This is a genomic window from Myxosarcina sp. GI1, from assembly GCF_000756305.1.
In the GTDB taxonomy this organism is placed as follows: domain Bacteria; phylum Cyanobacteriota; class Cyanobacteriia; order Cyanobacteriales; family Xenococcaceae; genus Myxosarcina.
In genome coordinates this window covers 115,343-172,025 of record NZ_JRFE01000058.1, presented here as the reverse complement: position 1 = coordinate 172,025, position 56,683 = coordinate 115,343, and the positions used below count along the sequence as shown (strand labels likewise).

Below are 56,683 nucleotides of genomic sequence, written 5' to 3'. Positions count from 1 at the left end.
TACTCAATTCAAAAGCGCACCAAGAAATAGAAACCAGACTCTACGTGCCTGTAGCAATTACCGCAGTCATAATGTCGATCGCCAGAACAATACCGAATAGACCGCCGACAAACATAATGATGGGGGTCATACTTTGTCCCTGCTGCTGTTGTTGCCAAGCTGCGAAACCACCGCCAAGTCCGACCAGAATTAAAGCAATCCGAATAAACGTAAATAATGTGTCAATTTGGGCAGTACTGATACTTCCAACACCGCCACTAGCTACCAGTCCGTCAATAGCCTCTTCCAATCCAGTTAGGAATAGAGCGTGAGATGGTTGCCAAGCACTAAAGGCTAAGGTTAAACCACAGACGACTGTAAGTAGATGCCAGATAGAGATTCTGAAATTGAGTTTTTTAGAAACCAGAGGCAGACAGGCGGAGATAAAGTATAGGCTTCCTGCTACGGCAAAGCTTGCCAGAATAGTAACTAGTAAAGCCAGGTCTGTAACTGCAAGATAAATAGCCATGCCGATACCGCCAACTACAAAGATTAAGTCTTTCTCTTCGATGCGGAAACTAGACAGGAATTGCTTGGAGTATGGTTTTTTAGTTCTTGAGGTTTGGGTTTGGAATGAAATAGTCATTTGCTTAAAAATTGTAGTTTAGTTGTTTGTGTATTTCTTATGTACCTAAAATAACGACGAGCCAACCTTAGTAGCCCTAAGATTTGACTTGTCTTCAATCGTTATTTGGTATATAGCGATCGCAACTTTTGTTCGGCAAAATCGTACCTTAGTACGAGGGGATATGACAGTAGTTTTATTGTCGCTACACTTTTACTTTTAGATCTGTCTCTGTTCCAGCTAAACCAATATCTTGTTTAAACTCAGCTAATAAACGATAAAAAGATTCAAAGCCTATTTTTTCATCGTGACAAGAAAGCATAATTAACTTTGCCCAGGAAGTAACCGATTTTACTTCTAGTTTTTCCTGTAACCAAGGCTGAAACTCTTCATAGAACTTGTTCTCAGCTTCAGTCAGCTCGATATCCATTTCACTACGAGCAAATTCATAACCGACAATAAACATAAACAAGTCGCTGACTGAAGGACGACCAATATACATCCCTGGAGATTTTTCAATTTTTTCTAAAACTTCAAATAAATCGCTCATACAACTACTTTCTAATAACTTACAAAGACGTTAATTCATCGATGATGAACTTATTGCTACGGGAGTGAAAATCATTTAACCAATCCTGTCTCGATAAGCCTTCTGTAGAAAGATTATCAAATACCTTGCCAAAAACCTCTACACCATAATGAATACCATTTTCTGTGATAGATTCACTGCTTCCATAGCGATCGCTAATAATAAAAACCTCACTTCGTCTTTTAGTTCTTAACCTCAGAATTTTTCCCTCTATCTCATTATCCCTCAGCCAGTTCATCACCGAAATAGCGCAGCGATCGCACTCTAGTAGTGGATACTCAGCAACAATTTGACTGACATTCCGCCAAACCTCTTCCTTCGTCATTATTTGAGCATTTTATCTAGTGTATCCAGATTAGAATTTATTTCAGCTTTGAGCTATCTCTTATCTTATTTAGAGGCGAGGTATTTTTGTTTATCTTTGCCAGTCGGTGCATACAGTCTAATATAGAACACTCAAAAGGTCATTTTTTGCTTTCATAACTAAGCGATTTCTATTGAACAAGGATATTTCAGACTTTGTTTGGGGAAAGCTAGGGGGTAGCAATTGTTATCAGGAGATGGAATGAAATCTAAAAGTTATGTTATTTGGAACAACAAAGGCGGAGTAGGAAAGAGTACTATATGCTTCCATCTTGCCAGTGTCTATGCGGCAAAAAATCCGAATAAGGATGTTGTGGTTGTTGATATGTGTCCTCAAGCCAATGTTTCAATGATGCTTCTAGGTGGGGGGAATATGGGAGAGGAAAAAGTAGAACAATTAATCTCTGAAGGAACTCCCAAAAGTGTTGTTGGGTACATGACGGATTCTATTCTCAATAATTATTCAACACAAAACTTGAGCGAATTCTTAGTAAAAGTCAATGACAATAATGAGCATCTTCCAGGCAATCTTTTTCTTTTATGTGGAGATGGAAATTTAGAGCTTATTGCGCCATTACTTGCAGGTAGAGCTAATGCTACACCTTTGTCTCAAGCTGATAAACCTTGGGAACAAGTTCATTCAATTATTAAAAGAGTTACAGACAATCCCATAAATGAAGATAGAGAAACTATTTATTTCATTGATACAAATCCTAGTTTTTCAATCTATACGCAAATAGCAATCATATCAGGGGAAAGGTTGATTATACCTATCAATGCTGATGATTCCTCCAGGGTAGCAATATCAGCCTTGTTCAATCTTATCTATGGATCAGGACAAATTCACCCAGTATACGGTAACTATACTTTTTCAGCTAGATTGAACAAAAATAATATGAGAAGACCGATAATACATCTTCTTCTTGGAAATCGATTTACTCAGAGAGTAGGAGCAGCACATGCATTCAAAGCTTTATCTGAGGCAACAGCAAATGCAATGTATAGAGAATACGAAAAAGACCCTGCTAGATTTAGTAACTATTCTAATGGAACTACTCCTCTGCTTTTTGATGACTTTCAGACAAAATATGTATTTGAATTGAGAGATTTTAACAGTGCGGGAGTTGTAGCTGCAAATCAAGGATTACCTTTAAATGAAATTGCAGATCAAAGAGTATATGAAGTATATGGGCAAAAAATTCAAGTCAGCAAAGAGCAGGGAGAACTTTGTAAGAAGGTTATCGAAGATTTAGCCAATAAGCTGTGAAATGCAGGCATTTACTAATGCCGAATTTTTGTTGCTAACTACCCGAATTGATTATTTTTTATGTAGAAACAATATTTCTGGAGCTTAAAAATTAAAAACAACCAATGGTAATTTTGCGATAACCTATGCTTCTCTAAATGGTTTTGAACTATTGAATAAATGGTGGAATTGTAGCTTGCTTGAGCTACAGGCAGATGCTTTCATTTACACTTAAATATGCTTAAAGTAACAACGAGAGGACATTAACTGGTTTTATTTACAGAAACAGAGAAGGTTCTTCTTTATTTGATTTTTCTGGCTCTGGTAATTGTTCTGGATGGTTTGTAACGTTGGATAGAACCGCTTCTTCTGCTTCTACAAAACGTTCTAAGATGTCCAGTTTGGCAGAATCATTTATCTCACTCGATACTTTCCAGCCCTCGCTATCTGCCTGAGCTTCAAACACTGAAAAAGCCACGCCATTGCCTATCTCAGAAACTGATAGCCGTTGTCTGTCTTCTGACAAATTAATTTGCAGCTTATGGACTTTTAGGCGATGGTTGAGTTGGTCTAGATCTCCTTCGTAACTGGAGATTAGATCGACCATTTCTCTATCTATGTCATAATCTGGTGCTGAATCGACCGTTGTTTCTGGTACTTCGACTTCTTCGGCAGCTTCAGTTTCGGTTCTCGCCTCGGCAATAATGTCTGTCTCTATTTCAGTCCTAACAGGTACTTCTGCCATATAATCGTTGGCTACCACTTCTACTTCAGTCTTAGCCTCGGTTTCTATAACCATATCTTCTGGACTAGGCTGAGGTGTTAGGGTAGATGATAGGTCTGTTTGTTCGGGAGAATTAGATTCGAGGGATGCTTGAATTGTTTCGAGATTTTTTTCGATCTTAATTAATTCTTCCAACATCTTGTCGAGGGTTTTTTCGATCGCATCGAGCTTTTCATCGAGGGATGCGTTAGATTTTAGAAGTTTATCGATCGCCGTATCTGCGGGTTCTGATTTGGATGGTGCTGGTGTGGTAGGACTAATAGAAGCAGGAACAGTATTTTTAAACTTGGTTTCGGGCTTGGGAACTGATGTATTAAAAACATCTGTATTAGCTAAGGGTAGTTTAGGCTCTGAAGCTATAAAATCATCTCCTACTCGATCCATTTTGAGATCGATCGCCATTTTTTTTTCTTCAATCAGCTTCATCTGTCGAGCAATACTTTTTAACCGAGCTTCCTGAATTCCTGCGGGAATACCGTTGATGAAGCTGCCAATGATATTTAAAGTATCGCCATAAAGCTGTATGGGATTGACTTCTCCTTTAGCCATATCTTTGAGAGCCTTGCCAATATTTTGATTGAGGTTGCCCGCAGTTTGTAAGTTTGGATTGTTAGCTTTTATTGCCTTCGCTATTAGAGGGTTGTGGATGGGATTGGGCTGAGCGCGAGATTCGCGGAACCTGAGTCCGCTTGAATAATCGCGCTGTTGAGGAACGGGCGATATAGAAGGAGCAGTTACGTTAGCATTGGGAATTCGCTCGGCTATAGGTGCATTACTACTATTATTGAGTGCAAAGTTATTCTCTTCGATAAAAGTAGGAGGATTCTGAGTATTTGCCTGAGAAGGTGTAGCCAAGGCAGCAAGACCAGCCACTGCTGAATTGATAGGAGTAGGGTTTTTAGGTTGAGGAGTTTCTGGGGCAATAGTTTGAGCCATCGCCTGAGCTTTAGACATAGTTGGTGCGTGAGAAGTCGGTATTGCTCCAGGCATAGCTTGAGAAGGCACAGTTCTAGTTTGGACTGGTGCAGTACTGGGTACTCCCGAATTTATCGATGGTATGGTTGCAGAAGTTGTAAGTGGGGATTGAACGATACCGAGATTGGTAGCAATACGAGCCGAGACTACATCGGGACGCAGATGAGTTAGCTGTTCTGGACTGGCTTTCGTTCCCTGGGGTAGAGAGTCTTTGATGAGAAAATAACTGGTGCTGGTGCGATCGCCAATGCTGGCGGTGAGTTCGGGAACGGAGTTTTGTTGACCCTTAAGCTGTTGCTCTTTGGCGTTAAAAGTAACGCGGGGATAGTTACTGTCCTGAAGAGAGTAGGTATCAGCTATTCTTTGAGCTGTAGCAATATATATTTCTGGGGCGTACATCCCCCCCTGCTGACACTGCTGCACCGAAGCTTCTAAAATACTTTTGACGTAATTAATTTGGTTCGGGTCTTGAATGCGATTATTTTTTCTTTTGCTGTAAACCATGATGTTGTTAATTGTTTGAGGTTGTTAAATTATTTAAATCTCTAGCTGATTGCGATCTGGTTGGGGATCGTCAGGGCGATCGCTTTGAATCTGCCTTTGCTGTTTTGGCAAGCTTTTGCGGTATTCTCGGCGTTTATTAAGAATTGAACTTATGCGATCTTGGTTGCTCCTTTGAGTGGTTGCTACTTCTCGGCGACGAGCTTTACTGCGTAACTTTTTCGGACTTTTTGGTAGTTCTTTATGGGGAACGATAATCGAACCAGGCTCGATCGAGAGTTCTACAGTTTTACCATCGGAGGTTGCCTGAGCTTTGAAGTTAGCCGAGACAGGAAGTTTATTAGAATCTTGGGCGAACATTCCCAAAGAATAGTAGTTGCCGTCTCCAGGGTTCTGCATATAAACCATCGGATCTCCATGACGGTCTGAGTTGGGGTCGTTAAAGGTCGAAACGAAAAAGTTAAGTTGGCGACCCTGGTAATAGGCAGAGTTAAAGTCGTGTTGGGCGTAGGCATTTTTATCCTTACCCAGTAATTGAACCTGGCTTATCTCCCGTCCCAAAGCCTGAGAGACTCTTTCTGGCAGTACGGAAAAGACTAGAGAAGCTTTACGGCTTGTCTGACCCATCAACCAGTTCATGTGTCTGGGGGCAACGATACTTAATGGGTTGTATTTCTTAGTGCCTGAAGTGAAGGTGAACAGTTTGTTGTACAGCTGGCGATCGCTATTAAATAGACTCTGTCTAGCTTGTTTGAGATCGATAAGATCGTGGTGGCGAGCAGTCTGGGGATCGTGAAAAGGCTCGAATAACTGCTTGACATGGGGAGCTATATTTTTAATGGCAAACACTACACAAGGTTTACTGGGATGAACCGTAGCCTCGAAGTCTTGACTTTGAGCATCCAACATTTCCTTGATGTAGACGGCACAGTCTTTTCTGCCCTGGCTGGCAAAGAGACTAGATTCAAAGGGAGCTTCGACGATATAGGCAGGCTGGTCTTTAATTAGATCGCGTCTGTATTGGTGTTTTTCCTTTTGATAGGTGTAGATACTCGGATCGAAGTGACGACAAATATTGATACACTTACGACGGCAAGAAGTTTCCGAACTATTGTTGTGTTGTTTTTGCCAGAGAGTAGCAGCCAGTTCATCTTTGGCTACACTACTTAGTTGAGCCGTCATGATTTGTTCTTTGATTTCCGCGTAAGTTCTGGCAAATCTTTCTTTAATCTGTTGAGAATCGCTAACTTTCTCTCGAACGATAAGTTTTACGTTGTCGTTGTATTGCTGGAGAATGTTTGATGACAATCGAGCGATCGCAGCTTTGGCAGTGTCATCTAAATTACTATCCTGATTTTGTAACAGGTGCTTGTATTGACTGACGGGCATCTCTTTTAGCTCGCAGCTTTCCCAAATCTGGTTGATGTGACGGGGTAAGATATCTACCACCGAACCATTTTCGGGTACTGGCATCGGGGCAGAGCTAAATACCCGATCGTCCTGTTTGAAATCGAAAAAAGGTAGAGCAAAAGCCTGACTGTTAAGTCGTCTATTTAAGTCTGGATAGTAATCTGTGTAGCGAGACGATGATTTGGGACTGTCTACCTCTACTTGCAACGAATCGAATAGAACATCCATCAATTCTCGCTTGAATTTTACAAAATACTGCTGGTCTTGAATGTCAGCGTCGGGATTAGGCTGAGAACAATTAACTCTACCGATGGCGTTGGCTATGCGACCGATAGAATTTAACCTGACAGCTAGTGCCATGTGTTTGAGATCGGACTGAGGGTAGGCTTTTTTCTGCTTCTTAACTACAGGATTAAAGTCTCGGTTGATGTCGTTACCTTCCGCATCTAACTGCACTCGTGCGGTGCGTGTCTCGGCAGCAATGGTAGGAAGCAGATCGCAGGGAGTACAAACTAACTGGTCGCCATCAAAGTCGCACTGGTGATATCTCATGGCATCGTCGGGATTGATAAAAACGCATCCTCTAGTATCGATTAGTTCGGAGATTTGCTCGTTGTCTACAACGTAACGACGGATATTATCTTTGTTAATAATAGGGTAGCGGGTGACGATGACTTCAGTGCCACTGATTAAATGCGTGGCAATTACCGTACCTGGTTTAATGTCGGCTGGTTGAGCCATCGCCGATTCTAAGGTGTTAGCTCCTTTGGTTGCCAGTTCCAACCAGCGTTTGCGTAACTGGTCGCGACAAAACGAAACTATTTTGGGATGGTTGGCTAATTCTCCTCTGGTATCGGCACGCAGAACTTCAATCAGACCGAACTCGTTTTTGTCTTCAACCTCTTCTTCTTCCAAGTTTTTTAGCTTTTGTTTTTGGTCGTGGTTTTTAACTAGGTATTGAGCTAAAAGCTGATAATCATTTTGGATTGACTTTAAATATTCAGCCTCGGCTACGGTAGCGGGAACGATATCCTGCTCGATCGCCTGGGGAGAATACCACTGAGTTAGCTGCCAAGAATTGCGATAATCTTGAAGCTCGGCATTGGAGTTATTTCCCAACACTACTTCTGGCATTTGATATACTCCACAGGCAAGGCGATCGCGACCCCAATCATAGGCGTGTGCCAGAACGTCTAAAGCTTGTTTGCTCGGCTGCTGAAGGATGTAGCTGCGATCGCTGGGATCGATTTGATACTGGACTCCTTGGTTTTGTATGATAGTCGGCAAATATTCGAGATCGGCAAGCTGCTGCTGGTTGAGATTGGGCTTTGGGGTCAACCGCCACTGGTTATTTATCTGAGCGACCTTCATCGGTCCCGTATTGTTAGCCCAACCTTTAATCGAACTGCGATCGAGAACTAAATCGTAGCCTCGATTTTCGGTGCGTCTACTGTCTATAGCTACCGTCCCTTTAGCGATAAAGGCTGGTAGAGGGCTATTGGGGCTAGAATTTGCCAGACGAAATTGAAAAGGAGTATTCTCTTTTCCTCCCAAGATCTTTGCCAGGCAAGGCGAAATCTTACCGTGACAATCCCCCACCCGCAGATCTTTGGCTACCTTGCGTTCCATCTCATTCTCATGCTCGAAATCGACAATCTTAACGGTAATAGGTCGATCTAAATTAGCAATACCTTCGGTACAGCTCGATACCAGTAAAGAACCGTATCTACAGCAGTGGTCGGGCTGAGAGGCGAAGAAGCGATCGCGTACCTGAGCTGCTACTTCGGGTTCGCTCATGTATACCGTACCACCAGAGGCTAAGAGGACTTCGGTACAGTTGCCTAAGTTGAGGCGATCTAGCTGAGAGAAATAAGCCTGGAGATTGTAGTCGCGATCGCCTGTAGCCCGTAGCAGGTCATCATCGACCTTGACGGCAACGATTTTATCTTGGGCATCGGGAACTAACTGAGATAAAACACAATTTCCTAAATCTTGATGTCCGTCAAAATTTTGATGAGCGATATTATAAACCCTGACTTTCAAGCCAGGATCTGGGGTTTTGCTCATGGTTTTCTCTTATAATCTTGAAAGTTACATCCGCAGTTTAGGTTGGGTAAATTCTATTAGCCCTAAATTACTTAACAAACTGGGTCGTACTAAAGTCCCATACACAACTAAAAACTTATTTGCCATGAGCGTTGGATGCAGTAATATTCGAGTCAAAGTTCCCAAAGGTTTCAATTACGACGCGGTAGAACGGGCATTAGAACAAGAGCAGCCAGTATCTCTAGCAGATGAGGCTTGTTATGTCGCCCTGCAACTGTGCATTCAGGATTATCGCCAAATGTTTGAGGCTAATTTTATTTATGGTCGGGATGGTGCTTACACCATTGATTATGAATACCAAACCTTTCCCTTTTACTATGTGCTACATCCGCCTACTCCCGTAGATTGGGAGCGTGATTCGGTGGAGACGATGATTGATAAATCTACCTTTTGGGATCGGCTGTGACTTGTCTTGAGAACATCTAAATGGGAGCAATTAAAATTAAAGAATAAATTATCTCACTTTCAACTAATGGTTAGTAAAAAAGTCTTAAAAGAAATTGCTGCCAATGTGCAAATATTTTCTGACGTAGAACAAAAAGAAAGGTTTCTCTTTGTAGTCGGAGCTTTGGTTTCCAGGCTTATCAGCTTGAATAAAGCAGCAGAGATTATAGAACTTGAGGTCGAAGCTCTCCTACAAATTCTTGAGTCTATGGATATCGAATTTTCTTACCTCGGTAGCAAAGATATAGCCACAGAGAGAAACTGGTGAAGTAATATTTACAAATCCTCATTAATATCGCCAATATCTGCTTCAAAATCTTCTAAGTTTGCTAGAACTTCTAATAACGATTTTTTCTTGCAAGGTTCAATATTTAACTTTTCCTCTTCTTGTTGTAATTGATGGTCTTGGCTGACCTTAATTCCAGCTTCTCGATGTGCGTCAGTATGAGGACGAATAACAATCTCAATATCTTGACCCAGTAAATTCAGAAATTTAAAAAGGCGATCGCTAGAAAATCCATCTAGATTACCTTTAGTGAGTGCCGATACTTTAGGTTGATTGATGCCCAATATCTCTGCTGCTTCAGCTTGAGTTAAATTTCGCTCTTGAATAACTGTACAAATTTGATTGGCTAACTCCGCTTTGGCTTTGTAGAGGGATGGTTCGGGAATGTTTAAGTCAGCAAAAACATTGCCACTACTTTCCTCTCTGTGATTAACTTCTGCCATAATGCTGCCTCTTGCTAATTTGATAACTGTTGATAATCGTCTTTTGCCTGTTGCAGTCTTCTCTTGCTTAAGTCTAGATCCTGCTTGGTGGTAGAGATTCATTTTTTTGACTTTTTTGTGTGTGTTTGAAGATGTCATACGGATACAAACTCAGCTATCCAAACTTTTAAGCTGTCCATTTACGACCTTGTTGAGAAAAATCAAAGACGAGATTGTAAATACGATCGCGAGTATCTTGAAATAGTTTTTTATCGTAACTATTGGGTAAGGTTCGATCTAATACTTCCTCGACTACATTTTCTACTGCTTTTTGAGTCTGGCTATCTTTCCACCAATCTTGGACTAGCACTTTAGGATGTTCTTCTTTTAGTCTGGATAATAGGGATTTAGCAGCGAGTTTTACTTTTTGTTCTTCTGCTTGAGTTAACCTGGATTTTTTCAGCAGATCGAATAGCTCAAGTTCGTCTTCGGTAAGACCTTCGCGAATATGTCGCTCGCTTTCTGCTTTCATTGCTTCAGCAAATTCGATCAAGTCTTCAAAGTAATTCTCTGTAGATGAAGCACCCGCATTATATCGATCGACTATTTGTTGTAGTTTTTGAGCAAAGTTAGTCCTCTGGACATTTTGAGCGAGCATTTGCTGAAGCTTTCGTTCGATAAATGCTTTGAGGTCGGCAATTTCAATATTTTTATATGTTGCTTTACCAAAGTCTTGGCGCAAGCGATCGAAGTCAATTTTACTCAAATCCCAAGTTTTACCAGTTTGAATAATTTGGTATTCTAAACTGCGATCGCGCTTATGTTCGGCATTATTTACTATTAGGCTTTCATCTAATAATTCAGCTACCTTTTGGCTGGCTTCTGCTAGACCTATTTGTTCGACAATGCTATCGATGACACCTCTTAAATATTGAATAACGAGGATTTTTTTGCGAAGTGGTTGTCTCAATATTTCGGGTTTACAGGCTTCGTATAAAGACGAAATTGTATTGTGATAAACGTTAAATGCTTTGCGCCAGTCGTCTTTTTTTAAAAGCGCGTTGGCATATTCGTTAAACTTACCAATGTTCTTAAATACTTTATCCTCCGATACAATTGCGTCTAAATCTACATCATGTTCGAGACAAAATTTAGTAGCTTCGCTTAAAGCATTATCTAATAAGCCGAATAATTCTGTTTTTTGCTGTACTGGAGAATTAGTAGATTCATCATCACCTTGAGCATAATCCTTGAGAGCTTTTTTCATATTACGGAAGACGTTGTAGTAATCTACAATTTCTCCATTTTGTTTGGTCACTCCAGCAATTTGATAGTCAGACACGCGATTGGCGCGGGCGATAGTCTGCATTAGAGTATGACCCTTCATGGGTTTATCTAAATACAAAGTAGAAACTGTTGGCGCATCGAAACCCGTCAGCCACATCGCGCAGACAAAAACTAGCTGTAGACGATGTTTTGGGTTTTTGAAATTGTATTCGAGATCGTGTCCGTGTTCGTCTAAAGCTTCTAATCTTTTGGCGTGGGGTTCGAGATTTAATCCTTGCTCTTGAAATCGGTCGATATCCGCTCTGGCATTGCTGATTACTACTGCCATATCGACATTTTTCATATAGTCGAGAATCTTCTTAAATCTTTGTTGTTCTACTTCATTAGAAGATTTTTTGATTAACCCCCTAAGTCTTTTTCTCTCTTGTTTCCAATGATGTTGGACTTTATCGTAGAGTTTGACCGCAGTGAATTTATCAACAGCAATGACAATACCTTTACCCAAATATCCGCGACGAGGGAAATGATAGACAATATCTTTGGCAATGGTTTCTAAGCGGTCATCATTTTTAATAACTGATATCTCACGAGCATATTTTCTTTCTAACTTTGCCTGCTGTGCTTCGTCGAGATTCTCATCTTCAATGAGTTCGTAAAATTCTTCATTAAGATCTTCATTTTGAATCAGAATTTCGGGGACGCGCTTTTCATAAAATAAAGGTACGGTAGCCCCATCATCCATTGCCTGCTGGAAGTTGTATTCTGAGACATAATCTCCAAACCATTTATTAGTTTTTTTGTCTTTGCCCAACAATGGCGTTCCCGTAAAAGCAATAAAATAAGCACCTTTTAGACCCTTCCTCATGTTTTCAGCTAGGGTTTCGTATTGGGTGCGGTGGGCTTCATCCACAATTACAATCACTTCGCGATGAGGCTTCCCCGACGATGGCGCGCGATCGCTATCTGGTATTAGATGAGGATATTCTTTACCTTTGTCATAGCCAAATTTTTGAATTAGGGTAAAAATAATTCGTTTGTTTTGTCCGAGAAACTGGCGTAGCTGTTGGCTATTTTTGGGCTGGGCTGCTTCTTTGGCTTTAACCGTTCCCGTATTAAGGAAATTTCTATAGATTTGCCCGTCAAGATCGTCTCTATCTGTGACTACAACAAAAGTGAAATTTCCTGTCAGTTTGCGAAAAATCTTCCTGGCATAGAAAATCATCGAAAAGCTTTTACCAGAACCTTGAGTGTGCCAAAAAACTCCTAATTTACCCTGGTGTTTATCTCGCTCTTGGAAGCGTTTGTAAGCATTATTAACCCCGATGAACTGATGATTTTGGGCGATGATTTTATTGTTTTCTTGATGATAGAGAATAAAGTTTTCGATATAATCTAATAGTTTTGCTGGCTGGCAAACCCCCGCAATAGCATATTCTAAACTGGTTTGCTCGGCTTCTATTTTTTGGCGGTTTACCTTCTCTTTCTCGCTATCAATTCTCAGCCAATTGAAAAAATAAGACCAACCTGCGGTAAAGCTACCGACTTTAGTTTCGATCGCATTGGAAAGAATACAAAAGGCATTACAGTGAAATAACTGAGGAATATCGTTTTTATAATTGGCGAGATTGTCATCAAAAGCCGTCTTAAGTTTGACGTTGGAATTTTTTAATTCGATGAATACTAGAGGTAAACCATTAACGTACAGAATTACATCAGGGCGACGATAGCCAGCTTTTGCTGCTTGTCCTGTAGATTGAATCCAAAGCTGAGATACGGCTAAATATTTATTCACTTGGGGACGATCGAAATCTATTAAACGAATTGTTTCCTGTTGTTTGATTCCTCGTTCGTCTTCAAACTCTATATCTACCCCATCCCGAATTAATTTATCTAATTCTCGGTTAGCTGTGATCGCCGACATTGCCGTTCTACGATTGGCAATCCGTTCAACAACTTTGTCTATTTCCGTTCTGGGAATGTCTGGATTTAATTTAATACAGGCTGCGGTTAACCTATCTCGGAAAATAACATCTTTTTTAGATTGACGGTTAGAGCGATCGTTTAAATCATCGGCTTTTTCGGTGTAGCAATTTAATAATTCAAACTTAAATTTAGTTTCTAACTGTTCTAATAGTGCTTGTTCGATATCATCTTCAGAAATGAAGTTAGGCATAACCGTTAATTGTAGTTTTTTCCCAATTATGCCCGATTAGCCTATTTTACGACCTCGTTTATATCCCTGAAATTTGTTTACCAATCGACGACGGTTAATTCGGCAACTCTGTTAAGTTGAACATCGCGAGTCACCAATTTTGCCGAATGCTGTATTGCCACAGCAGCGATAATCGCATCTGGTAGCTTCAAACGATACTGTTGGCGAATAAAAATAATTTGCTCTATAAGAAAGCTATTCTGACTTGAGAGATCGATTACTTCCACCCGTCGTACAAACTGCTGAAAAAGCTGTTTATCTGCTTCCGTCAAGCCAGTAAAGACGAGGAATTCTAGCTGACTAATTACAGAAATTCCGATCCATTCTGCATTTTGCAGTAATTTAATTAAGCTGGGATCTTTTTGCAGTAAAGCGACAATAGCATTGGTATCTAGCAGATAACGATTACCACTCATCTCTTAATTGTCTTTGGGTGGCTACAGCATCGCCTTGCCAACTAAGTGTTCCTTCTAGATCGGAAAAGTCATAAGAATTTTGTCCTTTACTCTCATCCGTAACTGGATTGACGATTACTACTAAATCTACCTTTCCCGCCTCTAAATTAGTGGGCAGATCGAGCTTTAATTGTCCTGTGCGATCGATCTCTGTTGTTAGTTTTAGAACTTCCATTACTCTCTATGTTTAGCGTTTAAGCTTTTTCTCTATGGTAGCAATGACTGCTGGAGCAGTTCTACATTTCCTTTGGACAATGGCGAACCACCATAGGCGATTGGCTGGCAGAATTACAGCATACTGGGTGGAAATTGAATGTCGAGATCTTCTACTGATAATTTTCCTGAAATTAATCGTCCAAGCAACAAATTCTTTGTCTCATTCAAATTGACAGATGAAGCTTTTAAAAATTCTGTCGATCTAAAAATTGGTGTCAATTTAGCTTGAAATTCTTTTTGAATATCGCGATCGGGAATACGGATTTTAATACAATTTATATGATTTCTATTTAATGTTGGTACTCCTGCGCCAGAATTAAAATTCTCTAAACCCATATTTTTTAAAGTGTAATAAACATAATAAGGTGAATTACCCTTCAGGTCTTTTACATATAAAGTTGTGTTTAATGGCCAACTTTGCTTATTAGTAAATAGAACTGTACCTAAACTTCCAGATCTTCCAGTAGTAATTACAGGAGGCTCGGCTTTGAAAGCATTATGGTAAGCCTTGATTGAAGTAGAAGCAATTACAGGATATTTACCATCTTCTATTTTTGAATTGGGAAGATCGTAACCACGCTTCAAAGTACAAAATTCTCCAAACTTTTTTTCTTTCCAACTTGAAGGAAATCCTTTTTCAAACTTAGCTTGTTGATACCCAGGAAAACGAAAGCGCACAAACCACTCGCGGTAGATTCCCTCTGCCATATTTTCTAATAAACTAATATAGTGTTTGTTATTATCGATTAGGTCATCATAAGCGGAAAGTACAGCAGCAATTTTTTTCTGTATTTCTATTGGTGGAACTTTAATTGATAGTTTATGAAGATGATTTTGATTTAATGTTGGTACTCCTGCACCTGAGTTAAAGTTCTCTAAGTGCATCGTCTGTAAAAAATAGTATACGTACTTCGGATAATTACCTTTAAAATCTTTTACGTACAAAGAAGTGTTAAGAGGCCAGTAATCAAATTGTATGTACTGAACTGTACCTAGAGAACCTGAACGACCAGTTACAACACCAGGAGCTTTGACCTTGAACTCTTTATGCCATGCTTTAATGGATGTACTAGCAACAACTGGATAACTACCTTCTTGAATCAATCGATTGGGAAGATCGAATCCTCGATTTAGCTTTGCAAAGTTATTAAAAATATCTTCTTTGAAAGACTTGTTATTCACCAATAAGCTCCTTTAAATTTTTTGCAATCACTCTTTTAAGCTTTTTTTGCTCTGAATGTAGATTTGAAATTTCATCATTTACCATCAACAAATCACGAATAAATTCTTCCTCAGTCTTACCATCTTCTTCAATCACCACTCCCACATAACGCCCAGGATTTAAAGAGTAATCCTGCTCTTTTACCTCTTCTAAAGTCGCCAACTTACACAATCCCGTTACATCCTCATATTCAGCTTGAGGGAATCGCTCTTGTAACCAATAGATATGTTTATAGAAACTCTCGGATATTTTAACTTCTCGATGTAGTGCTTCTAAAGCTGACTTTAGTTGTTTGGTTTCTTTGTCAGTAGTGCTACGCTTGCCTTCTGCTTTCGCTGCTTCGGCTTTAGTTTTTTCTTGTTTGCGAACAATTTTATCTAGCTGCTTCAATCCTTGGTGTAGTTCGGCAAAGAAAGGATCGAAGGCGGTTCTTAATTCCTGCTGGGCTTTATTTTTGCCTGTAATGTCCGCTAGATTTTTCGCGTGTTTGAGATACTCCTGATAACGGCTTTCTAATTTAGTTAGCATCTTCCATTGACTGACCAAATCTTTAACGGCTGCTTGCCCAGGCTCATCTGCTAATACTTCTAATATTTGCTCGGAAATAGGTTCGATCTGAGTTTGATTTTCCAGCAATAATTCCATTCCGCGATCGAAATAACGATCTATTAAATTGATAAAAGCTTGGCGATTTCCTTTATGCAGCTTGCTAATAATCGCTATATTCTGGATCTGTTCTTCCGTAAACTCTCTTAGCTTACGGGTTATTTGAGTAAAAATATTTCGCGCATCAATAAACAAAATGCGATCGTCTTGTTTGCCTTTATCGAAGAACCACAGTGTTGCTGGCAGCGTTACCGTGTAGAACATATTAGATGACAAAGTGAGCATCCCATAGATGAGATTATTCTCAATCAGAGTTTTTCTGATTTCTGCTTCTGAATGTCGCGCATCCGATGCGGAATTTGCCATGACCAAAGCTGCCCTTCCCTTATCTTTGAGGGATGTGGCAAATAGATTAATCCATAAATAATTGGCATTGGGTACGGTTTCTTTGCCCTTTTCGGATTTCTTAGCTTTGGTTTTTTTACGGGGAATGCCAAAGGTATTAAATCTTTCATCTTGTTCGACTTTGGCAAGGCTGACATCATCCACGTTAAAGGGAGGATTAGCCAAGATATAATCAAACTGACCAAAACTATTAAAAGGATCTTCGTAATAAGTATTAGCCTGTCGAACATCACCACGTAATCCATTTACGGCAATGTTCATCTTTGCCAATTTGACAGTATCCAAAGTTTTTTCCTGACCGTAAACAAATAAATCTCCGTTGGATTTCTCATTGTTAAGAGAAGCCAGACGCTGTTCGATAAAATTTGCCGACTGGACAAACATACCCCCCGAACCACAAGCAGGATCGAATACAGTTCCACGATGAGGTTCGATAATTTCTACCATCAACTTAACTACGGAAGTGGGAGTGAAAAATTCTCCTCCTCCCTGTCCTTCTGCTAAAGCAAATTTCTCTAGGAAATATTGATAGATTTGACCCAACATATCCCCCTTGGCATCGCGAGGAATATCGGAAAATGTTTTGAGTAGTTGAGCGGGAATAGTTTTATCGGTACGGGTTAAAGGAAAATATTCATCTTTGGGCAAAATCCCCTCTAACTCTGGTTTATATTGTTCGATCGCCTCCATCGCCTCTTTGATTTTTTTGGCGATGTTTTCTGAACCAGGCAAATTGAGCAAATAATCGTAACGAGCATTATCTGGAAGATAGTAACCACATTTAGAGAGGGCAACTTCTACGATTGACTTTTCTCGACGACCACCCTTTAATTTTTGATATTCAGACTCTATTTCTTGTTCGTAGCGACGATAATTATTATCAGCAAACTTGAGGAAAATTAAGCCTAATACGGGAGTAGCATATTCACTAGATTTGAGATCGCTATTGGCTCGTAAGTTATTGGCAGCAGCCCATAAATCATCTTCTAATTGTTTTAGTTGCTCTCTGTTCATTGCTATCTTTAGACTAGGGGCGTAATAATCGCCATATATCGAATATTACCTTTGCATAGCCTATTTAAGAACATAATCTAATCAAATGGCAGATTTGCAACTTATATATTGGCTTAGAGTTAAAAGATAGTAATCCATTGAACAGCCTTTACTGTGGAGTCTGCTCTATGCGAAGAACTAGAAATAGCTTGACAATTACAGTTATAAGCGATGTCGAGCTTCTGCTAATTTCTGCATACTCTCTATGCAAACTACGATTTTTAGAATAATTTTAACTGTCCAGGACTAACTGGACTATATTTACTTCTATGTAAGTTTAGGTGGCAAGCAGCGCAAACCGCTTGTAGGTTAGAAATCTGATTTTGTGAAGGATCGTGGTTCAAATGATGTACTTGTAATATATCTGCCGTCCATTGTGAACGACCCAGATTACTTGGTTTTTCTCCAGGAGAATAGCATTTTTTCCCGCAGCATTGACATTGCCAATGGGCAGCTTCTTTTACTGATAATGCTATGCTGCTCCAATTTCTGGGGTAGTGATTGGGATTTACTGGCATTCTAATTCTGGCGATCGCTCAACGAAATTATCTTACCGTATTCGGCGATCGCCAGAATACTATTTTTAAGTCAAAACAAACACGAAGAGAAGAATTGGGAGCGAAAATTTGTGTGTCTGCCTCAGAACCTTTTATTTCATTGACTTTCAAATCAATTGATAGAAAAATAAAAGAAGGAGCGATCGCCAACAAGAAAAGATGGTAATTCACTCCCAAACAGGTGCGCCAACACCTATTTTTCTTTTATCCAATTATCAAAATGATATCATCTGAATTGCTTCTCGCTCAACTAGCACAAGTTGACGATTATATTTGCATTGTGGAATTAGCCATGTCTTTAGAGGTTCCTGTCTCTCAGGTTAGACACAGACTCAAAGAATTAGGCGATCGGGTAGAACATAATGATAAAGATGAATGGCGGGTAATTAAAAGTGTTGTTTCAGAACGCATACTATCAGAATCAGAAAAAGCAGAACGAGACAATCTAGAACGTACCGTACAACAGGCTTCTTTTTCTGCGTGGAATGCTTTAAAAATATTGCGAGACAAGAGATTATATCGAGAAACTCACGCTACTTTTGAATCCTACGTTCGCGATCGCTTTGGTTTTACCAGGCGATCTGCTGATTATTTTATTTCTGCTGCTAAAATAGTTGAAAATCTTAAAGCAGAGAATTCTTTTCCGTTTCCACAGAACAAAAAGTCGGAGTTAAAACGAGAACAATTTGTTCTCAAAACTAATGTACTACCCACCAAAGAATCACAATGTCGTTCTCTAGCTAAACTGTCGCCAGAAGAACAGCGTCAGGCTTGGGGAAGAGCAGTAGAGCTGGCGGGAAATAAAGTTCCTAGCTCTAGATTAGTCAAAGAAGCTGTTCGACAAATAAAGTCGGTGGATGATTCATCAAAAACAAGCCAAACAAGTCAACCCAGTTTTCGTGAAGTTAACTATACTGCGGGAATAGGAGTCGAATATACGGTGAGATTTGATGAAGAAACCTATTATCGCTTGCAGGCTTATCAAGATAAAATAGGTTCGGCAACTAAAAGTGGAGCAGTAGCGAGGTTATTAGATGCGATCGCAGAGCAAAAGTAAGCAAAAATTAACTTTAAATCTATTGCATCTGCTTTATGTAAACAAGTTGAAATACAGTCCTGATTGGGAATCTTGGGTTAGCTATTTAATTGGTAGCGAGAATCAATGGGAGATAATAGATTATCCTCAGTTACTAAATGTTGCTGCCTTGATTACTTCGGGATTAACTCAGGAAAGAGCTAGCATTGACGAAACCAAAATATTGCTTCAGCAAATAGAGCGTTGGGTTACTCAATCAAACGGGAAGTTGATTGAAGTCCAGGAATCAAAGCATCGCACTAAATGGTATCCTGCTTGTTTAATAGATGTCGTAATAGATGAAGATAGAAAAACAGCTTGAAGTAAGCTTGCCGTAACAACTCAAGCTATCTGTTGTTTGAAAAGTCGCCATTAGAACTTATTATTTGAAAGTAAAGGCGATTTACAAATGAGTAGCGATCGGCAAGAAGAAACTGAGTACGAGCTATTAGAAGCAATATATCTTCTTTTTCTCTACCTACACGGTGGCGAAAATTATTCTAAGTATTTGGCAAAGCCATTTCCACCTCGTGGAAGTAAAAGGAACTGGCAGAACAAAGATACTTTTACCAATCTGGAGAGCTGGATAGGCTTACAATACAATATTCTCGACGATTTAGAATCCAAAGGTTTGGTCGAACAGCCTCAAAAGGGTTCGAGTAGAAAAGGTCGTACATATGCATTGCTGAATAAAAAAGGGATGGCTGCTGCCAGAAGCATTTTAAAGAAACTGAATATTAACGGTGCAGAAGAAGCTTTAAAAGAAAGACAACACCACGAGGAATATATCAAGCATAAGAACAAGATTGAACTACAGGCTGAAGAAAGCGATCTTGAAGATGATTTTGAAACATAAAAAATGAAAATTTAAACTATTGAAAAACCTCAATTTATACCATTAACTTCTAGAGGTATTATTGTAATATCCTTATCCTATTTTACAAATGGAAATTCCTCTTTCTCAGCAGGGAGAAGCCTCAGAAATCTTTCTACCTTCTACCTGGTTTGAATCTCGCATTACCCTAGAGCAAATTCGTTACTGTTTTTCCAAAGGGATCAAAGAGATTCGGATTGCGTCGGGGTTTTTTACCCTCAAGGGCTATGGGTTAATTCGTAGCTATATCAAGGATAAACAGGTTTATCTACTGGTAGGAATTGACGAACCTGGAGAAGAGAGAGCTAAGGCTGCATTGGTCAAAGAAATCATGCGCCATTTAGCGATGGGAAGGGATAGGGATAGAAGAGCTAGCGTCATCAATTTAGTTGAAAAAATTGAGTCAGGAACAATTAATATTGTCGATGCTCGTGCTACTTCCCATCACGGCAAGCTCTACATAGTTGATGACCATACTGCCATTAACGCCTCGGCAAATACTACGGGAAGGGGATTTCTCGAACAGATCGAATCAGGCGGACTTTACTCACCAGAAGTTGTAGAACGTTTTGTTGACGAATACGGTACTAGACCAGATGTTGAGCTTATTCCTGCAATTATTCAGGCTTTACAGGAATTGGTTCAGTCTCAGGTAGCGGGATTTATCGTTAAGTTTGACGAATATTTTAATAATGCCTCCGATATTACAGGACTTTTACTCGAAGCCTTAAAACGGTGGCTCGAACAGGCTAGCCCTTGGGATATCTATCTCAAAACCCTTCTCGCATTAGAGCAGATTGAGCCTGTGAGAACTAAATATCCTAAATCTCCTGTCTCTTACCAAAGAGATATGATTGCCCAAGCATTAAGACAAATTAGAAATTATGGCGGGTCAATGCTGGTGGCATCTACGGGACTAGGTAAAACCGTAATGGGAACGCATATTGCTATTCAGCTTGAAGCGGAAGAATTAATTGATCGCGTAATTATCATTGCGCCAAAAGCCGTTCATAAGTCCTGGCATAAAGAAATGCGTTTAGCTAGCCTCAGTGATGTAATATTTCACTACCAAACGTTAGATACAGAAGATGCGACTAAAGATAGTGCATTAGACTTATGATCGGAAATTGTCGAAGAAATTACCAACGATACGGGAAGGTATTTGCTGATTTTAGATGAAAGTCACCAGCTTAGAAAACGTTATCCAGGTAGGTTTTCTAACCGTAAGAAAGACAATAAAGAACGTCTTGCCTTCACTCGCCTTAACGAGCTAGTCAACAACATAGGAAATAAAGGGGAGAAGGTTAAAACTTTACTCCTTAGTGGCTCTCCCTATGCCACAGATGTAGATAATCTCAACACACAGCTACATTTAATGCCCCATACCAAGCAAAGCACTGCTTTATTTCCAGATTACGATGACGAGGGGAAAATTTGGCAGATAGACTACTCAGAAGATTTCATCGAGCTTCCTGTGGTTCATAAACTGACAACGCCCCACGTAGCCAAATACTACAACGAAAGCGATCGCACTGAGGATGCTTATATTACTTTTGGCGATTCAAAAGGGTATTTTCCCGATGTCACCTTATACAATATGTACTCTCCTTTATTGTTTGAGGAGCAGATTAGTGACTTGATTGAGAAAGGTTACTTCGATCTAGATACGAAACACCCAATTTATCGAAGAAATATCTGCACTCAAATAAAGTTATCGTGGGGTAGCTCTCCTCTTGCACTCTTAGAGATGCTCGAAAGAGTCGTAGATACTCCTAATGGTCAAAAGGAATTTGACTTTTCAAAAAAGAAAAAATCCCAATTCATAGTATCTCGCAACGATCGTCGTCAAGCCCTTGAGCCAATTATTCAAAAGTTGACCAAACTAAAGCCAGAAGACGATCCTAAAGTTATCCATCTATTACACATCATCGATCGGTTCTGCCCTGATGAAAAAGTAATTATCTTCTGCGAACGCCTAGCAACTGTATATTATCTAAAACAAATTTTACAAAGCTTACAACCTGAACTTCGTATCTACAGTACGGTAAAAGCTCCCAAAGTAGTCAAAGGCATCAACAGCTACGAGCTTAAAAAAGATAAAGAGATTGAAAAAGCGATCGCACTGTTTGCTCCAGTAGCCAATGATGCCGTGGGTCGAAGTGATGAAACCTATGATATTTTCATCGGTACGGATGCTTATGGTGTTGGAGTTAATATGCAGGATGCTTGTGTCGTAGTTAACTATGACATTGCCTGGACTCCCATCGAGCCTACCCAAAGAGCGGGTCGCATTCTTAGATTTTGGCAAGAGCCAAGGCAGGTTCACGTATATACTCTTGTCCCTACTCTCAGCCAGCAGAACAAGGTTCAATATGAGTTATTAGATAAAACTAAACGTTGGGAGAATCTGGTAGATCGCCATAGCGTATCGCTTCAATTGATCGATTTGCCCGTTCTGACGCAGCAAGCATCCAGAAATCTTGCTTTAGAAGAATGGGCGCAAAGCCGAGAGAATTTACTTGTTGAATCGGGAAATTTATCTTTAGAAGCTGGGGAAGAAGATAAATGGGTATCGAGCTATTATCTACATACGCGTAAACTTCATGCCCATAGAGAATATGTAGAAAATCTCGATAGCGATCTAGTAAGTGCAATGGTTTACGAAGGGAAGAAACCACTGCTTTACTTGCTGGTTGAATATCAAAGCCAATATCATTTTTTACTTTACGATCCTAAAAACAAGAGCGTAAGCACGCCACAACCTGAAGCTCTTTTAAACTTAATTGAATGCTCTCCTGATACAGAGAATGCCATGGTCGATCTTAACGAAATTGAAGCTTTAAGTGATGATTGTCTTAAAGTTTGGTGCGAAAAGTACGATTATATTGTTGATGATGTCATGCGAGAATGTACTTTGTACTTGCAACCAGATGTATCAGCCCAGGAAATACAAGATTTTCTAGCTTAACCAATAATAAACTGACTCAGTTTTTTCATTACTATTATGAATATAGCTCTAGTCTTTAAATAAGCAGCCTAACGGCAGATATTAACCAAATAATTTTATGGTTAATTTTCTGATGGCAAAAAAGCTAAAATCTTTATTGGATAATAGTTTCATTCCGATTGAGTTTAATTCAAACTTAGTTTGTGGTAGCTGGCAGGAGTTAGAGGCTAATACCAACAATTGTCAGGCTTGTGAATTATATAAAGGAAGAACTCAGGTAGTAGCTGGTCGCTATAGCAAAACTAAAAATGCCGACTTGCTCATTATTGGTGAAGCACCAGGACAGGTCGAAGATGAAAAAGGACTAGCTTTTGTCGGCGATTCTGGCAAGTTATTAGATATTATGCTCGATGCGGTAGGCTTAGAGAATTATTACGTCACTAACGCAGTACGATGTCGTCCTCCAGATAACCGCAACCCTGTTAAGTCTGAGTGTCAAAGCTGCTGGAGATTTTTACAAAGTGAAATTGCATTAGTTAAACCCAAAGCTATCCTTTGTTTGGGCAAGGTAGCAGCGAAGACTGTCTTTGGTGGAACTGGTAAATTTGAGAAATTGATGCGAAGCAGACATCAGTTTTTTGAGTATCCAGTTTGGGTGGCTTATCATCCAGCCTATTTGTTGCGACAGCCTCAGTTAAGTTCCCATAGTCCTAAGTGGGAGACTTGGCAGGTTTTGTGTCGGTTAAAGCTTTATTTAAACGGCTTGCGCCTTGAAAGTAGCGATGAATAATATCCGAACAATAAATTAATTATGGTAAGAGCTACTAAAACACCTTCTAAGTCTTCTACTGTTAAGAGTAAAAAGAACGGGTGTACGTTGACTGTAAAACCCAAAGTATTGCTGAGTAATTTAACGTTGCTTAACGCAGCAGTTACGAGTAACCAACAGGGATTAGATCGCTTGAGTATTGAGGTAGGTGATAGTAAAAGTGTTTTCAGCGTTGGTGGAGATATCGGCGTTAGAATCACCCATAAAGCCAACAAAACCTCTAATTTTCCGCCGATTCAGGTTAGTTGTAGGCAGCTCAAAAGTTATGCTGGTGCGCTAGACAGTTCCAATCACAAACTACACCTATCTCCCGAACAAGTAACTATTTCCAATCAGAAACAGACTTACCAACATACTCTGATTACCTACAAGGATGTTATCCCAGAGCATAACGCAGATTTTACTCCCGTGGCTGAAGTTAAAGCTTCGGAATTCAAACAGGCTTTAGATCGGGTTGCTCCTTTTACTGACAGCGATCTTAAAAACATTGTCAGCGGTATCTGTCTTCAACTTAAACCAGTAACGGCTGAGTCGGAAGATTCTGACTCTTTAGAATTGACCGTAACAGGTATCTCAGAACCAGGAATGGGACATATTAAGTTACGGGTAGATTCGGTAGAAACTGATGATATGGCTGCAATAGATAATCTCATCTTAGTTTTGCCAAGAAGAGCAGCGACTTTTATTGCCAATAACGCCGAAGACTTTACTTTGTCTGTTTCAGAAAAGTCAGTGAGATTTAGTTGGGGAAATGTTGAATGTACCGTCCAAACTCTCAAAGGTAAGTTCCCCGATTTGGAAAAGATTAAAGCTACGGTCGCCCGAAACGATACTTCAGTAGAGTTTAATCGCAACGAACTTCAAGCAGCTTTAAAAAGACATCAGGTAGCATCTTCTGAGATTGAATTTAGAATCGATGGTGAAGAATGCACCCTGATTCAATCGACTGAAGCAGGTAGCGGTGCGGAAAATATTTACTGTAGTAATGACGATGCTAAAGAACCCATTAGACTTAGTTTGCCGATCGATTATCTAGTTAAGGTAGTCGCTTCAGTCAGATCGGAAACGATCGCACTTCAGTTGGATTTAGTACCTGAAGAGGGTGAGGACATAGCTTGCAACAATATCTCGATCGAGGATGATGATGCCTTATACTGCCTAACTCAGTTGGTGGCAGAGTGATTGGTAGTCCTGTCGGACGGGTGAAGAGAACAAAAGTACTCGAACTTTAAGTCTGGGTACGGCAAAAAATCTTTGAAGAGATGAATTTACCAATAAAATATCGACCGATTGAATTTGCTCAGGTCGTCGGACAACAAGTAGCCGTGGCGATCGCTCAAGCAAGTCTGGTGCAGACACCATTACAAACTACCTTTCTTCTAGTTGGGGCTTCTGGTTCTGGCAAGACTACTCTAGCTAGAATCATGGCGAGAAGCTTAAACTGTAAGGAAAAAGTAGGAGTCGAACCCTGTAATCGGTGTAGTAGCTGTCTGAGTCACCTTAGCGATCGCCATTTAGCGATTAACGAGATTAACGGTGCGGATAAAAATGGGGTCGATGATGTACGAGGTATTATTGAAAGGTGTCAGATTAATACCCTAGATTCAAAATATCGCGTCTTCATCGTCGATGAGTGCCATCAAATGAGCAAGCCCGCTCAAAATGCGATGCTCAAGCTGTTAGAAGATCCTCCTCAAGACACAGTATTTATTCTCTGTACTACCGAAGAAGATAAATTACTCGAAACTATTCGTTCGCGGGCAAGAATTCTGAGATTTGGGACTGTACCCCGCGATTTAGTTACGGGGTATTTGCTCAACGTTGCTTATCATGAGGGGATTTACTTAAGCGAACAAGAAGCGCAAAGGATTTACGAATACAACAAAGGTTCGATTAGACAGTCACTACAGACTTTAGGAACAGTTTGCGAAGGGGTTTCAGTTGCCGCTCTCTGTCCTCAAATTGCTAGGGATGAACTACAAAGTTTATTTGTCGCTTTTGAAAACCAAGACTATTTAGAGATCGACAAAGTTTTGCAAAGAGTTTGCCAGCAAGGATTTTATTCCAAACAGCTACTAACGGACTTAATAGATCTAGCAATTGAGATTATGGCGATGCCTGAAACCAGCCCCCATTTTGTGACTAATGCCAATCGAATTTTAAAGGTAATAATACCCGCGATCGGTAAGTTAGGTAATAGTTCTAATGTTCAAGCCAACTGTCGCTTGGCTTTGTATCATGCCCTAACAGTGTGGCAACCATCTGATAATAGAGAGATGGAAGTGACTCAGATCGATTCATCAAGTAATGTTTCTACTTTTACTGTATCTCAGCCTTCATCTGATGTATCAGCTAACTCAGTGCAAACTCTACCTCAATTATCTTCGAGTTTACAGGCTAATTCTCCAACTGTTGTAGATCGTCAACCGCTACAGCCTTCTGTACCTACAGCACAACATCAGTTTGCATTTCCTACAGGACACAAACCTTACGCTCCTTCTCAAAAATAGAGTGAGTAGCCAGCCATAAATATTGTTTGGGGCTGGCTGCCGCCAAATATTAAATGTTTTCACCTCATGCTATTTATTTTCACAGGAAACGATCGGGCATTAATCGAACAACAGATAAAACACATACTAGCCAACTACGGATTGGAAAAATATTCGACCCTAGAAGACATCAAACAAGCCTGGATTAAATGCCTTACTCTTAACTTAATGGGCGAAGTTACCGCCACAGTTTTAGAACTATCCGATGGGGAATTAAACAGCCTAAATTTAAGCCAAATTCCTCGACTCCATAAGTCAAAAAATCTGCTTTTTCTAGTTTTAGAAAATCTCGATAGCCGAACTAAATTAGGGCAAGCTCTCAAACCTTATATAGTTAGTGATTCTAAGTTACCTACCAATTGGAACAAGCAGGGCATAGAACGAGGAATAGACTTTTATGCTGGTCAATTTGGATTGAATTTGTCTTTCGAGGTCAAAGAGTATCTGCGCCACGCACTTAACAACAATTTTTCCCTGCTGCGTAACGGTCTGGCGACTATTGCCGTACTGTCTACTAATCCCAACCTGGCTTTAGTTAAAGAAGTAATTCCTTCTGAATATGCCAGTGCGATTGAACTTAAAGAAATGATTTTGCAACGCAGGCGTAGCGAAATTCCAGATTATGTTACTAAACTAACGGCTTTTACTGACGGTCGCGCTATTTTAGCAAGTCTGGGAACTCAGTTTACCTTGTTGATGCAAACTGATATTGGAATTTGCAGTAATCTCAATGATGCCGAGATTGCTATGTTTGCTCAAATCGGCAATGTCAAACGACTGTATTTTCTGCGTCGCGAACTACAGCATATTTCAGTTGAGCAGTTGGTTTGGCTCAATAACCAAATTGAAATTACCAAACACGAATTAACCTACAATGCTTGCAACCTAACGGCTAAACTAATGCTGATGTGCTGTTATTAGACGTTGATAGACTTTAACCGACCGATCTGATACTTAGTAATAATCTCGCGATTAGAATTAACCTGAAACTTATTTCTAATCGATTCCATGTGGGTATTAATAGTTGATTTAGAAATCTGTAACTCTTTCATAATGTCAGTTAGAGATAACCCTTCTGTATAAAACTCAGCAATTTCTCTTTCTTTAGGCGTGAGCTTTTGCTTCGTCGAATCTAGTTCTTTAAACAGTTCTAGTAAAGGTCCGAGTAAAATCATTTGGCTATTGTCAAATAAACCCTGAGAGTAATAAGTTCCACCACTCTTGACTGCTTTAATCGCGATCGATAATTGCTCTTCAACTCGTTGCTGCTCGACAATTCCCTGGCAACCAATTGAATATAGCTGGGTAATTAGTTTGTCTTGGTTGTGGGCTAAATAGATGACCTGGGTTTGATTTTCCAGAATGGATTTAATCAAATCTATTGTCTTTTCAGGCGAAGCCAACTCACTATTAACCAAAACCAGATCGATTCCTTTTAAAAGCTTTGAGAAGTCTCTTTCAAGATGCTGGGAGGAAATATTTTTCAATTCGTAGTCGGGGATATATTTCTGTAATCCCAGACCATAAAAAATATTGTTACCGATTAAAGCAATAGTCTTGGACATTGGCTGAATTTAGATTGAGAAGAGTATTCACTATTTTAATCGGCAAAACTGAGATTTAGAGTTTGGCAACTGCAAAAAGGTGTACCAATAACCTTTTAATGCTTTGAAATATTTTTCAGTTTATAGCCTAGTTCCCAACAAAGAGGCGATCGCCAAAGAAGAGTACGATCGCCCTTTAAAAACCGAATATATTCCCCATCTCAAACGCGATCTAAAACCAGGTTGGCTGTTTCCCCATCTATATAATCACGATGCTTTGCTTTATGGCAGATGGGAATATTGGCATCGACTCCAACTCGTCCCAGCAAATAAGTTTCACCTGCTGCAAGAACCAGATCCCCAAATAAGACTGACAAATATTCAACAACATATTCTGCCAAAAGAACTAATTCCGCCGATCTCCTTCGGTGAAGGTGGTGTTTTCAGTCACAACAAAGGACGCAAAATGCTAGAAATTTGCCTGGATAAAATGCTGACAAAAGGTGGTTATACAAGTCTGTTGACCAGAATAGAATATTTTCTGGACTGGTTGCTATACGGCTTTGGACATCCTCATCCCTGGTTTAGCCAATTACCTGCCGAACCAAGTGGCTGTGAAGGATGCAGCATGGTTCTATATCAGTTGTTTAATCTGTTTCATCTACTCTACCAACCCCAAGATTATTGGGGGAACTTAATAGTTGAAGCAAAAGGAAAGGGTTCGCAGAAGCATACAGGATATTTTCCCACTCCCAACACAGTAGCGATCGCAATGGCGAAAATGCTTTTTAGCGATAATCTAGACACTCGCCTACAAATCGGCTACGAACCTGCGATTGGTACGGGAGTAATGACCCTCGAACCTAGCAATCAAGTTTTGAATATGGTGGGAACTGATATCGATAAACTACTGCTCAAAGCCTGTCTGGTTAACTGGTATCTATATTGTCCGTGGTTTGCCATGCCCGTATTTTACTTAGTCGATCGCGTCGATCTTCTCTGGGGTAATTCCCTAGTAGGTTCAGACCATCCTAATGCTCCGCGATCGATTCATCAAAAATACTGGCGAGAAAAATATCTAGATATCTATCCTGTAAGTTTGGTAGAAAAGGATTGGTCGAAGGAAGTGCAAAAATTTATCGATTTGCAACCAGCCAAAGCTAAAGCTCCTGAGATTGTCATACAGGAAAGTAATTCCGAATCGAAGAAGCAGAAACCAAAAGGATTTAAACGACCACTAGGTAAGAAAAAATCGAAATCGTTATTTTAGCCGATCGGAACAAACATAATTTTGGAATTACGCAATTATGGATTTTTGTAATTACAAAAATTACCTCTAACGATAGCATTATATTGTTAATATTGACGGTAAATTTAAAAAGCTTGTTTTGTAAATATGGTTGGTGTAACAGCGTTTGAGTTTAGCAATCTTAATTACTCAGTAAAGACTTTAGAAATAAACGATGCCGATATACTTCAGCAGCTTTATGAAAAGTGCGCTGACTACAGCCACATAATAGAAGGAAGACCCCCCTCGCCAACAGCAGCTATAGAAGAATTTACCGCAGTACCAGAAGGTAGATCTTTGCATGATAAATATATGCTGGGCATTTTCAATTCGCAGGATGAGTTAATAGGTCTACTTGAGGGTATGCAAAACTATCCAGAAGACAAAGATTGGTGGATTGGACTTATTATGCTTGCACCTGCATATCGTCGTAAAGGACTACTCAACCCACTGCTCGAAGAATTCGAGCAGTATATAGCTCAGCAAGGAATGAACTATGTTATGGGTTCTGTTGCGAAGGTAAACAGTAAAGTGCTTCGTCTATGGCAGCAAATGGGATTTAAGATAGTTCGTCAAGTCGAGCGAGAATCAAACAATGCGAGATTACGTTCGTGGTCTATTATCAGACGTAAAGTTGGCTATTCAAACAATTAAAGCAGTCAATATTGAAAGTAAAAGACGTAATCATAGTCAACTGGTTTAAGCTAAATTTACGTTGATGGAAACCGTATGAGATCTATATAGATACTAAGGATCTTACATAAATTTTCTCTTTGAAATTATGTAACTCTATATTTCCATAATTTCGTATTTTTATAGTTATGTAATTACATTATCTTCTCTAAGTTATGATTTTAGTGAGACTTTTTCGACTGCGATAATTATCTTAGAAGCAGGAATGGTATCTTTATTAAGTGCTTGGAAGTTAGAACAAAACAAAGAGCAAATAAGATGAAAATTTCAGACGAAGATTTTAATGAACTAAAAGATTTGGAAGAAAAATTATGGAAAGCAGAAACTCGTTTTGATAAGAATTGGATGAATAAGGTTTTATCCTCAGATTTTTTTGAGATTGGTAGGTCTGGCAAAACATATACAAGAGAAATGACGATTTGTTGCGAACCTTCAGAAATACCAGCAGATCTTCCTCTATCAAATTTTAAAGTAAGTCTTATTAGAGAGGACATTGCTCAGGTTACTTATATTAGTTCTGTTAATTATCAAGATGGACTTGAAAAAGGCTTAAGAAGCTCTCTATGGTCTAAACAGAGCGGCGAATGGAAATTAGAATTTCACCAAGGTACACCACTTTATTCTGCCGAATAAACAAACTAAATTAGGAATCAGCTCTAATTTGCACTGGTAGTTATTTTAGTGATTTAAATTCACCCATTTTTCCCAGGCGAACAGTAATAATTTCAACGTCAGTAATGGCTCGATGAGAACCCTGCTGGGTATGAGCGGGAGTTATCCAAAATGTACCTGCTAAACATTTGTTGCCATTAGTTTCAACAACACCATTCAATACATAAACGTATTCATTACAAGGATGGGTATGAACGGGAATTATTGTCCCTGCCTTCATTCTTAGTAAATGGATCGATCCTTGGGGTACTGGTTCGGCTAACGGTAAAAAACTTGTCCCTGGAAATTTTTCTAGATTTGACCATGATGCAGAGTCAGTTTGAATAAAGGTTTGTTCTGGCATACATAGCACCTCATGATATGATAATTATTGAGTGAATAATATTCACTCCCATAGTTTACCATTAGTAGTTCTAGATGGAGAAGTTATCAAATTCGACCCAACCTCGTTACGATGTTGAGAGGAGATATCAAGCATTACTTGAAGCGGGGGAATTACTTTTATGTAATGGTTACGATCGCGCTAAACCTCAGTTGGTTGCTCAAACTGCTGGTGTATCGGTGGGATTATTTTACCGACATTTCCAAAACAAGCAAGAATTACTGACTGCCATTATGGTCGATCGTCTAAAAATTTTGCATCGCCAAATTCAGCAGAAAATTGAGCCAAACAATGACCCTAGAGAACAATTACATCAAGTAATAGTTTTAACATTACGCTATTTCCAGTCTCATCAAGGACTGATTAAACTGTTTTTTATGCAAATTGGTTATGGTAACGAAGTGGCAATTGAACAACTGCGAGAAACAAGACAGACATACCGCAGTATTTTGCAAACTATTTTAGAAACAGGAAGCGATCGCGGTTATTTTAGTAGCAACGTAGATATTCAAATTGCTCTGAATAGTATTGTCGGGACGATTAATTGGACGCTCTACGATTTATTGATAGTCAATAACGAAAATATAAAATCTGACGAATTGGCTAAAAAACTTTCCGCTCATTTACTTCGGAGTTTGATGGCATAGTAGCTGTAAATCGGCTTTGAATAAAGCTTATAGCCGAATCTAATTGAGCTATCTAATCTCAATAGGGTAATTCTATATTTTCAGAATTGTGTAATTACATAATTATGTTTCTTGTTCACGAACAAAGTCTTCCAACAAGTTATTAAGCAAAGTCTGTAAGTCCATTTTTTCAGGCTGAGTAGATAGTATGTAACGCGCTTTAGCTTTAACCTGTTTGTGAAGTCTAATAGTTGTAGACTCGTAATCAGGATTGCTTCTAATACCTTTAGGTCTACCAACCTTTTTTTGCTCTTCAATCTCAACAGGTTTTGATTCTGGTACTATTTTTAGTTTTGAATCGTTACTGATTTTAGATTTAGAATCGCTTCTATCTGAACTACCTTGTTCTTCAAGCTCAACGGTTGTAACTTCTTGTACATTAGACTTTTGTGAAGTCTCAACTTTGTTACTCTGTCGCGCTTCCCTTCGCATACGGCTGAGGTCTGCCAGACTGGGATTATTTTTCGCCATTGTAAATTTCTCTCCCTAAGTTTTCATAGCATTGCCAAGCGATCGCCGAGTAAGAGTCGTCGTATTTGTCTACCGTCACTCCAGATAAAGGCGATTTTTCTACTGCCGTATATTGATAGATCGTAGATTTGAAGATTGGAAGTTCTTCCATCTCTAATAATTCACGAGCTTCTTTCTCTTTGGTGCTGGGAATTTTTTCTCCTCCTCCTGGTCTTCTTCTGGGTGGAGGGGTGATAGTCAGCAAAACTTTGTAGTTTGTTCCGTAATCAATCAGCATATCTCTGGTTTTGAGCAGAGCCTCCATGTCCAATGCTTTTGGCGGAGTAGGCAAAATTAGGAGATCGTATTCCTCTGCCACCGCCTGAATCTCTTCCTTTTCTGGTCTGGCTTTGGTATCGGTAATTACGTGTTCTGCTTTTCGGATATGTTTTACCGAACCCTCTACGTTACAAACGTTAAACGGCAATAGTCCTTTCTCTGCCCACTGCAAGGCAGAACCATTTTTATCAGCATCAATCAATAACGTTTCCCCAAACCGTTGCATATAGGCTGCGATATGAATTGCTGTAGTCGTTTTGCCTATGCCTCCCTTCAACCCCAATACACAAATGTCCATATTGCCGTATTGTGCTTAAAATTTTACATCGCCCAATCTAACACCTGTAATTGTAAAATGGTGAAATTATAAAAATATGTAAATCTATAATTTTATAATTGTGTAATTACAAAATAGAAAGATGTTGGTATTAAAGGTGTTCAAACTCTGACTTTAGCAATTGCGATTGTTCGCTAATTCTGCTTATTGTAATTTCAGAATTACATAATTTCGGAATTTTGAGTTTTTGCAATTATGTAATTCTAAAATTTTAAATTCGCAGTTTGGCTTCAGGCTAGCAGGCTTGGAAGTTTGTCCGAATAGACTTATATCATGTAAATGAAGGCAATTTGCAATTTTATAATTATGAAATTGTGAAATTGTGAAATTATGTATTTATGTAAATACATAATAATACATTGTATTTATTTTAATTGTTGGTAATGAGAGTGAAATTACTAGGATAAGAACCGCGCCACATAGCGATTAAGGTCAATTTAGAGTTAATTGAAATTAAAGAATATTGCTGGAAGCCACGAGCTTTATAAAACAATATGTTGTTTGGATTAGATGAAACTAGATAACAACCAGCTTTTTGAGCATCAGCATCATCAAGAATAAGTTTAAGCAAGCCACTTCCAATACCTTGTCCACGAAATTCTGGTATTGTAGCAAGCCAAAAAATTTCATGATGGGGAATAGCGGGAGCTATAGGCTGTACTTTTTTGCCAATTTGCTCTAAGCGTTTTATTGCGCCGAACTCATTAAAATCAGCAGCAATTGTATTTATCTTTGCTTCGACATCAACAAAAGCCTCATCAAAAACATTTACTTCGGCTGGATACCAAATTACTGCACCTCGTTCTTGGGAAGCTAACAGCACTTCACCCGTTTAATTCCATCATCGACAAACACCTCAAACATTGCTGCTAAAATTTCAAGACGATTTTGCGATCTAGGTAAGATAAACTTCCACATCGGATCGTCAACAAAACCTCGCGCCAGGATACTTGCAGACAGTAAGGTTTGATTAGTTGAAATTTTTTCCATACAGATTAGCTCATTGCTTCTAATAGTTTTATGCGCTGAATTTGAGGACTTAAGGTTGAGTCTTTAATGTAGTAATGAAATTTTTCGGCAGATGCATCAATATCTTTAGTGGATGCTTGCAATGCGCCGTGAAAAATAAAGGGTGGTAAGAATTCCATTCCGACGAGAATAGCAGTTTGCTGGAGAGGTTTAAGAAACTCACCTATACAATAGCCGTTACTTCCTCCTAATTGATAGGATTCGGCTGAAGCCCCAGTTGAAATCGCACAAAGCCATTGTTTTCCTACTAAAGCAGTTCCACCAGAACCATAAGCCCAACCGTAGTCAAGCACATCATCAAGCCATTTTTTCATCAGAGGCGGTACGCTATACCACTGAAAAGGATGTTGAAATACAATGCGATCGTGGTTTTCCATTAATTGTTGTTCGACTTTGAGGTCAAATGACCAGTTGGAATAGGTGCTGTATACTTCGTGAATAGTAATTTGAGGATCGCTATTAACAACTTCGAGCCATCGCTTGTTGACGCGAGACTCGGCGATATTAGGGTGAAAGGCACACACGAGAATTTTCATAGAAATTATTGGGTAAACATTTGAGTAGGAGTTTGAATTAAATCGCAGCCGAACGAGCTTCATCTATCTTGAGAGTTGTGCCTGTAACAAATTTGGCATCGTCAGAAAGTAAAAAAGCTACAGTCTTAGCTAGTTCGGAATAGGTAGCTGGACGATCCCACATCAAATCCGATGGTACGTCCCATCCTTCTAGTTCTTCAATGCTGTCAGCTACAAAAAAAGGCGCGACTGAATTCATGCGAATATGGTCAGCCCGATACCGTTTGGCATATAGTTTAGTGAAACCTTCCATAGCAGCGCGGAGTGTACCGCTAAAAGGAGTTCCTAATGCTGGTTCTTGAGAGTCACAAGCGGAGATATTAACAATCGCGCCACCTCCTCGTTCTTGCATTGGTTTTGTTACCAATTTGGCAATGCGAACTACGCTTAAAAACAGCATTTTAAAATTTTCGAGCCACATTTCATCATCAATATCGAGCAAGTCTGGACGAGGCGGATCGCCAAAACTATTAACCACCGCATCGATCCTGCCGAATTTACTTAGTGTGTTCTCAACCAATCTTTCTAAATCTTCAGAAACCGAGATCGATCCTTGTACGGCAATACCATCTAACTCTTGCGCTAAATCTAAAACACTTTTACTTCGCGCCATTAATGAAACTTGATATCCTCGTGCCGCCAACTCTCTAGCACATCCCGCACCTATTGCCCGACTTGCTGCGGTAACGATCGCAACTTTTTTTGTATTCATTTATTTATGTTTTAGCTATTTTATATTCAAAGTCAGCCTAACTTTTGCTTACCGAGAAGAAAAACCCCTACAATGGCAAAACATTTATGTCAAATAAGAACAAATGCTGAGTGGGTTTAACCAATTCGCCGAACTAATTGCCTTTGTCAAAGCTGTAGAACTCAATAGCTTTAGTGCAGCAGCGCGATCCCTTGCGACTACTCCCTCTGCCATCAGCAAACGTGTCTCAAAATTAGAAGACCGTTTGGGAGTGCGTTTGTTACAGCGAACGACTCGCTCTCTTAGTTTGACCAATGAAGGGACAGCTTACTATGAGCGTATTTCGCGACTATTGCGAGAACTTGAGGAAGCCAACGATAATCTAATTTCAGGCGGTAAACCCCAGGGTAAACTAACCGTAAGCACTTCACTCGATTTCGGGCAATGGCTTTTAGTCCAGTCTATTCCAGAGTTTCTTCGGCAGTATCCAGATATTGAAATAGATTTACGATTGAGCGATCGCTTTGTGGATTTGGTTGTAGAAGGAATTGATGTAGCAATTCGCTTGGGAGATCTAGAAGACTCTAGCTTAATCCGCAGACATTTGGGACGGGCTAATTTTGCTCTTTGTGCTTCGCCAAATTATCTGAAAACACACGGTACGCCCAACACGCCACAAGATTTAATACATCATAACTGCCTTCGTTATCTGTTTAACGGACAGCCCGTATCTTGGGAATTTTTAATTGGCGAAACTTGGCGGACAATTGCCGTAAAAGGCAAATTTAACTCTGATAATGGTGGCGCACTTAAAAATGCTGCTCTGGCAGGTTTAGGTATTACTCGACTATTAAACTTTCAGGTTCATGAAGAAGTCGAGCAAAAACGATTGAAGTTGCTGTTTTCAGAACAATTACCACCAGGGCTAATGGTTCAGGCTTTATTTACCCATCAACGCAATTTATCTCCGCGAGTTCAAGTTTTCTTAAAGTTCCTCACAGATTATTGCGCCAAAGTTTTAATTTGATAATTTGGTTCTATTGAATTTGTGTCAAATTTAGATTTATACGATTTTAGATTTCGCAACATAGATTATAGATTTTTACAATTATATAATTTTGAAATTGCATAATTCTGAAATTATATAATTGCAGATTGCTACTTATTACTATCAGGAGGCATGGGCAGTAATTCTTCCGCAGCAGCAAGCCTGAGATTTAATTGTTCGGTTGTCCAGTCCTGCTTTTGAGTTTCATCTAATTTACTCAGGTCAATATAATTTTGTTCGCGAGACCTAATTAATTGAGCCTTTCGATTAGCCAGAACTGGACGAATTTTTTCTTTCCAGATTACGGTTTCTGCCTCGATTGCTCGCTCGATATCTTCTTTGGGTACGCCAATTTTACCCATGACTGGTCTTTTGACATCGTTTTTGTCACCGTAGCCAGGGTTTAAGATGATTGCTTTGCCTTGAGGAAAACGTTCGATCGCATCGACACTTATCAAAGGGATCTGATGAGTCTGCTGATTGATAGAAGTGGATGCTCCGTTGGGCGATCGCGAACGAGAAACAGAAGTGGTAGTTACAGTCTTATTGCCAATTTTCTTTGAGTATTCTTCGGCTGTTACCGAGTCGTTTGGTCCAAATAGCACGTGAGTAAATAGACCTGACACTAATGCTTTGCCTCGTTCTTTACCGTAAAGTTCAAAGAATTGATTTAAGCTTTGTGCTCCCAGAATAGGAATACCGCCGTTGGAACGGTATTCGTTAATGTGTTCGCTCAGTTTGGCAAATACCCCCAGACTAGTAACTTCGTCCAGACAATAGCAGAAGGGATTTTTCCTTTTCTCACTCAGGTTTTCGACAATAGTGAGATGCATACACATGGTAATAAGAGGGGCGATAATGCTACGTCGGCGATCGTCTAACTTCATCACCAGTAATTGTTTGGGTTTGAGATATAAAGGAATGGTACTCTTGCCAATCATGCAGGGCAGAAGGTCATTTTGGATAAAACCCGTAAAGGTAATTTCGGCTGTAGTCTTAATCGAAGCTGCGGTTTTTTCTGATTCTTTTGAAGAGAGGAAATTAGAAATAGTCGCAGCAATCCACGGGTCTAGTTTGCGATCGTCGTCCCGCCGTACTGCCCAGTCAAGACGCTCGACCAAATTCGGTAGTTGAGTAATAGCATAAACCATTGGCAAATCGGGATACTTACTAGATTTGGCAAGCTGCATCAATCCTGTCGCGAATATGCCTCCAGTCTGGGAGAAAAAGTCTTTTTTGCCGTCGCCTTTTCCTTGAGAATCAATCAAGATTTTGCCCAACTCCCCTGCGGTAGTAGCATCGCGGGGGTCTTTCATAAAGTCCAAGACGTTGATGACACAGGTGTAGTCTGCTCCAGGCGTATCAGGATCTTCACCCGTTTCTAATCCAACTCCTCCAGGGGCAAAAACATCTACGGTATAGCCGTAACGAGATGCCAAAGAAGTATGCAGCTTCATCTGGTCGCCTTTTTTGTCGTAGAGTAATACGCTGACACCTTGGGCAAAGAGTGCTTCGATAACGCGATCGATAAAGGAAAAGGTTTTACCCGAACCAGGCGAACCTAAAACAAGAACTCCCCGACCGATATCGGGAATCCAGGTCGTAGGCATAGTGTTGTGTAAAATCACCTGTAGTCGGGATGCCCATTTGAGTCCCAAAAATTTGTATGAGTATTTAGGCGTACCACACCAGGCTGCACTAGGGGTGCATTTGTGGCTAGCCGTAGCTTTCATGTGTTCCAAGGCTCGATTGGTAGCGTACAGTTTGTCCCAACGATTTGCCATTCTAGCTGAAGTAAGCTGAGGCTTTTTCTTTGCTAGAGAAGCCCAAATCATCAGCAGGGCAAGAATACCTGCCATAGCAGAGAGTTGAAAGAGTTCGGTTTCCCAAAGCTTCGGCTCAGGTTTAGGGGGTGAAACTGCTGCCTGAGTATTAGTAGGTTGAGCGATTCTTAAAAAAGAGTTCTCAGTCATTGCTTTAAAAAAACATTTCCTTTAAGAATCCGAACTGCCATAGCCAATTTGGTAATACCCAGCTAGATACCAAAGTGGCTGTCGCCAGCAGCAGCAAAAAGATTTTGGGAGTAACTAGATTTCGGGGCATGAACAAAAGACACGCTTTCTTGGGTGTACGCAACCAAAATAACAACCAGCAAACCGCGATCGCCCTGAGATTTAAACGATCTTGAATCGATCTTCAGTAGATGGTGTTTTTTATTCGGTTAAAAATATCCGACCAAAGGTACTAGCCGATCGCCAGAAAATATTTGAGAAAAAATGAGCCATAGATTTAGCTTTTACAGCAAACAGCAGAGCCAAGCTTTGCTCGAACGATTAAAGACCAGGCGATCGCCAAATTTTGCCTATTTAATAATCGATTGCGACGAGCCTAACGGCATGGCTTTGCAACGCGAATTGGATAAGTGGGTAACAAAGATAGAGACAGAAAGCTGTTTTATTGCTTTGGACACGGAGACAAAAGGACTGACTCCTGCACCTGGAATGGTTAAGACGATACAGATTGCTTACAGCGTAGATGAGCCTGTATTAATTATTGAACTACCAAAAATTAAAGATAAGACCAGTTTGCAAAGGTTGATGGGCAGTCCCAAGTTATTAAAAGTAGGACACCACATCAAGTTCGATATTTTGATGTTGAAAGCAGAAGGGATCGTAGTTAAAGGTCCTGTTATGTGTACTATGTTAGGTATTGAAGTATTAAAGGCTGGAGCTACCAGACAGGCTAGTTTACAATTTAGTGCTCAAGACCTGCTCAACATAAGGCTGGATAAAGCCGAGCAAAATTCTGATTGGTCGGGCAAGCTATCTAAGACTCAACTACAGTATGCTGCCAATGACGCGGGAATATTAATCGAGATTTTTACAGAACTTCAGCAGAAATTGGACGAGGCGGGTTTAACTAACATAGCCATTCTAGAATACTGTTGCTTGTTACCTATAATTGAAATGCAGAGTCGCGGAATCTATCTCGATCGCGATCGCTGGCGACAAGTTAGAAAAGAGTACGAACAAAAAAGAGACAGACTAGCGGAGAGAATTTATCGCGAGCTAAAGCGTGAATTTAATATAGTGTCTTCCTCACAGCTATTGAAGACTTTGCAAACCTATGGCATAGAAATTAAATCTACCAATAGCAACGTACTGATAGAACAGGTGAAAAAGCATCCTGTAATCGCTGAGATAATCAAATATCGTAGTCTCAATACTATTATCAACACCTTTCTTAAAGGATTCGAGCCATATATTCAGTCAGCCGTTCCCTGGCTTGAAAAGCCAGGGCTTGCGGCTGACCACCTTTCACGGTCAGATAATCGGCTTAGGGGGAACTGGTGGCAGATTGGGACGAGGACAGGCAGAACTAGCTGTCAAGAACCAAATCTAAGCAACATACCAAAAATACCTAAGATCAGAAACTGTTTTGCTGCCACCGACGGCTATTTGTTAGTCGATGCCGATTATTCTCAAATAGAATTAAGACTGGCCGCTAAAAGAATGAATGTACCTACTTTGATTGAGGCGTTTATCAAAGGCGTGGATGTTCATGCTTTGACTGGCTCTTATATCTACGATTGCGATTTAGAAGAATTAACGTTACAACAGCGCAAACTAGGTAAGATTCTAAACTTGGGTTTGATTTATGGCATGGGCGCAGAAAAGTTTAGACTCAATGCTGCTAAGAAATTTGGTGTCTATCTGACGACAACAAGATCTAAGGAGCTACGAGAAATTTTCTTTACTCTCTATCCAGAAATAGAGCAGTATCATCAATTATGCCGTCGTAGTTGGCAGCAGGGACATCAACAGGCAAGTTCGACATTAGGTAGGGTAAATGTTTGGTCGAGTAAAAGTCCCAAACTCAATCAGATTATCAACTATCCTATTCAAGCTGACTGTGCGGATATTTTGAAACAGGCAATCTCAAGCTTGTATTTAGAATGCCTGCATCAAAAGCTCGATGCTTACTTAGTTCTTACGGCATACGACCAGTTAGTGATTGAAGCTAAAAAAGAACAGGCACATTACGCTGCCCAGATTTTAGAAAAGGTGATGGTTGAAGCTGGGCGGGATTTGCTTGCTCCCGTTCCAGTCGTTGTCGATATTAAGATTGATAAGTATTGGAGTTAGTTTGTGTGTTGCGATTGCTTGTACTTCATCCACCACCCAATAAAACTTCTTCTGGTAATTTAAAGGGGCTGGTATCAGGTTTGGATGCGGGTTTTGCAAACCAAGCGTTGTTACGCATTGCCTGAATTGATTCTGAGGCGCGAACTGAAGCTTTATTTATTTGACTAACTTTGCTTAGTAAATAGTCAAAATCAATTACGGGCGAAAGGCGCTCGCTCTTTCGTTCTTCGACTGGAAGACTACAGTACCAATCAGTCAAACAAGTCTTGACCACATCGGCAATTTCTATGGGAGTACATTCTTCAGCTTCATCAATAAGCTCTACCCATTGTTCCATAGTCCAGGGCGTATGGTTTACTAGTTTTAGCCATTGCTCTGTATCCCAGGTAAAGCGATCGGTTGGAGGATTAAAAGTAAATTGAGTTGGGAAGTATTTGGCAAGGTAAATATTGAAAATGGTGTATATTTCTCCTCGATTGGGTAAATCTATCATCCAAATACCACCATCATCAAAACGACGTAACAGTTCTACTGGTAAAAGTTCGATCCGATTGACTGTGGCAATAGTAATTACGGGGGAATTATGTTCCTGCATCCAAGTTAAAAACTTCTGTACTATTCTTCTTGCTGCTCCACCCGATTCCCAGTCAGCAAGTCCTTTATCCCAATCATCGAGAAAGAGAATGGCATTGCCGATACTTTCTGCTAATTCTAATAGTTGAGATACTGCTCGATCGGGATTATCCGACCCCAAAATATCACCAAATGAAATACCCAGAAGGGTATAGCCTAAATCGCGAGCTATCATTTTCGCACGCAAACTCTTACCCGTACCTGGAGGACCGACAAATAGCATGGCTCTATGCGGTTTGATTCCATAGCGTAGGGCAGCAGGCTCGTTTAGCTTGGCAAGTTTTTGTAAAAACTCGCTCAGATTTTCGTTACCTCCTGCCGAAGGGATTTCGGGCTTGCTAAAGTACTCAAGATTGAGTTCGCTGTTGTTGAGCTTCGCTTCTTTTACCTTCAGGAATTTGTTGGCTAGCTCTTTTATCGATCCACTAGTTGAGAATTGTTTGAGTTCGCCATAAATATCGCCCCATGCCAATCCCTGACAAGCAGAAATAAGCTTAGTGTCAGGCTGAAAACCAAGTTGGGTATGTAAAACTTTCTCTATTTCTTGAGCTTTCGGTAAACCAAGCTCGATCTGTTTGAGTTTGAGACGTAGTTTGGGACTAAGCTGAATCCATTCTCCAAGTAAAATAATCTCGATCCCAGATTGATGTTCCAAACGGCTGGCGCAGTTATAAATTTGCGATTCTCTAATTGATTTTTCTCTGGCAGAAAGAAGCTCGAAATCTAGTAGATTATCAAATATGTATAATCCTTGAGACAATTTATTCTGTTGAATTAAAGTTAAGGGTGTGTCGAACTGTTGTTTGTTTTCAGCAATACCATACTCAAGTTTTTTTTCAACAAGATTGAGCCTAACGAGATTCTGATAACCGTTATTCCAATAAAAGATGGGACGAGCTTTATGGCGATCGCCGTAAATAGTCAGTAGTTGTTTTAATACCAGTTCGTAGTCGCTTGGATGAAGTTGAACGGTAGTTATGTTGGTGTTGTGAGTAAGCTCTAATAAATCGGTAAACATGGTCTATTGCTGGGTTGGGCTTAGTTTTAGATTGCCCATTTGTAGTGAAAAAGGCTACTCGCCTGGTGGATTGGCGATCGCTCTTTAGTTTTTAAACTTTAGCCCTGTCGGGCAGGAGTAGGTGAATAGATTAGAGAGTTCTCTAGTTTGTTCGACTAACGTTTAGTTCAAAATTTAATTGGAGTACTACAATACATGAATTACGTACAGCCTCAAGGTGCAAACGCACCCATGCCCCAACAGGTAAACCAACCTCAGCAGGGATATGTTCCCATGCCACAGCCACAGGAGAATCAACCTCAACAGGGGTATGCCCCCATGCCACAGCAGGTTCAGCAACCGCAAGTCCAGCAACCACAAGGTACTGAATTTTATGGTGCAACCATCGATCCGCAAACTATGGCGGTAGTTCAACAATGCTATGGCGCAAGTAACACTGCTCTCAACACGACCTTGAGCGATAGTTCTACAGTGGCTAAATCACTGTATTTCGGCGCAAGAGATATGTTCAAAACTCTATATGTCAATCAAATTAGCTCTCAACGTGGTTCAAAACCCACAACTCCCGACTATGAGTTGGCTTCAACTGTATTTGAACAAACTTTCGGCACTGTAGGTCAGCCAAGAGTCGATCAAATGCAGCTCTGCCTGACCATGAAGACTTTTGCCCCTAATATACTACCTGATTGTGTGCCTGGAAATAGACCTCACGAGGCTATCTTGAACTATATTCTTAATCAAAACTGGCATTCTCAGAATGTTCGTACCAATAATGGCGTTAGCCGCAACAATAGCGGTAACGGTAATGCCACCGCTGCTGCTAATCCATTTAACAACAATGGTGGAGCGCAATCTAAGGCAGCCGCTGCTGCTGGATTTGTTCCCCAACAGCAGGTTGGATTTATGGCACAACCGCAAGCTATGTACAATCCTCAACAAACGGCGCAAGCTGTAACTGGAGCTATGCCAAATTACGGAGGTTAATTGATTTAAAGTTGAGACTGATATCAAAAAATGTCAGTCTCAATTAACATAAAGAAAATAGCTTTGCCTCGTGTAAATATATGTGTAGTGCAACTTGTCTATACACAAATAACTTTTATTTCTAACTAAAACAAGGGTTTTTTTAATGAATAAAAAAGAATTAAAAACCTATCGTTCCCAAATTCTCGCTCTTGCTGAACGTTACCATGCTCCTAACATTAGGGTGTTTGGTTCTACAGTAAGAGAAGACAATACGAATGAAAGCGATGTAGATTTTCTGATTGATGTCTCGCCTAAGCAAACACTTCTCGATCTTATTGCCTTTACCCGTGAGTTAAAAGAGCTTCTTGGTTGTGAGGTTGACGTTGCTCAAAGCACCGTACTTCATCCAGTCATCCGTGATGAAGTATTACGTGAGGCTATTTCTTTAAATAACTTGTAAGGAATAAGCTTTCATAATATTTTTTTTAAAGACGTTCTGACTTTGCAATTACAAAGAAAAAAGTAAGTATCGATCGCTACTTAAATTCCAGGTCCTAAGATAATCCAATTTTCTCTGTTAGCAGGGAGGAAGGGAATTGGACCAATAAAGTAGGGAGTGCAGCCGAGGTCGGGAATACCTCGCTGGCAAATACGAAAGAAGATCGCTGTACCTGCTTCATCTTTTGTTTCATCAACGCTCCAAAGAGCTACCTTAAAGCCAGAACCAAAAGGATTGCGACCAGTAGGTTCTTTGCCACAATTTAAAATACCTAGTATGCCTTCCCCTCCATCTACGCCCCAGGGAGCTTCAGGACAAATATTAGCGTTATTAGGATCTTTGCCTAACATCCATCTGCGACCTTCAGAGAGAGTGCGGATATCGCGACCAGAATTCTCAATATCGTCTAGTTCGATATGAGCGCAGCTTTGTTGACAGGGAACTGCGTAACCAGCTTGGTTGCTACCAGAAACGCTCTGACCTGGTTTAATTTCTCCGTGAGCATCGCTCCAAATTGTGTCTACGCGAGAGATAAAGGCTAAAGTTGTAGCAATGGGGTTGGGAAAATCATCAAAAGATATGTCTGCTAATCCTTCGATGTCGCTCAGATACTCGTCTTTCCAATCTTCGTAATCTTCAACAAAGCTATCTCCAATACCCTCCACATCTTCTAAAGAATATTCGCTCAAATCCAAATTACCCATTTCAAATTCAGATACATCAAACTTAGGTGATTCAGTCTGAGCTAATTTTTTTACGTTTTTATTTAAAGATAGTTCTGAGGTCAAGTGTTGACGTTCTACAAGTACCCGAACTGGCAACTTTAACAATGCTTTATCTCGTTCGCCGTAGACTAAAGCGATCGCATCAGCTAAAGGAGTTACTTCTTTGATCGCTTGTTCTTTTAATTGCGGATTAGCCCTAATAAAGCTGGCTACGGTTTGGTTCTCAATAAATCCGAATTGGTCTAAAGTCACTTCTCTTTGTTGGCGACCCGATTTGGCAACTATTTCTCCCAATCTAAATCGACCTACCCCAAAGCTATCGTCAATATCTCCTAGCTTTAAGACATCAATAACTGCATCTCCTTTATACCACTGACGACCTAGACCATAATCAACATAAAGGTCGTAGTCGGCAGAAATAGCACCAGATTCGCTGAAGCTACCCAAAGAACGAAAAGTGATAGAACTAAAATCGGGAGCTTCTAGTATCCCTGCCGATGAATTATCTTCTCCCACCATTTCATAAGTAACGGTAGGGATACTCGTGGCTTTGACTGTGTTTGATAAAAAAATACTGAAGGTTAAGGATAGTCCCAACCCTACAGATGTAAAGAGTTTTAATAAATTCATGAATATAAATAAAGAGTTTAATTATCTTTTATTGGCAGGGCGAATCCACAGCGCACACCATCCCGAATTAACTGACTTGCCTTCTAATGTAAGAGTCACGTCTAAGTTAGCTGCTTCCTGTTCGCAAATTAGAGTTTTTCCTTTGCTAGTTAGTCCTCGACTATTCCAGCGAGCCAAATCTTTAGCTAACTTACCCTCATCTGACTTTGCCCAGTGTAGTAAAGCGGTATCTGCGTTACTTAGTCCAGAATTACTGTAGCGGTAATCAACATAGCTACGGGCAAACCAGCCACCAATGCCAGCAAAGAGCATAGGAATCAAAATATACAGACCTAGCCGACTCATTGCCAGCCAGTCATTTACAGCTTTAGTGTGGGCAGCGTGCCTCACTAACTTGGCTACCGAACCTGAAATTTTTGCCTGAGTGAGATTGAGACTGGCTTCCTCTACTGTTTGAAGGTTATTAGTCAAAGCCTGATACTGATTAATCAGATCCTGGCTGTAGGTACGAAAGCTAGTGTCAATCCGTTGTTGGTTGGCGTTAATCTGTCGCTCGAACTTAGCTTCAAAACCATCAATTAATAGATTGAGAATCTGTTCCTGCTTGTTAACGGAATTTTCGATAGTTTTAAACTGTAAGAGAAATGCCCAAAGCGGGTCATTTTTGTCTAACTGCTGCTCCTCTTTAAATTCGAGTAAAGACATCACTTCTGACTTGTCTGCTAAATTAGCCAACTGCTCGATAATAGACGTAGGTGGGTTTACAGCTACAGTTGAATCAGCGTCTGGAGATTTTAGAGGCAGGTTGGGAGGGGGTGGTAAAGGGCGAAGATCCCGATCGCGTTTCTCGTTCATTGTTTAAGCTGGATTAGCTAGGGAAAATATTTGGATAAATTTAGCGCACTGACTATCTAAATAGGTTTTCAAACGATTGACCGAAAGTTTACTGCTGGTAGTACTGCTAATGTATTTGGCATAGGCTTTACCCGAAGCAAAAGTAGCTTCTCTTTCTCCTCTCGGCATAGTCGCTAGCTCTAGCTGTTGAGTCTTTTTGACCACTTTTTTCATATCCGCACTAAGTTCACGATTCCAATGGTTGTCGATCCCTTTGTTTTGAACTAAAGTGATTTTGAACGCTGGATAGTTATCGACCAGAGTTTTGAACAGATTAAGACTAGTATCATCTCCATTAGATAAGTACCAAATGTAGATCTGAATCTTCTCTGCTGTTAGAAATTCTGACTGGTTCAGACCATTTTGGGTAAGCCAAAACAGTAACTCCTTGTGAGAATTACTGGGCATATTAACAATGACATCTTGCTTTAATGCTTCCTCAAAAATGCGATCGACCTTAACAGCATCGGTACTGTGATTGACCATAATTTCATTACAGGCATCAAAGGTAACGTCCGTGACACCTCCATATAAAGATGAGACATCTTGTTTGTCGGGGTCAGTGTCAAAGAGAGTAAACGGTCTGGTGTTTGATGAATAAAAATGGCATACTAGAGAGCTAAAAAAACTCTTACCAATATTGCCTCGATTGCCGACAATAAAGTGAATTGTATTCATGACGTTTAATCATTATGTAGTTTAGATTTGCGGTAAACAAATAAATTTAAGCAGCTTTGAATGCTGACTCGGACATACTCAGGTTTAAACCGATACTGTTAGCTAGGGCGATCGCTTCTTGCTTGGTTTGTAGGTTAAGAGTTTGGACGATGACTTTTAAGCGATAACCAACATTTAACGCGCTGTAGTTGACTATTTTGCCGATCGTATTATGGGTGTGACCTTGAGCAGCCAAAGCCAGAATACGGCGATCGATTTCTGCCAACTCTGCTACTGCTCGACGCTGTTCTAGTAAGGGTTGAAAGACGTACTGATTGAGCTTTGGCTTTACTTGAGGACAAATAAAGACACTACCAACAAAAGCACACTGAACTGCTAGAGCAAGGTTGTCTGGAGCGTTATGCTCCAGACTAATATAGGAACTATTGCAGTTAAGAGACAGAAGCAGGGAGTTGTGATTGGCAATGCGGTCGCAAAGAATTAGTTTAGCGCGAGGGAATTTTCTTAGCTGGCTGCACTTGTCTGAATCTAATATTTCGCCTTCGACAATTAGAACAAAGGTTTTTCCCAAATCCTGTAGAAACTTAGCTGAATTCAGGCAGTCAAGATAGTTGTTAGCCGTGTAAATTTGATGTTTACCAACGCTAGATAAAAAGGTTTCTAGACCCCGAACGATAATACTATCCGTATAAAAAATTAAGATATGAAGCATTGTTATGAATTTAAATAGATATATGCAAAAAATACAGTGAAAGTGTCAATAGACCTATTTAAGACGCTCGAACTACTAAACCACTAAAAAAATTTTATGGTAGCGACTTAAGTAATCCTCACGTCAACATTATGAATCTCGTATAGTAGCGATCGCCACCAGAGTAGATACTTCAAAAGGGCATAGTTTATCTTTGCTTCATCTAGACAAAAAAGATTTATCTGAGCTTTGTTTGACAGAGTATTTTCGCTATTTATTTTTTTATGAGATTTGAAATGAAATAATCAAATACGTCTGACGACGTGATAAAAACGCAATGTAAGAAAGCGAGCGTATAAACTTATGCTATTTGACCGTCCTGAGTTAGAGTCTGGGGAAGAATTAGAACAGCTAAGCAAAATATTAGAAGCCGAAGAGGGCAACAGAGAAGAAAGCGATCGGGCAATAGATGAACATTTGACTCAGATAATTTTGAGAAGAGAAGGTGAGTCTAGAAAAGACTACGGAGCGAGGGTAGACAGGTTCATCAGCTATCTTAGATTTCAAGAGGATACAAGCTATATTTCGGCTGAAATTAGCAGACTTCAGGCTCTTAAAAAATCGAGAAAGAATTTAGCTAAAAGACTGATGAATATGATTTTATATCGTCTTGAGCTGAATAAGATCGACAAAATAGAAACTAATAAATATAAAATCAGTGTGGTGGGTAAAGGTGGTAAACAGCCAGTTGAAATTGATTACGATGAGACTCACGATCTAGATTTGTTTCCTGAAGAGTTTGTTAAGTCCAAAACAGTAAAAACTGTCGATAGAGATGCCATAGCCGATTACCTTAAGGCTGGTAAATTATTATCTTGGGCAAGATTAGTCGAACGAGGCAATCGATTGAGTATTAAATAAAAATCTTATTCGTAACTACATATAAGCAAGTAGCTTTAAGGATTAAGATATTAATCATCAATCGAGTTATTTTGATGATGAATAAAATTAGTAATAATCCAGTTCTTTTTCTAGACTGGATTTTGTGCTGCTTGTTCGGCTTTCTAGCTTTATGCGGATTTGTAGCGGTATTTCTCGTAGCCGACAAACATTTACTAATCGGCTCTACTTTTGGTTTATCATTAATGTCTTTAATCTGGTCGCCGTTGTTCCGTAAGACAGGTTCAGTCAGAGCAATTTTGATTTTGATGACTTTGTTTATTGCTATTCTCTGAACAAACAAGATATCCAGCACAAGTACCACTTTATAACCCTCTTTTATGACTATGGGGTGATAAAATCAGAAAAAATAAGAACCAAATGCTCTCATGGTCACACCGCAAAGAGAAGCATCACCAACAGTAGGTTTTATCGATAATTATTGCCAAGCATATCAAAACCTATTTTCTGATGTAAGAAATTATGAAGCATTCAAATTAATACATCTAGGAATGCTGTCAGAAATACCAAGAAAATCGTTACCGAAGATAGCCAGAGCAGTAGGATTAAAAGATAGCCAAGGATTAAACTATTTTCTTAAAGAAGCTCATTGGAATGTAAAAAAAGTCCAAGAAATTAGATTATGGCTGACGAAATTATTAATCGGAGAGAGAGAAATAACTCTTTGTCTTGATGAAACAGGAGATGCCAAGAAAGGAAAAGCAACAGACTATGTAGCCAAACAATATATTGGTAATCTAGGAAAAACCAAAAATGGAATCGTTTCAGTAAATGCTTATGCAGTAGTAGAAGGCATAACATACCCTTTAATATTTAAAATATTTAAGCCTAAAAAATGTCTCAAAGCTGAAGATATATATAAAACCAAACCACAGCTAGCTGGAGAAATAATTAAAGAATTACAAAAGTGGAACTTTAACATTAAGTTAGTATTAGCTGATAGTTTATATGGTGAAAGTGGGGATGTAATTACAGCGTTAGAGCAATCGAATCTAGAATATATCGTGGCAATCCGCTCGAACCATAAGGTTTGGATGTTTGGGAAAGAAAGAAAAAGATATAATCGGTGGCAACCTTATCAACAAAAATTATCTCGAAAGAAGAGTGAAACTAGATATATTAGAGAAATTATTTTTGGGAAAAGAAAACATATTCGCTTTTACCAAATAAGTAAAAAAGAAGACAAAAATCCCGCCCCTAAAGATACTTGGTTCATCATGACCAATAAAAAAGGTAAAATTTCTAAGACTATTGCATCAGAATATAGTTTGAGAAACTGGATTGAATATGCTTTTAAGCAAGTTAAAAATGAACTAGGTTGGGCAGATTTTCGAGTTACAGATTATCATAGTATTGAAAAATGGTGGGAATTAGTAATGAGTAGTTATCTTCTTGTTAGTATTCAAGCTAACTATTTTCAATTAGAAACTATTGCTAATGATTCTGAACATCATGCTTCTATTGTTGAATCTACTGCTTCTTTTCCTTTTTCTAATCACCCTTGGTGGGAGTCTGGTCATACTTGGAAGAGTTCTTTAAATAACTTAAGATTAATTATACAACCGTTCATCTTTTTCCATCTAATTCAACCTTGGTTTGACCTATTTCCGAGTCAACATCTTCAATTTGGTTTCTCTAAGTTAATCAACATCATGAATCAGTTTCGTGCTTCCCCTTTTTCTCGAAATCACCCTAAGCATCATTTAACCTCTATTGCTTGCTAATTCGATATTTTTCCCCATAGTCATAAAAGAGGGTTATAAAATTACCGAAATGTAGTTTTACAGAAGTCTTGATTTTGTATATACAAATACGTATATTTAGATTATGGAGTTTGAGTGGGATGAAAATAAGAATCAAAGCAACATTGTCAAACATGGAATTGATTTTGAGCAAGCCAAGGAGATATTCAAAGACCCAAATTTGTTAACTTATGAAGATACTCGCTTTGATTATGGAGAAACTAGAGAAATTTCGATTGGACAACTGCTTTTGGCAACTCAGCAGAGAATAATCATTGCATTAGTGGTTTATACCGATAGAAAGGGAATAATAAGGCTAATTTCCGCCAGAAAGGCTAGTAAACAAGAAAGGAAAGAATATGAACAACAATCAGTTTAATCTAGATATGTCTTTAGAGGAAAGAGAAAAAAGACTAGTAGAAATGCATGATGAAGACATTGACTTTTCCGATATTCCAGAATTAGACGAGGCATTTTTTAAGAACGCCAAACTAGTTAAGAGGCAACCAAATACAGAAGCAATTTCCATTCGTGTTGATACTGAGACTTTGGAATGGTTTCGTACTACAGCAAAAAATCATCCAGAAATTAGAGGCTATCAAACCTTGATTAATGATGTGTTGAGAACATACGTAACTCATCAAATAAATAAAAATAATGACTCTCAACAGTCTCCAACTTAGAGAAACTCAGAAAATCTATATTTCTTCGGATTTCGCGAACGCTATAATTACACTGGAAATAAATAGCTTTTTCCCGAACATAAAGACAATGGTTCATTCAATTAGTTGTAGCTGTGGCAAGCTTCAAGGTCAGATTAAGAATGTTAATAATATCAATAGATGTGTTTGCTACTGTACCGATTGTCAGGCATTTGCGCGATATCTCAAAAAGGGAGGGGAAGTTCTCGACGAACAGGGCGGAACTAGCATCGTGCAAACCATTCCAGCAAATGTCGTTTTTGATCGAGGCACTGAAAACCTTGCCTGTATTCGTTTAACAGATCGGGGTTTATTGCGGTGGTATGCAGCTTGTTGTCATACTCCGATTGGCAATACTTTACCAGACGTTAAATTCTCTTTTGTGGGCTTAGTTCACAGTTGCCTCGGTTCAGATCTGAATTTGTTAGACGAGACTTTTGGCTCGATAAAAATGTATCTCTATACCGCAGATGCATTGGGCGAAAATAAGCCGAAATCAAGAGGTACTTTTCTGGGAACTTTACGGATATTGGGAATGATCTTTAAAGCCCGCTTGACTGGTGCTTATAAAAACACGCCATTTTTTGTTTCAGGAGCTACTAGCACTCCCACAGCTACTCCCAAAGTTCTTAGTGAGCATGAGCTTGAAGAAGCGATGAAAGTAAAGCATTGAAAATAAATTAAAATGGCAAGAAAAATATTAACGATCTATTACTGCTTTTACTGCTTGGTCTTTAGTTTTTTGGCAAAAATTTTCTTATTTTCATCTAAAACATTACTTTTCAGCAACGCCTTTTAATCTTAACGACTGTGTTTATTGCTTGCTACTAGCCAATGACAGCTAAAGTTAAATTTTAATATTAGCGAGTTTGACAAATTCTCCCCAAGCATCAGCTAGACGAATCGGTAGATACTGCTCGATAAACTTTTTTTGGGCTATGGACGAAAGGCTAAGTTGTTCTAACATTTGGAGGCTCATCGCATTAGTATTAAGCAATTCTCCGTTCCAATCTCGGAAAAATTGCTGAATTGCAGTTTCAATAAAGGAAGTACTGCCTCCACAGTAAATTATGCCATCGAGTTGACCTAATGGTGGCAGCATTTCCCGTAACCAGCGCGATAGTAGTTGCCAATATTCACCGTTAGCCCGCTCGATCGCAGCTAATATTGCAGCTCGTTCTCGTTTTTGATATTTAGTATTGGTGCTACGAATTAGGTCCTCGATACGAATCTGGCTGGTGAAGCCTCGAACAACTTGCTGGCAGTTCTCTCCAACTTCGTATATAGCTTGAGAAACAATCGCCTTCTGAATATCGTGGCGATAAAGACCGCTACTATACTCGGCGACAAGATCTAAATAGTTATAAAAGCCCAGGTCGGTAGAATGGGAGTTGCGATGATTCAACCTGCCGTTCTCAATCAGAAGCAAGCTAGTATTTCGATAACCAAACATCAGATAGGCACAGGTTTGGTTTTTAATGGTATCGGCACTCATAGTACGAGACAGGAATGAATACACTCCACTGCCTTCTGGTTTAAATCCGAGGCTGCTTTCATTAATCTGATAACTTACCCCACTGTAGTTAAAGTTCTGTAGAGCCTTTGATAGTTCCGATTGAATAAACTCTCGATCGTTTGCTTCAGACATGGGCAAAAGCAATGTCAACTTTAATTTGAATTGGTTTGGTAAAGACTCTTCGTGAGCGATTTGCCCGATAACTCCTAACGTTTTGGGAATCAAAGATTCGGACTTGAGTTGGCGCACACTCGACTGCACTTTTGCCTGAACTGCTGAATCACCGACGAGATAATACTGCTCGTCATCTGGCAGTTTGATATAGGTTTCTTCAACTTTTGGCGCGATCTCCGTAGGACAGATAACTGAACTGGTAATCGAATGTTTGGGTTTACCTCTTCTACCTTTGAGGTAAAGACTTTTGGTGCAGCTCGTACCAGGATCGATTACCAGAGTTAAAGTTGTTACCTTAGTTTTAGCGGGTGGATTAATAGTAGTAGAGACGGTTTGATTTGTACTCATAATAGTTACGCACTAGTCTCAGGACTAAAAGTTGCTTGGTATTCCAATTGACTTACCTCTTCATAGAAGTTGTCGTATAGCTGCCACATCTGTTCTGTCCAAGATTCTTCCTCATCTGGTTGGATTTGGGTAAGATTTTGACTTATTACTAAGGGGTCTACACCTTCAGTTAACTGCTGTTTAAAACGATTGACAGTGGCTTCTAACTCTTGTAAAGGCGTTATGTTGCCTATCTGAGATTTATGTTGCTGCTGTTCGGTTACTGTAGACTGAAATACTTTGGGAATGGAAGGGTAAGCTACAGAGTTGGGCGGTTGAAGACATCCAGATTGAAAATTATCGAAGAGACTTATCCCCGTCAGAACCTGAATTATCTCTATTTGGCTTTTGAGCTTACTCAAAGATTCAACCACTATTGCCTTGAAATTGGGATCTTCAGGAGATACGACTAAGGGTAAAAGAAACGTTTCTACTATTTGTTCTACTTTTTGGCGACCATTGAGGCAATGTCTCTGCTCTTGTAAATATTCGATCAAATTTTGAGAATACAATGAAGACTTAAAATTCAATCGATAAAAAATTGTCTCAGGCTTATTGGATTGAGAAGTTTGATTCTCCATGTTAGTAGTAAAACTCCCATCAGTCTAATCTCAAGTATTTTCTGTGAAGTAAGTTTTAACAGTGATCTGTATCTTAAAAAAAGTGTGTAGCCAACCTGTCAATAAACGAGTTGCCTTTAAATGCTCTAACAAGCTTATTTTCTTTTTATGGGCAGAAGTTGTTTTTTTACTACGTGACTATTGCTGACGCTGAGAATAAACAAAATATTATTCTTAGCTTGTTTTATGCAGCCAATAGTTAAACGCCTCAGATTTAGTAAAAAAACTAGATATCAAATAATCAATATCAAAACCAAAACCCAGATTCCTACATATGCTGCCATCTGCCGTTGGGGAATTTGCTACAGTTTGGCTCAAGGCACTATTCCCTCCCCAGTACCTCAAGTGTTCGATTCTAATTTAGAGATTACTTGGGAAGCTTTTGTCGGAGATACTGGTGCAGCTATTCCTGCTGCTCTGGTTCAGTTTTGCCATCAACACAATTTGCCTTTGGATTCAGAATCGCTCAAGAGACAATTTGAACTACATTTGGCTAGAGGAATCGCTTATCTGGTAGGGTTAAAACTATCTGGAATTGAAGAGTTAATCGGATTGGCTTTGGTAGATCGTTTCACCAAGGCAGAATCAGAGGCTAAATCATTTCTGTCGCCTACAGCAAACAGAGCAGCTACCGAAGTAACCGAAACTTCAACACCGCGATTAGAGATGGCGAGGAAACCTCGCCCTCTCTCGCGGTCAAGATGTAAACTCGAATCAGAAAAGACACAGCCAAAATCGGATTCAATTAAATTGGTTTGGCAAGTACCAGAGAAAGTCACAACAGGTAAGAGGAAAAAGCAATCTGGCAAGAAGTAAAAACTACTAGCCATAGAGCTTGCGCTTGAGAAAACTAAACAATTAACCAACCACAGATTTAATGTTTAGTTATTCTCAAGACAATCAAACTCCCCTGGTAAATTCTGAACTCAAAAGCTCTGAACATCAGGGCAATCGCGACCGCTCGCAAGAGCGTTTAATTCAAAGTCTTTTTCTATTGCCCAACTATTGGAAACTCGTACCTTGTATTGATAAGCGACCTTTGGGTAAAAAGTGGCAAGATAATTATTATTCACCCCAAGGTTTGTTTCGCTCTTTGTCTCAAGAAGGTAAAGTTTTGGTTAGAGGCAAACATGGTCTGTATTCTGTCGTTCCTAATGGTTATAGCCTGCTGTGCGGTCATCAATCAGGCGATTGCGGTTGCGGAGCAAGTCCGAACAAAGGCGATTCGGTTCGCCGCATGTACTCAGATCGCTATCGCTACTTAGTCGCCATTGATTGTGATTCTTATGAAGCATTAAATCAATTTGAACAGATGAGGTTTCCAACTACAGTAAGCTATGGTTCGGGTCTCCCTGGACACAGACAGTATCTGTACTATGTCGATCGACCAATTAAAAGTTTTAAGTTGACGAATGGTTTAGAGGTCAGAGGTCGGAATTTACTTTCTACTTTGCCGCCCTCCGTTCATCCGATAACAGGTAAATATCGCTGGCTGATTGCTCCAGATCGATGCGAGATTCTTACTATATCTAGTCTGTGGTTAAACCAACTCAGACCGCAGCCTAAAACAGAAGTCTTTAAATCGAAAGTGTTTTCTAGTAGGACTGTAGAAGAATTGATTCGCGCCATCAATCCTATCTATGCAGATATTTATGATGATTGGATTCGAGTTGGTATGGCTCTAAAAGATTGGGATGAAGGATTATCTGGACTATGGGACGAGTGGAGTCGTAGTTCGGGTAAATACAAGCCAGGAGAATGTAGTTATCGCTGGTCAACTTTTAATGGCTCAGGCATTACTTTTCGCACTCTTTACTACTACGCCAGAATTGGCTAAAGCTTTGCGATCGCCAAATTATTATTTTGAATTTATGCAATTGCAAAATTATGGAATTACATAATATATCTCTATCTAGACTGTCACTATTTGTCAGAGGTAGGCGGAATATAGTGCGATCGCTTTGATTTAAATAGATTGTAACCTTGTCAGGCAATAGTAAATGAAATGTTACAAGTATTAAATTATGATTTTAGGTTTTACAGGGCATCGACCTGCTTCTTTGTCTGGCAGCTATTCGGATCGTACTAATCGAGCCTTACTAAATACTGCGGATTTTATTCTGGCTCAATACAAACCTACAAAGGTTATATCGGGTATGGCTTTAGGTTGGGATACGGCAGTAGCTCAAAGTGCCATCGATCGTGGTATTGGTTTAATCGCAGCAATTCCATTTAAATCTCAATCTTCAAAATGGCCACCACATAGTCAGGACAGATATCAAAAATTACTGGATCGAGCCGAACGAATCGAAATTATTTCTTCAAGCGACTACAGTTTACAGGCAATGCAGCAAAGAAATCAGTGGATTGTTAATTACTGCGATTTACTTATAGCGTTGTGGCATCAAGATAGAAGTGGAACTAAGAATTGTGTAGATTATGCTCTAGCAATAAATAGACCAACTTTTAACTGTTGGGAAACATTCAAATACTTTTATCATTACTCTTAATTTTATTATCTACCCAGGTTTGTTCTATCCGAACAAGTTTGGGGAGGCATCCACTGTTTAGTCAGCAGTGGATAATTTTTTAGCTGCATAACTCTAAACGAGTTAGCACCGAACACAACTCCAGTCGGGTTGGTTGTGGTTCTGTCGAACCTAGTTAGGTGAAATTTTAAAATTAGGTTTACTAATTATGACTTATACAAATTATGCTCCCGCAGTTACTCAGGTTCAAGGCTATGTGCCAAGAATGCAAAGCTATACACCTGCACCTGCTTCCGCTCAGAAGTATACGCCCTTGCTTAGTCAGGTTTCTGGACAGAGCAAAACTGTTACATCACCAAAGGCTTTAACAGAAGCCCAAATTGTATTTACAATTGTGAATTCTGAAATAAACAAGTTTAAACGTCAAGGTCAAAACATTGACGCTAAAGCAATTAAGCTTACTTATCAACAGTACTATGCAGGCTGGAGTAAACAGCAACTTTTACAAGCTGCATATGCGCTCGTAGAGATTTACGACCAGCACACCAAACAGTGGCGTTTGATTGCTAACGAACAGGAGTTACGTAGTAAACAGGTGCAATTTTCCAAAAGATACCATTATTTCAAGAATAGACGTGCTGCTGCATAGTTACGTCAGGTGGATATTCAGATGAATATCCACTGCGATCGAAGCTGTACCTGTGAAAAGGTATAGCTTTTTTTATTTGGATTATGACAGACAATAATAAGCTTAATAGCTACACCCAATGGAGATATAGCCCTGTCGGATCTGAAGTAAATGAAATTGAAATAATTTTAATATGCTTATGTTGGAAATTAGTGGAGATATTTTCGACCGAGACTCGTGGTCGTATAAACCTACTACTCCTGAGATTGCTTTATGTGTCACGACTAATGGAATGGTTAAAGCTAACGGTCAGGCAGTAATGGGAGCGGGTATGGCTAAAGCTTTCACGAAGATTTATCCTCAACTGCCCGTGATTTTGGGTCAAAGGTTAGCTTGTGGAGGCAACCAAGTCCATTATCTTTTGACTCAGAATAATGTACACATTCTCTCCTTTCCCACCAAACACCATTGGCGAGACGCTTCAGATTTATCTTTGATTGAAAACTCGGCAAGAACCTTAGCAGAATTAGCTATTCTCAAACCCTACTGTACCTTCATTCTGACTCGACCGGGTTGTGGTTTGGGTTGTTTATCTTGGTCTGCTGTAAGAAACTCGATCGCGACCATATTGCCTGATAATTGTTGGGTTATCAATCGCGATCTTTAAACATCAAAAACTGCACTAATTTGTGCAAATTCGCTGCTATCTCGTGCGAAATCTTTCTTTAACATTTGATTTTTGTCGAATTTATCGAAAATTTTGAAGCCACAGATACATAGCCAAAATGAACAATTCAGCACAAAATTATATAGTTATAGTGCTATCTGCGATCGAT

General features: G+C 39.6%; 60 protein-coding genes. 32 read left to right on the top strand and 28 right to left on the bottom strand.

Going from position 1 to position 56,683, the window contains the following annotated elements; genetic code table 11:
- Positions 1-40 precede the first annotated feature (40 nt).
- The 3 genes from KV40_RS29785 to KV40_RS29775 form a co-directional block, all read right to left on the bottom strand.
- Positions 41-625, bottom strand: a complete 585-nt coding sequence (locus KV40_RS29785) for a hypothetical protein (protein ID WP_156114246.1) — start codon at positions 623-625, stop codon at positions 41-43.
- Between the two features lie 184 nt (positions 626-809).
- Positions 810-1,154 (bottom strand): hypothetical protein, encoded by a 345-nt coding sequence (locus KV40_RS29780; RefSeq protein WP_036488930.1) that lies wholly within the window; start codon positions 1,152-1,154, stop codon positions 810-812.
- Between the two features lie 19 nt (positions 1,155-1,173).
- Positions 1,174-1,518: a papain fold toxin domain-containing protein gene (locus KV40_RS29775; protein ID WP_036488928.1), complete on the bottom strand. Its 345-nt coding sequence runs from the start codon at positions 1,516-1,518 to the stop codon at positions 1,174-1,176.
- 240 nt (positions 1,519-1,758) lie between these two features.
- On the opposite strand from KV40_RS29775, the gene KV40_RS29770 reads away from it, so the two are divergent.
- Complete coding sequence (locus KV40_RS29770; protein WP_036488926.1) at positions 1,759-2,823, top strand: ParA family protein; 1,065 nt, start codon at positions 1,759-1,761, stop codon at positions 2,821-2,823.
- A gap of 256 nt (positions 2,824-3,079) precedes the next feature.
- Here the strand turns inward: KV40_RS29770 and KV40_RS29765 are convergent, their stop codons facing one another.
- Together KV40_RS29765 and KV40_RS29760 are read right to left on the bottom strand one after the other, a co-directional pair.
- Positions 3,080-5,065, bottom strand: a complete 1,986-nt coding sequence (locus KV40_RS29765) for a hypothetical protein (RefSeq protein ID WP_036488923.1) — start codon at positions 5,063-5,065, stop codon at positions 3,080-3,082.
- 33 nt (positions 5,066-5,098) lie between these two features.
- Positions 5,099-8,539, bottom strand: coding sequence for a hypothetical protein (locus KV40_RS29760; protein WP_036488920.1), 3,441 nt, complete (start codon positions 8,537-8,539; stop codon positions 5,099-5,101).
- Between KV40_RS29760 and KV40_RS29755 the strand changes: the two genes are divergently transcribed.
- The gene (locus KV40_RS29755) at positions 8,538-8,984 is read left to right on the top strand and encodes a hypothetical protein (protein WP_036488917.1); all 447 of its coding nucleotides are present in this window, start codon (positions 8,538-8,540) and stop codon (positions 8,982-8,984) included. The genes KV40_RS29760 and KV40_RS29755 overlap by 2 nt on opposite strands.
- Before the next feature lie 66 nt (positions 8,985-9,050).
- Positions 9,051-9,290: a hypothetical protein gene (locus KV40_RS29750; protein ID WP_036488915.1), complete on the top strand. Its 240-nt coding sequence runs from the start codon at positions 9,051-9,053 to the stop codon at positions 9,288-9,290.
- A gap of 8 nt (positions 9,291-9,298) precedes the next feature.
- Here KV40_RS29750 and KV40_RS29745 read toward each other — a convergent pair whose 3' ends face one another.
- The 7 genes from KV40_RS29745 to KV40_RS29715 form a co-directional block, all read right to left on the bottom strand.
- A complete protein-coding gene (locus KV40_RS29745; protein ID WP_253274425.1) occupies positions 9,299-9,889 on the bottom strand; it encodes a helix-turn-helix domain-containing protein in 591 nt (196 codons plus the stop codon).
- A gap of 28 nt (positions 9,890-9,917) precedes the next feature.
- Complete coding sequence (locus KV40_RS29740; RefSeq protein WP_036488912.1) at positions 9,918-13,190, bottom strand: type I restriction endonuclease subunit R; 3,273 nt, start codon at positions 13,188-13,190, stop codon at positions 9,918-9,920.
- A 77-nt stretch (positions 13,191-13,267) separates the two neighbouring features.
- Complete coding sequence (locus KV40_RS29735; protein ID WP_036488909.1) at positions 13,268-13,645, bottom strand: type II toxin-antitoxin system VapC family toxin; 378 nt, start codon at positions 13,643-13,645, stop codon at positions 13,268-13,270.
- Positions 13,635-13,859 carry a hypothetical protein gene (locus KV40_RS29730; RefSeq protein ID WP_036488907.1) on the bottom strand — a complete coding sequence of 75 codons (225 nt, stop codon included), beginning with the start codon at positions 13,857-13,859 and terminating at the stop codon, positions 13,635-13,637. Before KV40_RS29730 ends, KV40_RS29735 begins: the two co-directional genes overlap by 11 nt.
- 113 nt (positions 13,860-13,972) lie before the next feature.
- Entirely contained in the window at positions 13,973-15,082 is a 1,110-nt protein-coding gene (locus tag KV40_RS29725; protein WP_036488904.1) for a restriction endonuclease subunit S, read from the bottom strand.
- Positions 15,075-17,147, bottom strand: a complete 2,073-nt coding sequence (locus tag KV40_RS29720; protein ID WP_036488901.1) for a class I SAM-dependent DNA methyltransferase — start codon at positions 17,145-17,147, stop codon at positions 15,075-15,077. Before KV40_RS29720 ends, KV40_RS29725 begins: the two co-directional genes overlap by 8 nt.
- A 260-nt stretch (positions 17,148-17,407) precedes the next feature.
- The gene (locus KV40_RS29715; RefSeq protein WP_036488898.1) at positions 17,408-17,704 is read right to left on the bottom strand and encodes an HNH endonuclease; all 297 of its coding nucleotides are present in this window, start codon (positions 17,702-17,704) and stop codon (positions 17,408-17,410) included.
- Between KV40_RS29715 and KV40_RS35435 the strand changes: the two genes are divergently transcribed.
- The 10 genes from KV40_RS35435 (at position 17,688) to KV40_RS29675 (ending at position 26,938) form a co-directional block, all read left to right on the top strand.
- On the top strand, positions 17,688-17,909 hold the full coding sequence (locus tag KV40_RS35435) for a hypothetical protein (RefSeq protein WP_156114245.1): 222 nt from the start codon (positions 17,688-17,690) through the stop codon (positions 17,907-17,909). The genes KV40_RS29715 and KV40_RS35435 overlap by 17 nt on opposite strands.
- 54 nt (positions 17,910-17,963) lie before the next feature.
- Entirely contained in the window at positions 17,964-18,800 is an 837-nt protein-coding gene (locus KV40_RS32795) for a hypothetical protein (protein ID WP_156114244.1), read from the top strand.
- Positions 18,801-18,846: 46 nt separating this feature from the next.
- Positions 18,847-19,140: a hypothetical protein gene (locus tag KV40_RS29705; protein WP_156114243.1), complete on the top strand. Its 294-nt coding sequence runs from the start codon at positions 18,847-18,849 to the stop codon at positions 19,138-19,140.
- 87 nt (positions 19,141-19,227) lie between these two features.
- The gene (locus KV40_RS29700) at positions 19,228-19,674 is read left to right on the top strand and encodes a hypothetical protein (RefSeq protein WP_036488893.1); all 447 of its coding nucleotides are present in this window, start codon (positions 19,228-19,230) and stop codon (positions 19,672-19,674) included.
- A gap of 88 nt (positions 19,675-19,762) precedes the next feature.
- On the top strand, positions 19,763-20,812 hold the full coding sequence (locus tag KV40_RS36475; protein ID WP_052056087.1) for a DEAD/DEAH box helicase family protein: 1,050 nt from the start codon (positions 19,763-19,765) through the stop codon (positions 20,810-20,812).
- Between the two features lie 42 nt (positions 20,813-20,854).
- Positions 20,855-22,660 (top strand): C-terminal helicase domain-containing protein, encoded by a 1,806-nt coding sequence (locus KV40_RS36470; RefSeq protein WP_052056086.1) that lies wholly within the window; start codon positions 20,855-20,857, stop codon positions 22,658-22,660.
- A gap of 97 nt (positions 22,661-22,757) precedes the next feature.
- The gene (locus tag KV40_RS29690) at positions 22,758-23,429 is read left to right on the top strand and encodes a uracil-DNA glycosylase (RefSeq protein ID WP_036488890.1); all 672 of its coding nucleotides are present in this window, start codon (positions 22,758-22,760) and stop codon (positions 23,427-23,429) included.
- A gap of 21 nt (positions 23,430-23,450) precedes the next feature.
- Positions 23,451-24,650, top strand: a complete 1,200-nt coding sequence (locus KV40_RS29685) for a hypothetical protein (RefSeq protein ID WP_036488887.1) — start codon at positions 23,451-23,453, stop codon at positions 24,648-24,650.
- A gap of 80 nt (positions 24,651-24,730) precedes the next feature.
- Complete coding sequence (locus KV40_RS32780; protein WP_052056085.1) at positions 24,731-25,978, top strand: AAA family ATPase; 1,248 nt, start codon at positions 24,731-24,733, stop codon at positions 25,976-25,978.
- 66 nt (positions 25,979-26,044) lie between these two features.
- Complete coding sequence (locus tag KV40_RS29675; protein WP_036488884.1) at positions 26,045-26,938, top strand: hypothetical protein; 894 nt, start codon at positions 26,045-26,047, stop codon at positions 26,936-26,938.
- On the opposite strand, the gene KV40_RS29670 is transcribed toward KV40_RS29675, so the two are convergent.
- On the bottom strand, positions 26,935-27,582 hold the full coding sequence (locus KV40_RS29670; RefSeq protein ID WP_036488881.1) for a LuxR C-terminal-related transcriptional regulator: 648 nt from the start codon (positions 27,580-27,582) through the stop codon (positions 26,935-26,937). The two genes, KV40_RS29675 and KV40_RS29670, sit on opposite strands and share 4 nt — an antisense overlap.
- A 103-nt stretch (positions 27,583-27,685) precedes the next feature.
- On the opposite strand from KV40_RS29670, the gene KV40_RS29665 reads away from it, so the two are divergent.
- The 3 genes from KV40_RS29665 to KV40_RS29655 all read left to right on the top strand — a co-directional run bounded on the left by KV40_RS29665 (position 27,686) and on the right by KV40_RS29655 (position 30,175).
- Positions 27,686-28,831, top strand: a complete 1,146-nt coding sequence (locus tag KV40_RS29665) for a hypothetical protein (RefSeq protein ID WP_052056084.1) — start codon at positions 27,686-27,688, stop codon at positions 28,829-28,831.
- Positions 28,832-28,957: 126 nt separating this feature from the next.
- The gene (locus KV40_RS29660) at positions 28,958-29,503 is read left to right on the top strand and encodes a GNAT family N-acetyltransferase (protein WP_036488879.1); all 546 of its coding nucleotides are present in this window, start codon (positions 28,958-28,960) and stop codon (positions 29,501-29,503) included.
- Between the two features lie 297 nt (positions 29,504-29,800).
- Positions 29,801-30,175: a DUF4440 domain-containing protein gene (locus KV40_RS29655; RefSeq protein WP_052056083.1), complete on the top strand. Its 375-nt coding sequence runs from the start codon at positions 29,801-29,803 to the stop codon at positions 30,173-30,175.
- A gap of 40 nt (positions 30,176-30,215) precedes the next feature.
- Here KV40_RS29655 and KV40_RS29650 read toward each other — a convergent pair whose 3' ends face one another.
- A complete protein-coding gene (locus tag KV40_RS29650) occupies positions 30,216-30,557 on the bottom strand; it encodes a cupin domain-containing protein (protein WP_036488873.1) in 342 nt (113 codons plus the stop codon).
- Positions 30,558-30,631: 74 nt separating this feature from the next.
- Between KV40_RS29650 and KV40_RS29645 the strand changes: the two genes are divergently transcribed.
- The gene (locus KV40_RS29645; RefSeq protein WP_036488870.1) at positions 30,632-31,243 is read left to right on the top strand and encodes a TetR/AcrR family transcriptional regulator; all 612 of its coding nucleotides are present in this window, start codon (positions 30,632-30,634) and stop codon (positions 31,241-31,243) included.
- A gap of 102 nt (positions 31,244-31,345) precedes the next feature.
- Here KV40_RS29645 and KV40_RS29640 read toward each other — a convergent pair whose 3' ends face one another.
- From KV40_RS29640 to KV40_RS29620, 6 genes are all read right to left on the bottom strand, one after another.
- Entirely contained in the window at positions 31,346-31,753 is a 408-nt protein-coding gene (locus tag KV40_RS29640; protein ID WP_036488867.1) for a hypothetical protein, read from the bottom strand.
- Positions 31,740-32,369 (bottom strand): ParA family protein, encoded by a 630-nt coding sequence (locus KV40_RS29635; protein WP_036488865.1) that lies wholly within the window; start codon positions 32,367-32,369, stop codon positions 31,740-31,742. The genes KV40_RS29640 and KV40_RS29635 overlap by 14 nt, the downstream gene beginning before the upstream one ends.
- A 409-nt stretch (positions 32,370-32,778) precedes the next feature.
- Positions 32,779-33,231, bottom strand: coding sequence for an N-acetyltransferase (locus tag KV40_RS29630; RefSeq protein ID WP_052056082.1), 453 nt, complete (start codon positions 33,229-33,231; stop codon positions 32,779-32,781).
- On the bottom strand, positions 33,222-33,398 hold the full coding sequence (locus KV40_RS35430) for a hypothetical protein (protein WP_156114242.1): 177 nt from the start codon (positions 33,396-33,398) through the stop codon (positions 33,222-33,224). The genes KV40_RS29630 and KV40_RS35430 overlap by 10 nt, the downstream gene beginning before the upstream one ends.
- A 5-nt stretch (positions 33,399-33,403) precedes the next feature.
- A complete protein-coding gene (locus KV40_RS29625) occupies positions 33,404-33,973 on the bottom strand; it encodes an NAD(P)H-dependent oxidoreductase (RefSeq protein ID WP_036488862.1) in 570 nt (189 codons plus the stop codon).
- Between the two features lie 37 nt (positions 33,974-34,010).
- Positions 34,011-34,724 carry an SDR family oxidoreductase gene (locus KV40_RS29620; protein ID WP_036488859.1) on the bottom strand — a complete coding sequence of 238 codons (714 nt, stop codon included), beginning with the start codon at positions 34,722-34,724 and terminating at the stop codon, positions 34,011-34,013.
- 103 nt (positions 34,725-34,827) lie between these two features.
- On the opposite strand from KV40_RS29620, the gene KV40_RS29615 reads away from it, so the two are divergent.
- Positions 34,828-35,730, top strand: coding sequence for a LysR family transcriptional regulator (locus KV40_RS29615; protein WP_036488856.1), 903 nt, complete (start codon positions 34,828-34,830; stop codon positions 35,728-35,730).
- Positions 35,731-35,861: 131 nt separating this feature from the next.
- Here KV40_RS29615 and KV40_RS29610 read toward each other — a convergent pair whose 3' ends face one another.
- Positions 35,862-37,724: a type IV secretory system conjugative DNA transfer family protein gene (locus KV40_RS29610; RefSeq protein ID WP_052056081.1), complete on the bottom strand. Its 1,863-nt coding sequence runs from the start codon at positions 37,722-37,724 to the stop codon at positions 35,862-35,864.
- Between the two features lie 303 nt (positions 37,725-38,027).
- Here KV40_RS29610 and KV40_RS29605 point away from each other — a divergent pair, with 303 nt between their 5' ends.
- Complete coding sequence (locus tag KV40_RS29605) at positions 38,028-39,896, top strand: DNA polymerase (RefSeq protein ID WP_036488854.1); 1,869 nt, start codon at positions 38,028-38,030, stop codon at positions 39,894-39,896.
- A 25-nt stretch (positions 39,897-39,921) separates the two neighbouring features.
- On the opposite strand, the gene KV40_RS29600 is transcribed toward KV40_RS29605, so the two are convergent.
- Positions 39,922-41,547: an ATP-binding protein gene (locus KV40_RS29600; RefSeq protein WP_036488853.1), complete on the bottom strand. Its 1,626-nt coding sequence runs from the start codon at positions 41,545-41,547 to the stop codon at positions 39,922-39,924.
- A 195-nt stretch (positions 41,548-41,742) separates the two neighbouring features.
- On the opposite strand from KV40_RS29600, the gene KV40_RS29595 reads away from it, so the two are divergent.
- Together KV40_RS29595 and KV40_RS29590 are read left to right on the top strand one after the other, a co-directional pair.
- Positions 41,743-42,531 (top strand): hypothetical protein, encoded by a 789-nt coding sequence (locus tag KV40_RS29595; RefSeq protein WP_036488851.1) that lies wholly within the window; start codon positions 41,743-41,745, stop codon positions 42,529-42,531.
- 145 nt (positions 42,532-42,676) lie between these two features.
- Complete coding sequence (locus KV40_RS29590; protein WP_036488848.1) at positions 42,677-42,973, top strand: nucleotidyltransferase family protein; 297 nt, start codon at positions 42,677-42,679, stop codon at positions 42,971-42,973.
- Positions 42,974-43,053: 80 nt separating this feature from the next.
- On the opposite strand, the gene KV40_RS29585 is transcribed toward KV40_RS29590, so the two are convergent.
- The 4 genes from KV40_RS29585 to KV40_RS29570 are packed head-to-tail and all read right to left on the bottom strand — an operon-like array spanning position 43,054 to position 46,651.
- Complete coding sequence (locus tag KV40_RS29585) at positions 43,054-44,367, bottom strand: hypothetical protein (RefSeq protein WP_036488845.1); 1,314 nt, start codon at positions 44,365-44,367, stop codon at positions 43,054-43,056.
- Between the two features lie 21 nt (positions 44,368-44,388).
- Positions 44,389-45,222 (bottom strand): DUF6753 family protein, encoded by an 834-nt coding sequence (locus KV40_RS32775; protein WP_052056080.1) that lies wholly within the window; start codon positions 45,220-45,222, stop codon positions 44,389-44,391.
- A 3-nt stretch (positions 45,223-45,225) separates the two neighbouring features.
- Positions 45,226-45,939, bottom strand: a complete 714-nt coding sequence (locus KV40_RS29575) for a hypothetical protein (protein WP_036488844.1) — start codon at positions 45,937-45,939, stop codon at positions 45,226-45,228.
- Between the two features lie 46 nt (positions 45,940-45,985).
- Entirely contained in the window at positions 45,986-46,651 is a 666-nt protein-coding gene (locus tag KV40_RS29570; protein ID WP_036488841.1) for a hypothetical protein, read from the bottom strand.
- 342 nt (positions 46,652-46,993) lie between these two features.
- Here KV40_RS29570 and KV40_RS29565 point away from each other — a divergent pair, with 342 nt between their 5' ends.
- The 6 genes from KV40_RS29565 to KV40_RS29540 all read left to right on the top strand — a co-directional run bounded on the left by KV40_RS29565 (position 46,994) and on the right by KV40_RS29540 (position 50,706).
- A complete protein-coding gene (locus KV40_RS29565; RefSeq protein WP_036488839.1) occupies positions 46,994-47,551 on the top strand; it encodes a siphovirus Gp157 family protein in 558 nt (185 codons plus the stop codon).
- Between the two features lie 74 nt (positions 47,552-47,625).
- On the top strand, positions 47,626-47,865 hold the full coding sequence (locus tag KV40_RS35425) for a hypothetical protein (protein WP_156114241.1): 240 nt from the start codon (positions 47,626-47,628) through the stop codon (positions 47,863-47,865).
- 93 nt (positions 47,866-47,958) lie between these two features.
- Entirely contained in the window at positions 47,959-49,314 is a 1,356-nt protein-coding gene (locus KV40_RS29555) for an IS701 family transposase (RefSeq protein ID WP_052056079.1), read from the top strand.
- Between the two features lie 103 nt (positions 49,315-49,417).
- A complete protein-coding gene (locus tag KV40_RS29550) occupies positions 49,418-49,711 on the top strand; it encodes a BrnT family toxin (protein WP_036488834.1) in 294 nt (97 codons plus the stop codon).
- Positions 49,692-50,015 (top strand): BrnA antitoxin family protein, encoded by a 324-nt coding sequence (locus KV40_RS29545; protein ID WP_036488832.1) that lies wholly within the window; start codon positions 49,692-49,694, stop codon positions 50,013-50,015. The genes KV40_RS29550 and KV40_RS29545 overlap by 20 nt, the downstream gene beginning before the upstream one ends.
- Before the next feature lie 88 nt (positions 50,016-50,103).
- Positions 50,104-50,706 (top strand): DUF6151 family protein, encoded by a 603-nt coding sequence (locus KV40_RS29540; protein ID WP_036488830.1) that lies wholly within the window; start codon positions 50,104-50,106, stop codon positions 50,704-50,706.
- A 174-nt stretch (positions 50,707-50,880) separates the two neighbouring features.
- On the opposite strand, the gene KV40_RS29535 is transcribed toward KV40_RS29540, so the two are convergent.
- Together KV40_RS29535 and KV40_RS29530 are read right to left on the bottom strand one after the other, a co-directional pair.
- Positions 50,881-52,071, bottom strand: coding sequence for a ParM/StbA family protein (locus tag KV40_RS29535; protein WP_036488828.1), 1,191 nt, complete (start codon positions 52,069-52,071; stop codon positions 50,881-50,883).
- 5 nt (positions 52,072-52,076) lie between these two features.
- Positions 52,077-52,691, bottom strand: coding sequence for a hypothetical protein (locus tag KV40_RS29530; RefSeq protein ID WP_036488826.1), 615 nt, complete (start codon positions 52,689-52,691; stop codon positions 52,077-52,079).
- A gap of 225 nt (positions 52,692-52,916) precedes the next feature.
- On the opposite strand from KV40_RS29530, the gene dndE reads away from it, so the two are divergent.
- The 5 genes from dndE to KV40_RS32770 all read left to right on the top strand — a co-directional run bounded on the left by dndE (position 52,917) and on the right by KV40_RS32770 (position 56,514).
- Positions 52,917-53,546 (top strand): DNA sulfur modification protein DndE, encoded by a 630-nt coding sequence (gene dndE / locus KV40_RS33865; protein ID WP_072013940.1) that lies wholly within the window; start codon positions 52,917-52,919, stop codon positions 53,544-53,546.
- A gap of 61 nt (positions 53,547-53,607) precedes the next feature.
- Entirely contained in the window at positions 53,608-54,567 is a 960-nt protein-coding gene (locus KV40_RS29520; RefSeq protein WP_036488824.1) for a PriCT-2 domain-containing protein, read from the top strand.
- 187 nt (positions 54,568-54,754) lie between these two features.
- A complete protein-coding gene (locus KV40_RS29515) occupies positions 54,755-55,240 on the top strand; it encodes an SLOG family protein (protein ID WP_036488822.1) in 486 nt (161 codons plus the stop codon).
- 187 nt (positions 55,241-55,427) lie between these two features.
- Positions 55,428-55,868, top strand: coding sequence for a hypothetical protein (locus KV40_RS29510; RefSeq protein ID WP_036488820.1), 441 nt, complete (start codon positions 55,428-55,430; stop codon positions 55,866-55,868).
- A gap of 178 nt (positions 55,869-56,046) precedes the next feature.
- The gene (locus KV40_RS32770; protein WP_052056078.1) at positions 56,047-56,514 is read left to right on the top strand and encodes a hypothetical protein; all 468 of its coding nucleotides are present in this window, start codon (positions 56,047-56,049) and stop codon (positions 56,512-56,514) included.
- Positions 56,515-56,683 lie beyond the last annotated feature (169 nt).

What these genes read in the sequence shown, in the direction of transcription:
- KV40_RS32780 (WP_052056085.1), top strand. Translation starts at nt 24,731, where the DNA reads ATGAATTTACCAATAAAATATCGACCGATTGAATTTGCTCAGGTCGTC.
- KV40_RS29785 (WP_156114246.1), bottom strand. Translation starts at nt 625, where the DNA reads ATGACTATTTCATTCCAAACCCAAACCTCAAGAACTAAAAAACCATAC.
- KV40_RS29735 (WP_036488909.1), bottom strand. Translation starts at nt 13,645, where the DNA reads ATGAGTGGTAATCGTTATCTGCTAGATACCAATGCTATTGTCGCTTTA.
- KV40_RS29540 (WP_036488830.1), top strand. Translation starts at nt 50,104, where the DNA reads ATGGTTCATTCAATTAGTTGTAGCTGTGGCAAGCTTCAAGGTCAGATT.
- KV40_RS29740 (WP_036488912.1), bottom strand. Translation starts at nt 13,190, where the DNA reads ATGCCTAACTTCATTTCTGAAGATGATATCGAACAAGCACTATTAGAA.
- KV40_RS29570 (WP_036488841.1), bottom strand. Translation starts at nt 46,651, where the DNA reads ATGCTTCATATCTTAATTTTTTATACGGATAGTATTATCGTTCGGGGT.
- KV40_RS29760 (WP_036488920.1), bottom strand. Translation starts at nt 8,539, where the DNA reads ATGAGCAAAACCCCAGATCCTGGCTTGAAAGTCAGGGTTTATAATATC.
- KV40_RS29650 (WP_036488873.1), bottom strand. Translation starts at nt 30,557, where the DNA reads ATGCCAGAACAAACCTTTATTCAAACTGACTCTGCATCATGGTCAAAT.
- KV40_RS29530 (WP_036488826.1), bottom strand. Translation starts at nt 52,691, where the DNA reads ATGGAGAATCAAACTTCTCAATCCAATAAGCCTGAGACAATTTTTTAT.
- KV40_RS29515 (WP_036488822.1), top strand. Translation starts at nt 54,755, where the DNA reads ATGATTTTAGGTTTTACAGGGCATCGACCTGCTTCTTTGTCTGGCAGC.
- KV40_RS29655 (WP_052056083.1), top strand. Translation starts at nt 29,801, where the DNA reads ATGAAAATTTCAGACGAAGATTTTAATGAACTAAAAGATTTGGAAGAA.
- KV40_RS29585 (WP_036488845.1), bottom strand. Translation starts at nt 44,367, where the DNA reads ATGAATTTATTAAAACTCTTTACATCTGTAGGGTTGGGACTATCCTTA.
- KV40_RS29625 (WP_036488862.1), bottom strand. Translation starts at nt 33,973, where the DNA reads ATGAAAATTCTCGTGTGTGCCTTTCACCCTAATATCGCCGAGTCTCGC.
- KV40_RS32770 (WP_052056078.1), top strand. Translation starts at nt 56,047, where the DNA reads ATGTTGGAAATTAGTGGAGATATTTTCGACCGAGACTCGTGGTCGTAT.
- KV40_RS29715 (WP_036488898.1), bottom strand. Translation starts at nt 17,704, where the DNA reads ATGCCAGTAAATCCCAATCACTACCCCAGAAATTGGAGCAGCATAGCA.
- KV40_RS29720 (WP_036488901.1), bottom strand. Translation starts at nt 17,147, where the DNA reads ATGAACAGAGAGCAACTAAAACAATTAGAAGATGATTTATGGGCTGCT.
- KV40_RS36475 (WP_052056087.1), top strand. Translation starts at nt 19,763, where the DNA reads ATGGAAATTCCTCTTTCTCAGCAGGGAGAAGCCTCAGAAATCTTTCTA.
- KV40_RS29765 (WP_036488923.1), bottom strand. Translation starts at nt 5,065, where the DNA reads ATGGTTTACAGCAAAAGAAAAAATAATCGCATTCAAGACCCGAACCAA.
- KV40_RS29605 (WP_036488854.1), top strand. Translation starts at nt 38,028, where the DNA reads ATGAGCCATAGATTTAGCTTTTACAGCAAACAGCAGAGCCAAGCTTTG.
- KV40_RS35430 (WP_156114242.1), bottom strand. Translation starts at nt 33,398, where the DNA reads ATGGAAAAAATTTCAACTAATCAAACCTTACTGTCTGCAAGTATCCTG.
- KV40_RS29745 (WP_253274425.1), bottom strand. Translation starts at nt 9,889, where the DNA reads ATGACATCTTCAAACACACACAAAAAAGTCAAAAAAATGAATCTCTAC.
- dndE (WP_072013940.1), top strand. Translation starts at nt 52,917, where the DNA reads ATGCAGCCAATAGTTAAACGCCTCAGATTTAGTAAAAAAACTAGATAT.
- KV40_RS29750 (WP_036488915.1), top strand. Translation starts at nt 9,051, where the DNA reads ATGGTTAGTAAAAAAGTCTTAAAAGAAATTGCTGCCAATGTGCAAATA.
- KV40_RS29700 (WP_036488893.1), top strand. Translation starts at nt 19,228, where the DNA reads ATGAGTAGCGATCGGCAAGAAGAAACTGAGTACGAGCTATTAGAAGCA.
- KV40_RS29565 (WP_036488839.1), top strand. Translation starts at nt 46,994, where the DNA reads ATGCTATTTGACCGTCCTGAGTTAGAGTCTGGGGAAGAATTAGAACAG.
- KV40_RS29590 (WP_036488848.1), top strand. Translation starts at nt 42,677, where the DNA reads ATGAATAAAAAAGAATTAAAAACCTATCGTTCCCAAATTCTCGCTCTT.
- KV40_RS29520 (WP_036488824.1), top strand. Translation starts at nt 53,608, where the DNA reads ATGTTTAGTTATTCTCAAGACAATCAAACTCCCCTGGTAAATTCTGAA.
- KV40_RS29510 (WP_036488820.1), top strand. Translation starts at nt 55,428, where the DNA reads ATGACTTATACAAATTATGCTCCCGCAGTTACTCAGGTTCAAGGCTAT.
- KV40_RS35425 (WP_156114241.1), top strand. Translation starts at nt 47,626, where the DNA reads ATGATGAATAAAATTAGTAATAATCCAGTTCTTTTTCTAGACTGGATT.
- KV40_RS29660 (WP_036488879.1), top strand. Translation starts at nt 28,958, where the DNA reads ATGGTTGGTGTAACAGCGTTTGAGTTTAGCAATCTTAATTACTCAGTA.
- KV40_RS29755 (WP_036488917.1), top strand. Translation starts at nt 8,538, where the DNA reads ATGGTTTTCTCTTATAATCTTGAAAGTTACATCCGCAGTTTAGGTTGG.
- KV40_RS29675 (WP_036488884.1), top strand. Translation starts at nt 26,045, where the DNA reads ATGCTATTTATTTTCACAGGAAACGATCGGGCATTAATCGAACAACAG.
- KV40_RS29780 (WP_036488930.1), bottom strand. Translation starts at nt 1,154, where the DNA reads ATGAGCGATTTATTTGAAGTTTTAGAAAAAATTGAAAAATCTCCAGGG.
- KV40_RS29640 (WP_036488867.1), bottom strand. Translation starts at nt 31,753, where the DNA reads ATGGCGAAAAATAATCCCAGTCTGGCAGACCTCAGCCGTATGCGAAGG.
- KV40_RS29575 (WP_036488844.1), bottom strand. Translation starts at nt 45,939, where the DNA reads ATGAATACAATTCACTTTATTGTCGGCAATCGAGGCAATATTGGTAAG.
- KV40_RS29670 (WP_036488881.1), bottom strand. Translation starts at nt 27,582, where the DNA reads ATGTCCAAGACTATTGCTTTAATCGGTAACAATATTTTTTATGGTCTG.
- KV40_RS29685 (WP_036488887.1), top strand. Translation starts at nt 23,451, where the DNA reads ATGGTAAGAGCTACTAAAACACCTTCTAAGTCTTCTACTGTTAAGAGT.
- KV40_RS32775 (WP_052056080.1), bottom strand. Translation starts at nt 45,222, where the DNA reads ATGAACGAGAAACGCGATCGGGATCTTCGCCCTTTACCACCCCCTCCC.
- KV40_RS29730 (WP_036488907.1), bottom strand. Translation starts at nt 13,859, where the DNA reads ATGGAAGTTCTAAAACTAACAACAGAGATCGATCGCACAGGACAATTA.
- KV40_RS29610 (WP_052056081.1), bottom strand. Translation starts at nt 37,724, where the DNA reads ATGACTGAGAACTCTTTTTTAAGAATCGCTCAACCTACTAATACTCAG.
- KV40_RS32795 (WP_156114244.1), top strand. Translation starts at nt 17,964, where the DNA reads ATGATATCATCTGAATTGCTTCTCGCTCAACTAGCACAAGTTGACGAT.
- KV40_RS29595 (WP_036488851.1), top strand. Translation starts at nt 41,743, where the DNA reads ATGAATTACGTACAGCCTCAAGGTGCAAACGCACCCATGCCCCAACAG.
- KV40_RS29555 (WP_052056079.1), top strand. Translation starts at nt 47,959, where the DNA reads ATGGTCACACCGCAAAGAGAAGCATCACCAACAGTAGGTTTTATCGAT.
- KV40_RS29535 (WP_036488828.1), bottom strand. Translation starts at nt 52,071, where the DNA reads ATGAGTACAAATCAAACCGTCTCTACTACTATTAATCCACCCGCTAAA.
- KV40_RS29615 (WP_036488856.1), top strand. Translation starts at nt 34,828, where the DNA reads ATGCTGAGTGGGTTTAACCAATTCGCCGAACTAATTGCCTTTGTCAAA.
- KV40_RS29545 (WP_036488832.1), top strand. Translation starts at nt 49,692, where the DNA reads ATGAACAACAATCAGTTTAATCTAGATATGTCTTTAGAGGAAAGAGAA.
- KV40_RS29645 (WP_036488870.1), top strand. Translation starts at nt 30,632, where the DNA reads ATGGAGAAGTTATCAAATTCGACCCAACCTCGTTACGATGTTGAGAGG.
- KV40_RS29600 (WP_036488853.1), bottom strand. Translation starts at nt 41,547, where the DNA reads ATGTTTACCGATTTATTAGAGCTTACTCACAACACCAACATAACTACC.
- KV40_RS29635 (WP_036488865.1), bottom strand. Translation starts at nt 32,369, where the DNA reads ATGGACATTTGTGTATTGGGGTTGAAGGGAGGCATAGGCAAAACGACT.
- KV40_RS29690 (WP_036488890.1), top strand. Translation starts at nt 22,758, where the DNA reads ATGGTTAATTTTCTGATGGCAAAAAAGCTAAAATCTTTATTGGATAAT.
- KV40_RS29775 (WP_036488928.1), bottom strand. Translation starts at nt 1,518, where the DNA reads ATGACGAAGGAAGAGGTTTGGCGGAATGTCAGTCAAATTGTTGCTGAG.
- KV40_RS29620 (WP_036488859.1), bottom strand. Translation starts at nt 34,724, where the DNA reads ATGAATACAAAAAAAGTTGCGATCGTTACCGCAGCAAGTCGGGCAATA.
- KV40_RS29770 (WP_036488926.1), top strand. Translation starts at nt 1,759, where the DNA reads ATGAAATCTAAAAGTTATGTTATTTGGAACAACAAAGGCGGAGTAGGA.
- KV40_RS29550 (WP_036488834.1), top strand. Translation starts at nt 49,418, where the DNA reads ATGGAGTTTGAGTGGGATGAAAATAAGAATCAAAGCAACATTGTCAAA.